The organism is Geoanaerobacter pelophilus, assembly GCF_018476885.1.
GTDB lineage: Bacteria > Desulfobacterota > Desulfuromonadia > Geobacterales > DSM-12255 > Geoanaerobacter > Geoanaerobacter pelophilus.
On sequence record NZ_JAHCVJ010000003.1, the window covers coordinates 57,672 to 115,342 of the forward strand.

Here is a 57,671-nt window from a genome sequence, read left to right on the forward strand (position 1 = left end):
GATCGACAAGCTTGACGGCAAGGGCCTGTTCGCCGGAGAAGATTCGACCATCGGCGATTGCCTTCACCTGATCAACCGGTAGATTGCGCCCCTCGGCAACTGCCTTGACAAACTGGCCATGGGTACTGTCTATCACCCCCTGCAGCAGCGCCTTCTCCTCATCGGTCATGGGTCGAACCGGCGAACCGGAGTCCTTGTATTTGCCGGTCTTCAAGGTAAAGGCCTTCATCCCGATCTTGTCCATCAATCCTTCCACATTGGAAAACTTCATCAGCACGCCGATACTGCCGGTGATCGTACCCGGGTTGGCATAAATGACCGAAGCAGGGGCAGATATATAATAACCGCCTGAGGCAGCAAGGCTACCCATTGACACGACGACCTTTTTCTTTTTGCTGAGCTTCTTGACCTCTTGGTAAATCTCCTGCGAAGGGCCCACTACCCCGCCAGGCGAATCGACCCTGAGAACGACTGCCTTGACATCATCGTCACGGCCAAAGTCATGGAGCTGCTTTACCGTATCCTGGGAATCAAGGATGATCCCTTTGACCTCCACCACCCCTATGCCGCTGCCCTTGACCAATTTGGCGTCACTACCAAAAAATTGGGTGGCAATAACCAGACACCCCACCAACATCAGGACAAAGCCGATGGTAATGCCGATAGCGATCCAAAGCCATTTATTATTCATATTAAGTCCTTTGCCAATTGCCTGCTAAAATCCTGTCAATGCTTGCTTGACGCCCTTTAATGTTCTCTGCTATCGTTAGTTCATGAAATGCATCGTGTTCTCAGATACCCACGGGAATTACCCGCTGGCAATCGAGGTTTTAACCCACGCAGCTCCGGCTGACATGATTTTCCACCTTGGAGATGAAGCCGAGGATGCCAGCATGATTGAAAGCATCTGCCAGACAAAGGTCCAGAAAGTAGCTGGGAATTGCGACCCTCCCGGGAAATTCCCCAGAGAGATCAGCATGTTCGTCGAAGAAACGAAGGTGCTTTTGACCCACGGCGACCGCTACCATGTCAAGTCAGGACTTGCGAAACTGGTTGAGCGCGCTGTTGCAGTGGAAGCGAACCTGGTCCTTTACGGACATACCCACCAGGCGTCGATCGAGAGAATAAATGACATCCTTTTTGTCAATCCCGGTTCTTTACTGAGAGGTTCCAGCAGCAAAAGCTATGCAGTTCTCAAGATCGAAGCTCATCACGTTGAGGCACAGATCGTTATGCTGGAAGAATAGAAAAATTCCCTTCAGCACCCGCAACCGCAATTATGGCACACCCGGCGGTTGTGCTCCTCCGGGGCGATGGTTTCCGGTGCAAAGGCAACCCGGTGCAGAGCCCTTCGGATATCCTCTTTCAGGTCCAGATTCTGACTCTTGCCGATGATATGGCCAACGCACTGGCTGGTGATCCCGTCAGCAGGAGATGACACCCGGACAGAGTTCAACAGATCCGCATAACTGTTAATATCAATAGTTACCGAATGGTTGGTGGAACGGGCCAAACCAATGTCAAACCGCCCGAGTTCTGATTCCAGTTCGGAGAAAAAACTCGCAAAGTCATCCGTATCAACATCTACTTTCCAGTCGGGGCGTAGGTGATTCTGCCCGAAAAAAGTCACTGTAAGCTTCTTGCCGCTCATTTCCTCGATTACCTCATGTAACTATTTTGATTTTGCATCAACGTCCTGGCGTGCTTCAGCCTTGCGGTTAAGCGAGCTGAATACCATCTCCAGCACTGCCTTCTGCTTTACTTCAAATTTGTTAAGTACGGCAAGGCAGGTGCCTAATGGGAAATTTGCATGAAGATAGTCCGAATCCCTCCCGGAAAGAATAACAATCCGTTTTGGATCCATGCCGGTCTCTACAGCAAAATTGAAGAGTTTGGCGCCATCAATATCCGGCATCTCGAGGTCAAGTACCAGCAGGTCCAATCCCCCTTCTTTGATGATACTCAGGGCACTGACCGGCTTCGAGCATGTTACCAACTCAAGCAAAGGATAATTCTCACTGACAAATGCGCCGAGGAGATCCAGAAATACCGGGTCATCATCGACAATAAGGATCTTTCCCATATGTTAACTCGTCATAACCTAGCTATTTAATGATCTTGGTGGCTACGTTCAACACTTGGATAGGGACGTGGAGATCAAGTGCGCGGGCTGTTTTCATATTGATAATCAGATCGACTTTCTTTGGGGCCACAATAGGGATAATGGCGGGCTTTCTGCCGGCTATCACTTTTGCCGCGAGATCTGCAGCCTGATGTCCCATCTCTCCCGGGTGCGCCTCAAGCGATACCAATGCGCCCCTCTCACCACCATCAGGCACTTGGGTAATAATCGGCACCCTGTGGTCCATGGAACGTCGGATAACCTTGTCTATCTGCCGGCCAACCATGGATGATTCTGTTACATAAAGCAGATCCACCTGGGGAAGAAGGGAAGACAGGGCTTGTTCCAGCATCGCAGGACTGTCTACATTGCTCTCAACTACAGAGAACCGGTTTTGTGCCGCCAGGCGCTTGAGTTCTTTCAACTGGACTACGGAGCCTACTTCACGTGAGGTGAACAAAACTCCTACCTGCCTGAACTGCTTGAACTCCTGCGCAGTCTTGATCAAAGTGGAGAGAGGGACCTTGGAACTTACTCCTGTAGCATTATTACCGGGAGCAGAGAGGCTCTTGGCGATCCCTGTCTCAAGCGGTGCATAGACATCAACAAAGACGATTGGGATATCGTGCGACTCCTGAAGAGCTGCCAAAGCAGCCGGAGCACCAAAAGCCACAATTATGTTAGCACCGATCGCATTAAACTTCCTGATGGCGTTTGACCAGGAAATCGGGTCCGGGTTGGGGATCTGGGTTACTAATTCAATAGTGGTCTGGTCATAGCCTTTGGCAGCCATTGCGCGGACAAAAGCCTTGTGGGCGTTACGGTAGCGAGGTTGATCACTGGACAAAACCGAAGCGATAATCAGACTAGCAGACTTGGCCGTTGTTGCAGGGAACACTGCAACAGACAAGAGCACCGAAAAAGCTAAAACAAGTTTTAGGAATAAGGAGTAGTTCATTACCACTTTGCCGTCAAACTGGTTGTTACTGAATGGACCGAACCGTCATACAACGAATTATAATCGTCATGGTATGTGCGATAACGGTAGTCTACGCCACAGGCAATATTCTTATACAATTGATAATCAACCTTGAAACTCACTGAATCCTCGACCGACTTCAGGGCTGAGATCGCTTTTACCCCTGAGGCATCTACGTTTTGCGTGGATGTCGGATCGAACTCGGCGTTAGATCTCACTTGCTGGAAAGCAAGTGCTGTACCTAGTTTTTCCATGGGCCGTAACGCAATGGTAATGCCATAAAGCAGAGATTGGGCGGTGTAGTTGGACGCTGTTGCGGTGTTAAGATTGGAGGTTGAGGCAAAAAGGGTCTCTTGATCGGCTGTTGACCGAAGCAGGCCGGCGGTTCCGGTAAGAGATAATCGCCCATCAAAGAGATTACCCCATGCCGAGGCAGTAGCGCTGATCTGCCTTTTCTCACGGTAAACCGGCACCGGATCAAAATTCGGAGTTTGCAAGTCGAGCCTTCTGATAGCAGAGCTGTCATTGGTATCATGGCTGATCTGGTAGTTTGTCGAAAAGCCGTATCTGTCTTTCAGAGAGTAAATCGCGATAACTTGCCCGTCGTGACGCTCACCAAAGGAAATCCCGTACTCAGGCTGATTGACTGAGGTAAAGCTGTAGCGCGCCTTGAGGCGTAAATTTTTGAACGGCTTACTTAATACAGTCAGGGTACCTTTATGACGTGCCGAGTTCGACGGCAGAGAAATGCCGGACAGTTTCCCGACCGGTTCCCAACTGTCGGTGCCGTCGCGATGGCTATACTCTCCCCGATATTCACCTTTGATGGTGAGATCGGTAACCGGTCGGAACGAGAGAATGGCAGAGATCACGTTCTTTTGTGTGCCGATCCCGGTGTTTGCAACAATGTTATTGCCGGGGTTCGGGGTAGTAAATCCAGAGGCAGAGATGACGGCAGTCTCGCGGTCGATCTCCTGGTGACGAAAGCGAAGCGCCAGAGAGAGTTCCTTGTAGGGGGTATAGACAAGATCTCCGGCTGCAGTCTGCAAGGTATCGGTGAGGCCGTTGACGCCAGACAGTTGCGACAGAGACGAACGGTTTTGGCGCTGGGCAATGGTATATGCAGCAGCAGCAACAAGGCCGCCGGTCTGTTCGGTATGGATTTTAACACTATGGGCCAGGTACCTGCTGGATGGGACTTCGTCGTGCTGATAGCTGCCTGCTGCCCGCTGATAGTAACTTGGCTGTAATACGTCTTGCCGGGCGACAAAGGTAGCTACCGGCGTGCCGCCATGATCACTGAACTGGCGCACCGTGAAATCATAGATCAGGTCAATCGGCCCAATGTGGGCATCAAAACCGAGTTTTCCCTCATGCGTTTCCTGATCGATTCTGCGGCGGGTTGCAGTAAGCGTGTTACTGGCCCCCACCGGGAAAAAGGCAAGATCGGCAAACCTGAGCTGCGTATCCCCTTCCTTGATAATTCGCCAATACTGCAGGTTCAGATGGATCGGGTAGGTCCCCATGCGGGCCCGCAAGGAAGCGAGGTCCTGCTCGACTCGGATGCCTAATCTGCCGGAATCCTGCTGGGCTACGGTGTAAAAAGCCGGCACTGTCAGGACAAAACGGTCCAGATTGTGATAAAGCGAATCGCTGCGCAATTGAATACGATAAGCGCCCATGTAGTCATAGGCGAGATTGGCATAATAGTCGTTATCTGACAGGAATTCGCCATCTACGATGAATTTGTGGTCGCGGCCAAGGATGCTGTTCAATAGGCTAAAGGTTGGCCCGGAATGGAGAGACTCATATTCGGCAGCACGTCCACCGTAACCGTCAAAACTCATGAAACGGTATCCTGCCGAAGCCATCAGGCTTTTATGGGTCTCAACCTTGGTCTCGGAAACAGGCAGCTCAATCTCTTCCATTGCTGTAGTTTCGGTTGCTTCCAAGGACACGGGTAACGGCTGTTCCATGACAATCACATCATCCTCAGGCAGAGCTGAGTCAGCTGCCGGAGCAGCGATTGCACTGGCTGTCAGAACACCCGTGAAACATGAGAACAGTGCTGCAGCAAGAATAAAACGTGGCACGTTAATGCTCCTTACCATGTTGACGCGAGTTGTTCACTAACGCAGTGATCCCGGGCTTAATTCAGCCGGAACCGGCGTGTCACTGCCATGCACCTGGGAATGACAATCAGTGCAGCGATTCACAAACAGTTGCTTTACCCCATTTGTATTGTTTATAGCGTGGCCGCCGTGACACTGAAGGCAGAGAAACGGCATGGCGGCAGAAAGCATGGCATTGTTGGAAGACCCATGGGGAGTGTGGCAGTTACTACAATTTTCGGTAACGTCGCCGTGCTCGAAGGCAAAAGGCCCCTGTTTCTCCATGTGACAACGGGTGCAGGTATCTTTCGGCGTGGCGCCCTTCAACTGGTGATCCTGAAGGGAGCCATGAACCTCATGGCAATCAACGCACGCCATCTTTTTTTCACGTAGCGGGTGATGAGAAAAGAGGTTATTTTCAATTTTAACATTGGGATGACAGCTGTAGCAGAGTTCCGCCATCGCCTCATGGCTCACCTTCTGTTGCGGCCCGGAATGCAGTTTGTGGCAATCAAAGCAACTGACATCGTTCATGGCATGCGGGCTTGCGTTCCACAAGGCAAGAACCGGCGTTGACGCCGCGGTATGGCACTTCAAACAGAGCAGAGACTGGGCCTGAGGAGGAAGATTCATGATGTCGAGGAATTTAGTGGTATCGCATTTCTTTTTTTCGGCGTCATTTTTTTCCGGGTCGTCATCAAGCTGCTCGATAGCAAGGCTTCCCGGGCCATGGCAGGACTCGCAGTTTACCAGGGGCAGGCCGGTTTCCGGCTTGATCTGCTCGCCGTGGATGCTGTGCCGGAAATCATCGGTAATCTTGTCATGCTTGTGGCACTTTGCCACACAGTTGTCAGTACCGACATACTCTGCATCGAGACGCCCGACTATCAACCTTTCGTATTCCCTGACCGGCAACAAGGGCTTGCTCTCCTTGATCCCGGCACAAGCGGTAACCAGACCGATCGTAATTAAAAATACAATTATCGACTGCGACAATTGGCGCACGTGCCAAGCCCTCCCGGCTGAAACGGTCTAGCTCCGTCTCAGTCTGCAGCAATTCCTTTGGTTGTGGTGTAGATAAACCGTTTTACTATAGGATTCTGACTTGATTTGATTTCACGAGGCGTTCCGACTTCAATAACCCGGCCGTCGTGCATCATCCCGATCCGGTCCGAGATGTAAAGCGCAAAATTAAGGTCGTGAGTAACAATAACCGTGGTGTTCTTCGTCGATTTCTTCAGTTGCAGGATCGTATTGGCAAGCTCGTCGGTATTAATTGGATCAAGTTCAGCTGTTGGCTCATCATAAAGGATTAGATCAGGGTTCATGGCCAATGACCTGGCAATGGCCACCCGCTTCTTCATCCCGCCCGAAAGCTCGGCAGTCCTCAACTCCTGCTTACCCTCAAGACCTACCAGTTCGAGCTTTGACGAGATGATCTCCCGAATCCTCTGTTCCTTGCAGATCCGCTTCTCTCTCAACCAGAGACCGACGTTCTCGCCGACGGTCAGCGAATTGAAAAGCGCCGAGGACTGGAACACCATGCTGTACCGATAATTTTGCGCTGGATCGGCCGGCTTTCCCTCGAAGATAGGAAAACCGTTGATCAAGATCCGGCCGCTGTCCGGGGTCTCAAGCTTGACAATATGCTTCAGTAAAACACTCTTGCCGGTGCCGGATGGGCCGATGATAGAAAAGGTCTCTCCGGACTTTATCTCCAGATCGACATCCACAAGCACATGATGCTTGCCGAAAAACTTGTTCAGCTTCTCGATCTTGATGTCAACCCCTTTGGTATTGTCCAGGTCAATAGCAGCAACGTCATCATCATGATTGAAGATAGTGTGGGTAAGGCCATGCTTGAGCATGTCAAAAACGCCGCCAGGTGTGCTTTCGAAAAGCGACCGAATATTCACTGCCCCCCCTAAAACTAAACAACGATTCTTGCCGGCACTATACCAAACCAAATCAACACACGCAAGGCGAACAGGTCTGGCGTCACTGCTCCCAGGTAACTATAAATGAGAAACTGTTAGTTTCAAGTTGCTAACGAATCAGAACAGGTAATAGCCGCGGTTGGAAAACAACCTTTTGCTGCGATAGATATACTGGGTCAAAAGCAGAATCGCCAGTGAAGCCGCAATATTGTTGACCCACAAACCATCACTGTTTACCGGCGTACCGATAAGGTGTTCCAGTTCTGCGACACTTATAAATTTGACATTCACTACGGTATTAATGATCTCAAAGGAATTATAGGCAATAAGGAGATACCAGGTTAAGCGTTGCCGCCTGATAACGCCGAGAAAGAGATAAAGACAGATCAGACAGTCTGCCACAACCAGGGCCTTTGCCGGCATATCGGTATAAATCCGGCCAAGAAACGGAAACGGATTACCGTACGTGGAGGCAGAAACCAGAAAAAAGAAAAGATACAGGCCTGAAAGCAGAGTTATTCCCAGAGGGCGCTCATCACTATCCGCTGCCGGCGCCCTTCTCACCTCTTGCGCCTCATATCACTGAAAGCAACGCAGACAAAGATGACCAGCATGACCGCAGCAATGAATAACCAGTCAGATGTGGTTAAACCTAACATAATCACCTCTTCAACCGGCAAGGGCGGCTAGCGCCTTGCGGGCATCGGCATATCCGGGATCACGCTTCAACGCTTCCTCAAAGCATTCCGCGGCATTTTTCGGCATTGCCAGATTCTGATAGCATAGCCCCAAGTGATGCCAAACCTCAGGCATCGGAAAATCCTCGATAAACACCAAATCATCCAGTACATCGGTTAGAATTGCGGCACACTCCTCATAGTCACCTGACTGGAAACTTTCAAAGGCAACCCCGATCGCCTCCAGATAATCGACCGGCGGAATCTTCGGCAGCTTTCCTTCAAGAATTCTTTGGCTTCTGAGCTGTAACCGCTCATTTTCAGCCTTTTCCAACACCGAATAGAGCCCTTCCCAGGACAAAGCAGCGGCTTGGTATCTCCCAAGCAGGTACTGCACTTCGGCAAGGTTCAGCCGGGGAAGGGCCTCAGTCGGAGCTTTATCTACAGCCATACTCAGGTATTTTTCAGCCCGATACAAATGCACGGTGCATTGCTGCAGGGATGACATCCTCAATCCCCTGTCCAGGCAGGCAGCACCAATCTCAGCGGCAAGAGTAGGGTTCCCGGGGTCAAGAAGTGCCATTATCTTCATGTAGTTGATCTTGCGATCAAGGTATAAGACATCGACATCCTTGTGATCGATCATCAGGATATGGCTTGCGAGTTCGGCGAGGAGATGCGGATAGGCATCCCGCAGCCAGGCGGCATAGACTGAATTCCACTGGCAGTCAGGGTTGGTACGAAGTGCGGTGTAAATCCCCCGGCCAACCATATCGTAATCAGGCTCAACTCCGCCAAGGGCCTTGAAATCGGCATTTTCAAGCGGAACCGGAACACCGTCAAAACTGACTGATGCTCGTCCGTCCCTCCCGTCAATCACAGCTCCCTGAGGAGGAAAGTACCAGGATATTCCGATAATGGGTGTCGGCTTGATCACTTATTAATCTCCCTCCAGCATACAGTAACCTAACAGGATGTTACGCTGCTTCCAGTAACACCGGGAATATGGATTTTCTGATCTGCGCAATGCTGCGTTCCAAGGCATCAAGCGCCTGAATCCTTACATCTTCTTCTGCCCAATGCATGGCATCGAGCAGCATCTTGTTGCCATACCCCAGAGAACTGATCAATCTCACGAATGAATCAGGTAATCGAGGAGACAGTTCGACGCTGTTCATTATCCCCCAGGCTATAGCCCAGGCCCTGGCAACGTTAAGGTTGTCATATCCTCCGCCGCCGACTGCGACCCAGGGAATGCGCAACGCCTTCAATTTCCTGAGGATGTAGGAGTAACTATGGGTGGTTATTTCCAAGTTTGTCAACGGATCAGTCCTGAAGGTATCGGCCCCCAGTTGGGTAACGATAACATCAGGATCAAAAGCGGCAATAAGTGGATAGGCCACCTCGTCAAAAGCTTTCATGAACAGGGCATCGTCGGTGTGGGCAAGGAGCGGAACATTAACCGCATAACCGGTGCCCTTCCCGGTGCCAATCTCGTTCTCAAAGCCGGTCCCGGGGAAGAAGTACACCCCGCTTTCATGGAGTGATATGGTAAGGACCCTGTTGTCCGAGAAAAAAGCCTCCTGAACACCGTCTCCGTGGTGAGCATCGATATCGAGGTAAACGACTCTTTTACCGCGCGCCAGAAGCGAGTTGATCGCAATGACTGAATCATTGAGATAGGAAAACCCCGACGCCTTTGATCGATGGGCATGGTGCCATCCTCCGGCAAGATTGAAAGCTATGTCATACCCCTCTTCGGCAACCAGCCTGGCAGCCTCAACAGTACCGGATGTTCCGAGGAGCGCCCAATCGTACAACCCTTCAAACACAGGATTTTCAACATCACCGAGACCGAATCTGAAATCAGCGCGGGGCTCGGAGGTGGCACTGAACTCCTTCAGTTTTTGCAAATATTCACTGGAGTGGAACCCAAGCAGTGCCTGGTCATCAATAAGTGGATAGTCTTGAAACAACCGTCCGATATGGTCGATAAGTCCATAAGCCCGCATTAGTTCGAAGGCGAACTGGTAACGCTGCACATGGAAAGGGTGCTCAGCGCCGAGGTTGAAATTTCCGAACCTAGAGGAATAGATCAGAGCTGTTTTGAGAGGCAATCCATCTCCCAGTCACTTGCTAAGGGATTGTTAATACAAGGGACTTTACATTGTTGGCCATTACCCGTCAACATATTTCCAACGGCATATTCAACAAAACCAACAATTCATCCACCCGAGGAAGAAATTTTTACAAGATGTTCTCCGAGACCTGTTTAACTCATTACAGCTCATGAAGAAATTTTCCTTGAATCATCCAAAATTGGTTGACGAGTCAAGTGTATACTGTATACTTACATGGATTTTGATTAATCGCATCAACCTTATACCACTTTAGAAAGGATTCAGAACAGATGAGAATTGCAATTAACGGATTTGGCAGAATCGGTCGTATGGTGTTTCGCGCAGCACTCAAGGAAAAAAACATTGAAGTCGTTGCAATCAACGACCTCACCGATGCTAAGACACTGGCCCATCTGCTTAAGTACGACTCGGTTCACGGAATTTTTGCTGCCAAAGTGGAAGTAAAGGATGATGCAATAGTAGTCAACGGCAAGGCGATCAAGATCTACAAAGAAAAAGACCCGGCTGCCCTCCCCTGGAAAAAAGAGAAGGTTGATGTTGTTCTCGAAGCGACCGGCCTCTTCACCGACCGGGCAAAAGCAGAGCTGCACCTGAAGGCAGGCGCCAAGAAAGTCGTGATCTCAGCACCAGCCACCAACGAAGATATTACCATCGTCATGGGCGTAAACAGCGACCTGTACGACCCGAAAAAGCACAATATCATCTCCAATGCTTCCTGCACCACCAACTGTCTTGCTCCGGTTGCCAAGGTTCTGCATGACACTTTCGGCATTGAAAAAGGCCTGGTAACCACAGTTCATTCCTACACCAACGATCAGAATATCCTTGACCTTCCCCACAAGGACCTCCGCCGGGCACGCGCAGCCGCAATGTCGATGATCCCGACCAAAACCGGAGCAGCAAAGGCTATCGCCCTGGTTATGCCTGACCTTAAAGGGAAGATGGACGGCATGGCAATCAGGGTTCCGACCCCGAACGTCTCGGTGGTTGACCTTGTAGTAACGCTCAAGAAAAAAACCGATGCCGACAAGGTCAATGCTGCCCTCAAAAAAGCCGCCAAAGGCCCACTGAAAGGCATTCTCGGCTTCGAAGAAGAAGAACTGGTCTCCATCGATTACAACGGCAATCCACTGTCTTCCATTGTTGACGCCGGCAGCACCAAGGTTATTGGCGACAACATGGTTAAAGTTCTCTCCTGGTACGACAACGAGTGCGGCTTCTCCCAGAGGGTCGTTGACCTCCTCAAACTGATCGACTCCAAGAAGTAATCATCAATATGCAATCCGAAAGAGGGGGATATCATCCCCCTCTTTTTTTCATCCGCAAACTTTTACAGGAGGTGAAGCATGCCAATCCGTTATATTGACCAGTTGAAAGACCTTAAAGGGAAGAAGGTATTCATCCGAGTAGACTTCAACGTTCCCCAGGATGACAAGGGCAACATCACCGAAGACTCCCGGATTGTCGGCGCCGTGCCGACCATCAAGTACGCCCTCGAACAGGGCGCTAAAGTGGTCCTGGCATCCCACCTGGGGCGGCCCAAGGGGGAGAAGAAGCCGAAATATACCATGGCTCCGGCATCGAAGCGCCTCTCCCAGCTGATCGGTAAGAAAGTAATCCAGGCCCCTGACTGTTTCGGCCCCGAGGTGGACAAACTGGTGGATGCCCTGAAGCCGGGCGAGTGCCTGATGTTGGAAAATGTCCGCTTCTATCCCGGCGAAGAGAAGAACGATGCCGAGTTCGCCAGGAAGTTGGCCAATGGCTGCGACATCTACGTCAATGACGCCTTTGCCGTCTCCCACCGGGCGCATGCATCGGTCGAGGCGATCACCAAGGTGATCCCGACCATTGCCGCAGGCTTCCTGATGCGTAACGAAATGACCTTCTTCGACAAGGCCATGACCAATCCGGTCCGGCCGCTGGTCGCCATACTCGGTGGCGCCAAGGTTTCGGGCAAGCTGGAAGTGCTGGAGAAGCTGGTCAACAAGGTGGACAAAATCGTCATCGGCGGTGGCATGGCCTTTACTTTCCTTAAAGCCATGGGGTATTCCGTGGGCAAGTCGCTGGTAGAGGACGAGCTGATCGTAACGGCGAAAAAGGTCATGGACAAGGCGAAAAAACGCGGCGTCACCTTCTATCTGCCGGTTGACTGCATTGTCGCCAATGCCTTTGATGCCAAGGCCACCAACTTCGTCACAACTGTACAGGAAATTCCCGAGGGGTGGATGGCGCTCGATATCGGACCAGCCTCGGCAACCCTGTTCGCCGAGACCCTGCGTGACGCCAAGACCGTGATCTGGAACGGCCCCATGGGAGTATTCGAGATGGACGCCTTTGCCCGCGGTACTTTTGCCGTGGCTGAGGCAGTCGGTAACTGTTTCGCCACCACCGTTATCGGCGGCGGCGACACCGATGCGGCGGTCAACAAGGCCGGCGTGGCCGACAAGGTAAGCTACATCTCCACCGGTGGCGGTGCCTTCCTGGAACTGCTTGAAGGCAAGACCCTGCCCGGGGTGAAAGCGCTCGACGTTAAATCAAAATAACTGGCTTCGCCAAAAAACCATCTGCGGCGTTACGCTCAATCATCGTCACTGCGACGTAGCCTTTGGCTACGAATCATTCCTCTGATTTCGCAAGCCTTGCAGCTGGAGCTTTTTGCTGTGCCATATCACATTCTAGGAGTAGCTCTATGCGGACACCTGTTATTGCGGGGAACTGGAAACTCTTCAAAACTGCCGACGAGGCAGCAACGCTTGTCAGCGGCCTTATCCCGCTGGTAAAGGATACAACCGGTGTGGAAATTGTCATTGCACCGGTATTCACAGTTCTGGACCGCGTATCTAAACTTACCGCAGGAACACCGGTAAAGCTATCGGCCCAGGATTGTTTCTGGGAAGAGGAAGGCGCCTTCACCGGCGAAATTTCCCCGAAGATGCTCCGTGACGCCGGTTGCAGCCATGTCATCATCGGCCACTCCGAGCGGCGCCAGTATTTTGGTGAAACCGACGAGACCGTCAATAAAAAGACCAAGGCAGCTATTGCCGCCGGGCTAACAGCAATTGTCTGTGTTGGCGAAACCCTCAAGGAGCGCGAGGACGGCATCATGAACGATGTCCTCAAGCGTCAGGTCACAAAAGGACTGGAAGGATTGAGTTCATTTCAAGCTATCATTGTCGCCTACGAGCCGGTCTGGGCGATCGGCACCGGCAAAACAGCCAGCGATGAACAGGCCCAGGATGCCCATAAATATATCCGCCAGGTGATTAAGGAGACCTTTGGCAGTGCTCCTGCCGAATCTACGCGGATTCTCTACGGTGGCAGCGTCAAGCCTGAAAACGTAAAAGGGCTGATGACGCAGCCGGACATCGACGGTGCCCTGGTCGGCGGAGCCAGCCTCAAGGCCGATTCATTCGGCGCAATAGTCAATTTTGGCAAATAAGTAGCTTTTCTTTTTTAAAGGAATCTGATATAGATATCCAGTTTTCACAACTGGAGGCTTTTTACATGACTTATGTACTCGTATTTTTACATGTTCTCGTTTGTATTGCTCTCATAGCAATTGTCCTTCTTCAATCGGGCAAAGGTGCTGAAATGGGCGCATCTTTCGGCGCCAGCGGCAGCCAGTCAGTATTCGGCGCCGGCGGCGGCAACACCTTCATGAGCAAACTGACAACCGGTGCAGCCATCATCTTCATGCTGACATCCCTTACGCTGGCCTACCGCTCGGGTCACACCGGCAGTTCGTCCGTAATGTCCGGCAAGGCCGCGCAAAAGGCCGCGCCAGCCCAGAAGCCAGCACCAATGGGCGGTATGCAGTCTCCTGCAGCTCCCCAGCCGCAGACAGCACCGCCCGCAATGCCGGCAGCTCCGGCACCGAATAAATAATTTTCTGATTTTACTATTGACAGCACATCGCTGGAAATGGTAGATAGAAGACCCTGCACGGCAGTTAAGAAGTTGCAGATCCTTTGACAATCAGGTTTGCGGTGGTGGCGGAATTGGTAGACGCACCAGCTTGAGGGGCTGGCGGGAGCAATCTCGTGATGGTTCGAGTCCATTCCACCGCACCATTAAAGAGTCCGGCCTTGACCGGGCGAAGCTAAAAGCCTTGAGAAATCAAGGCTTTTTCTTTTTTGACTTGTCTAATGCAGTCCGATAAAGTACGCTTACATCTATAATTTTGACGGTATTTCCGACGGTATTCTTAAAAAACCGTCAAAATCGACATGGAAAATACCGTCAAAAAATGGAGGTGGGCAATGCCAAAGCGGATCATCCCCCTTACTGACATGCAGGTACAGAAAGTCAAGCCGAACGCTAAAGAGATCAAACTTGGCGACGGCGACGGACTATATCTTTTGGTTTCCCCCTCCGGCGGCAAGCTCTGGCGTTTCGATTACCGGTATCTTGACCGGCGGAAAACCCTTTCAATTGGTCCTTACCCTGCAATCTCCCTTGCCAAAGCTCGACAGCTTCGTGACGATGCACGGCGGCTGCTCCTGGACGGCACCGACCCAGGCACAGTTCACAGCAAACGCGCCAAAGCAGAAAAACTGAAAGAATCCCATGCTGCAGAACAGCGGCAAGCCGATTATGCCGCCAACACATTCGAGAAGGTAGCAAGGGAGTGGCACAGCAGCAGGGTAAGCGAATGGTCTGCAACCCACGCCGACCGGCTTATGCGACAGCTTGAACGCGACGTATTCCCGGAGATCGGCAGCAGACATATTGCTGAAGTGACATTTACGGATATTGTCGCCTTGCTCCGTAAGGTATCCATCCGCACCCTTGAAACCGCCCACCGGCTGAAGATTGCTTTCCACGGTACATTCCGCTATGCCATGATGCACGGACTTATCACCCACAACCCGGCAACCGACTTCCGGGAGGTCTTGCCGACTGTCAAACCGAAGCACATGGCGGCACCCACCGACCCGAAGAAAGCGGCGGAACTGCTCCGGGCCATTGATTCCTTTTCTGGTTCCTTCATAGTCAAGTGCGCCATGCAGCTTGCCCCCCTGCTCTTCTGTCGGCCCGGTGAACTGCGGCACGCTGAATGGTCAGAAATCGACCTTGAGCGGGCACTGTGGAGCATCCCGGCAGAAAAGATGAAGCTGAAGAAACCCCATCTTGTGCCGCTGTCAAACCAGGCTATCGTCATATTCAAAGCACTGCAAACGCTCACAGGATCAGGGCGCTATGTATTCCCCTGCCACCGTTCACCGCTCCGTTGCATGAGCGAAAACAGCGTCAATGCCGGATTGCGTCGGCTTGGATTCGAGAAAGAAGAGATCACCGGCCACGGTTTCCGGGCAATGGCAAGAACCATGCTGCATGAAATTTTGCAGTTTCAGCCTGATGTTATTGAGGCGCAACTTGCCCACGCCGTACCGGATCGGCTCGGCAATGCCTACAACCGAACGCAGTTTATCAAGGAACGAACCGCCATGATGCAGACGTGGGCAGATTATCTTGATGGACTGAAGACCGGGGCGAAGGTGATACCATTGAAGAAGGCAAACTAACAAGGGGGGATATTATGTTAAGCGAAAAAATAAGCAGAGAGTTAAGCGAGATTGGTATTGACCTTAAAAACCCGATATTTTTTGACATTTTATCAAGCGACGAAGGAGAAGTATTAAAGGCCTGTAAAGTAATAATCCGGAATCGGGTGGAATATTCGACTGAACATGAATTCAATGAGTGGGTAAAAAAGATCCCTGATTTAGTCATATATAATTGATTTGCATAACCCACTTTCCCAGAGCTAGCGCGGCCACGCGAAAAGCCGGACCCTTCCTGGCCTGCTCTGGGAGTATTGCAGAAGGGTCATCACCGCACGAAGGGGGCGGCTATGCCATTACCTGAACGAACCCTCTACAACGTCGATCAACTCGCTGAACGCTGGAAACGCAAATCTGATGACGTTTTGCACATGGTTGAACGCGGGCTGTTGCGCCCCCATTTCAGCATATCGGCACATTGCAGACATGAACGGTGGGATGAAGCAAAATCTCGATGGTATCCAGTTGATACGTTTGGCAGAGAAACCGATTTCTTATGCAACAAGGGGCTTGATTTTAACGACCCCTTATTTCAAGGTCGGCGTTGTTGCATCATGGGATACAAAGGCATTTTCCCGCTTTTGGTTTCAGCATGGTTTCCCCACAGATGGCCGTTTGAAGTTCCCTTGCGAAACGACTGGCAAGGCGATTTGAAAGACAATTGGTTATATATTAAAACATTCGATGACCGGATAGCGCTTCTTGAATCACATACTGTCACACCGGCTGATTTTCTTTTCCCCCTGGCTGAAATCAAACGATTCGAGTCAGAACAATTCAGAGATAACGAAAAACCGAAGGACTATGTAGTTCGGCGACGTGAAGAGGGGGCAACCGACCAAAAGATAGCACGTGAATTGTTCTCAAATGGGATTTCAAAGGAAATGATTGGCCGGATTTTCAGGCCTGAACCTGAATCAACATGTAAATCAACCTACACGAAACGAGGTGAAAAAATATTAGGCATCAAGTAGTTACACGTTTTCAGTAACTTTTCAGTTGACGTTCAACTAGTTGAATACAGGCAAAAGACATTCCTAGTAGTCCATATTAATACAGGGAGGTCTTTTGCTATGCAAAAACAGAAACAGCACCAACCCACCGAAGCACCACCCAGCCCGTCACCGCCTGCCACTGTCAACCCGAAATCACTGTTGCGCCTGCCGCAAGTCCTCGAGCTAATCCCGGTTTCTCGCTCGGCCTGGTGGGCTGGCGTCAAGTCCGGCCTGTACCCCGCGCCGGTGAAGCTGTCTGCAAATGTCACATGCTGGCGGGCATCAGACATTCTGGAGATCACTGAAGGGTCGCGCCATGAATGACGATCCCTACCACGCCATAAGCGCGGCCTGCAGTGAGATCGGCACGGCCCCGCCGGACTATCCGCTGTTAATCGACAGCAGAGTACATCGCTACCACGACACCATGAACGACCGGCTCAGGCAGAAAAACGGCTGGTATGTCGCCTACAACAACCCGGACGGCACCACTGGCGGCACTGTCGGCAGTCACAAGCTGCAAACGTCCCGCAACTGGTGTACCACTATCACCCGTGCCTTTACCCTTGCTGAAAAGGCCGAATTTGCCCTCAAGCAGGCAGCGGCGAGGGCACAGGCAGAAAACAACCGTTTGCAGCGAGAAACAGCGACAGCGTCAAAAGCGGCCAGCTTGTGGATACGATCTCATCCGGCCGATCCTGCACACCCCTACATCATCCGCAAAGGGATACACCCCCACCGCGCCCGGCAGACGGGCGGCTCGCTGGTCCTGGATTACCGGGACAGCGGCGGCACCATTACCACCCTGCAATTCATCGACGGGGACGGCGGCAAGCGTTTCCTGTCAAACGGCAGGGTAGCCGGATCGTCGCATCGCTTCGGCCCGAAAATTACCGACTGTATTATCCTGGCTGAAGGTTTCGCCACCGGCGCAACTCTTCATGAAGCGACCGGGCACCCGGTCTGCGTCTGCGGATCAGCGGGCAATATCGCCCCTGTTGCTATCGGCATCCGTGAAAAATTCCCGGCAATCTCGATCATCATTGCCGGTGACGCGGACCCGGTAGGCAGCAAAGCCGCGAACACTGCGGCGGAGTTGGTGGGGGGAGTTGTTTGTCTGCCGGATTTCGACGGAGAAAGGGGCACCAATGGCGACTGATACCGACCACAACGACCTTGCAAAGAAACGCGGCCTGAAGGCGGTCAAGAAGTCCGTTGACAGCGCCGTTGATGCGGCGAAGGGAGTTATGTTCGGCGCGTTCCTTATTATGGCCGGCGGCGTATTCTGGCGCAAACCAAAAGGGGAAGAGGCAGAAGATATTTTCTTCAGCTCTTTCCTGAAACCGCTTGCTGTATGCCGGGACTCCAAAGCGCTGAACGCGTCAATCCTGTTCGAGATGAAGAACCTTGACGGCCACCCCGTGCAATTCCTGTTGCGGATTGAAGATACACAGGCAGGGGGCGGCGAACTGGCGCGTATTGCCTTTGTCCAGCGGGGCGGCTACTTCGGCGCGGGCATCCGAGCCCGGCAGCTCTTCGCAGATTTCATTAACAGCATCCTGAAGCACTCCCGCAACCTGCCAAGGATCACCCTGGCCGATCGTACCGGCTGGCTGAAATCCGGCGGAAAGTGGTGCTTTGTCTTGCCTGATTCGACCATAGGCCCGTCACCAGAAAAGGTAATGCTGCAACAGGGAATCAGCAGCGAGGCACCGGGCTATGAACAGTCCGGCACCCTGGCGGACTGGAACCGGGAGGTGGGGCGGCTCTGTATCGGCAACAGCCGCTTGATCTTGGCTGCCTGTTGCGCCCTTGCTGGTCCCCTGCTGGCTATCCTGAACCGTGAAGGGGGCGGGCTGCATATCGTCGGCACATCATCGGAAGGCAAGACAACCGCCTTGATTCTGGCGGCGTCGGTCATCGGCGGGCGGGAGGCGGTCAAGACTCTGGACGCCACGAAAACCGCCCTTGAAGCGGCGGCGGCACTCTCCAATGATAGCACCCTGTTTCTTGATGAACTCGGATCCGGCGCGCCGGATGCGATCGCGTCGATGGTCTATGCCCTGGTTTCCGGAGTCGGCAGAGGGCGCGGCGACCAGCGCGGCGACCTCCGGGAGCGGCGAAGCTGGCGGGTTATGTTTATCACCACCGGCGAAATCGACCTTGAGACCATGATGCGGGGTATTGGCAAGCGGGCGGCCTCTGGTCAACAGTTGCGGCTTGCCAACATTCCTGCATCACATGAGAACAGCCACGGCATCTTTGAAGATTTGCACGGATTTACCGACGGCGCGGCACTATCGGATCATATCCGGCAGGCAGCGGCACAACATCACGGCTCAGTATTCCGGGCGTTTCTGAAAAAGTTGACTGATGACTTGAACCGTGACGAAGAAACACTGCGGAAACTCTTGAATAGCATGGTCAAGAAATTTGTGGCGCACGTGGCACCTGCTGGCAGTGACGGGCAAGTGGTACGGGTGGCGTCCCGTTTCGCCCTGCTGGCGGCGGCGGGAGAGTATGCCGCACACTGCGGCGTGTTGTCATGGCCCGAAGGTGAAGCACAGCGCGGCGTCCGCGCCTGTTTCGAGGCATGGCTACAGCGCCGGGGCGGTCATGGTCCGCTTGAGGTCAAGACCCTTCTGGAGCAGTTCGAGGGCTGGCTACAGGCGAACGGAGAAGCGCGGTTTACTCCCATGGATGGCGACGTGAAAGGATCGGCGCGCCCCATTATCAACCGCGCCGGATTCCGCCGAGAGGTTGCCGACGTAACCGGATCATCGGCGACGGAGTATTTCATTTTCACGACAGCATTCCGGGAAGCAGTGCAGGGGCATGATCCTCGGTGGGCGGCGCGGATACTGGCTGAACATGGCCTGTTGGCAAAGGTTCATAACGGCGAACTTTACCGACAGAAGAAACTTCCGGGCATAGGGAATCAGCGCGTTTACCATGTCCCGGCCCGGATCGGAGACGGCGCCGACCCTGCGGAAAGTTTTCAATAGTTAACCGCTAAAACCATAATTGGTTGGTTCCAATGGAAGCAATAATAAATCAATCACAGGGAGGAACGGACAAATGGCTTTACCTAGAGGACCACTAAGCGAAACCGTAGAGGCGGCATCAGGGGGTAAACAAACCGTACTTTACACTGCTAAAGGGCAACCGAGTTATTTTAACAAGATTCAGGCATTTAACTGTGAAGATGTTGGAACAGGGTTCGGAACCGGCAAGCACCCGGCATTTATTGTTAATGGCGTCGAGAAGAGTGAAATATATATCGGGACATATCAGGCAACCATCCAAAATGGGGAAGCAGTTTCATTGCCGAACCAAGACCCGGCTCACGATATTACTTACCCTGATGCACGAGCCGCTTGTTCAGCAGCCGGTGCAGGTTTCCACTTAATGACGAATTGGGAGTGGGCGTCTATTGGCTTGTGGCGGTTGATGAACAATTTAGATCCGCTCATGGGGAACAACGCGCAAGGTGAAGCGAGGTTTACGACCCACGATGGTATCCATATAACAGCAACGCTCGGGCCTCTTTGCGCGGAACGAGGGAGAGTATTAACCGGCGGCGGTCTGAGGCATGATAACACCGCTTACGGTATTGCTGACCTTGTAGGGAACGTCTGGGAATGGGTTGACGGTCTTTACATCTTAGGTGGTGCTATACACATGCCTTCTGATAATAATTACTCTCTTGCAGCAACTGCCTTACCAGATACTGGCGCGAAATTCGATTTAATTGAAGCGCCGCCGGGTAGTAGCCGACTTTTTGGGATTTTTCAGATATCAGACACTCAAACATGCATTAGAAGTGGGGTAGTAACCGGGCGTGGATGGATACAGGAAAGTTTCGGGTTGATTGAGGTTAAAGATGGATATACTCCACCGATAGCACTTAAACAAGCATTACTTCAACCAGTTGGAAGTCAGGCAGAATACGGTGATTTCATCATTGACAACTATGGAGGATACCCCGGCAGCCCTGTAAGAGGCGGGAGTAATATCAGTGGTAATGCCGCTGGGCTTGCTGCTTTGTATACCCTTTTAGCTTGTGATTCTGGCAACCTTATTGGCTTCAGGCCCGCATTCATAGAATAACGGGATCAACCTTGCGGAAATTTTTCAATAGTTGTGATTCGGAAACGTTACCAATGTTACCACGTTACCGCACCGGTAACATGCTGATAGCGTGGAGTAAAATCGGTAACGACAAATAACGCCACCCGGTAACGGTAACGGATACACCCGTTACCGTTACCGGCATCACAAAAGGGACGTTACCGGTAATTTAGCCGTAACATCAGCCATATACCGCCATTGGTAACGGGTAACAGAAGTAACACGTCAAAAACAACACCTATACAAAAAAGGAGAAAATCCCATGATAGCGAAATACATCGCCGGTAAGGGCAACCGCTCTGTTTTGGATTACAACGACCCGTGCCCGTTTCATCCGGAAAACGGATTTGAAGAGGCGTTTCTGTTCTACCTGCACAAGATAAGCAGCGCTCTTGAAGATACCGAAGCGGCAATCAGCGGGGAGCTTGACAACTGTGTTGAAATAAGGCTGATGACCCTTGAAGAAACTTTGACCGCGAAACTTGACGCAGTTATCGAGGAGCTGCGGCAGTTACGCCCGCTTCCGGATCATAGCGACACCACCGCATCAACCGATCGTCGGGATTGACCTGTAAGCGGAGATTATGGCTGACCACATACCAAGACAAGGGGGGCATGGAGTTAAAGCGACTCTGTGCCCCCCTTGTGCTGTTCATCTCCCCCCAGGGACAACAGGTAGCACATACCGACCGCAGCGCGCCCCTGTTTCCTCCCCTCTTCTGGTTTCATCACCGCACCCCGCACCCCTTCACAGGGGAGTACACCCGCCGAGAAATCCCCCACGAACTACAATTCTTAATCTATAATGTTACTCGAACGTCAATAAGTCACGGGTCCTTCCCGGGGCAATCTTCCGTACGGGCAGCATAGCGCGCAATATCCGCCCCTATTTGAATTTTTGATTTACTGCGGAAAAATGAAAAAAACAGGTGGTAATAACACATGTGTCGGTTTTGATGGTAGCTTGTTAGTTTTACGGTATTTAATACGGTACATTGATCTTAGTTGGCTAATTTATTTAATAATATTAAATATTTTCGAGTCCATTACACGCACCATTAAAAGAGAAAGGGTTACGAGTCACATCGTAACCCTTTCTCTTTTTTCTATCTCACCCCAAAGACTTTGAATAAAACTTTCTCCCCCCACATCCTCCGTGCTTTAACAGTACCAGAACCCTGCAGATCAGCGATGTGATCACGCAGTCTGCATCAAGGTCAATCTAAAGAGCGTTCCACCCTCTTCCGATGTCGTAAAATCTACAATACCGCCAAGCACTTTTTCCCCGAAAAATTTCATTGAATAGGTGCCGAGTCCATGACCAAGTCCCTCCTTGGTGGTGAAGTTCCGTTTGAAGATCCTGAGGGCATGTTCTTCCGGGATATGCTTGCTGTTCCAGACCGCGAATGTAACGGAGTTGCCACCCAGTTCGGTAAAAACCTTTACTTCACCACCCGGCTCAGTGGCTTCGAGCGCATTTTTCACCATATTTACCAGGATGCGCCCCACAATTGCCGGATCAGTCAAAAACGATGTAGATTCTTCCGGTTTACTGATTGCCAGATTGATTGTTCGGCAGAGTTGGTGCCCCGAAAAAGTCTCTTGCAGGTCATCAAGAATGCTGTTCACTGAAACTGTGCTGTAAAGTGGCTGGTAGGTGTGGGACATGGAACTGGACAGCGTCTGCTGCATTGAGAATTCCTGGACGGTTCGCTGAATGAGTTTCTGGATCTCTCCGAAACGATCGGCATCCCACACGCCTTTATGATGGAAAAGATCGCTTTTCCCCAATAAACCGGTCATCAGGTTATTAATGTCGTGAAAAAAAGCACTTTCAAGGTTTGCCCGTTGCTGTTGAATGCTGATGTCATGCAGGAACATGAGAATGTACTTCTTGCCTCCCATTCGTATCGGACAACACCGCACCTGGAAATATAGGTCAACCTCCTTGTTGTCCCTCTCGACCATTACTGAACATGCTCCTTCCTGAGGCTGTTCAGTGGAGAGGGCAGCCATGATTGATATCACTGCTCCGCAGGTAGCACAATAAGGGGAAGTACCGCAACCATCAGGCATCTCGCAAGCGTGGACACAACGGACATATTCACCTGGACGAAGCCCCAATACCTCTGGGGCATCTTCGATACCCATCAATTTAAGGAAAGATTCGTTAAGGGCAATAATCTGGCGATGCTCATTGAGGACTGCAAACAGGCCATTGGCAACGGACATCAGTCCGTCAACCAAGGGATTGTGGGAAACTGTCGTTACATCGGATTCCAGTTCCTCGACCGATGCGCGTTCCGGTGGGGCAAAATGGGTACGCTTCACCACTGTGCTATATTTATTGAATGTCATTACATTAAATCCCCTGCTTAATTGTATTATCGGGATTTAACAATAACAGATGGTTACAGTTGGGCAAGCAAATTCCTTAGTTATCTATTATTTTTAACTGCCAACTGTTTGCTCTATTTCCCGGCAAGCAGCAGATTGGCCTTGTTGAAAGCAGTCTCCATGTCAGGAAGATGGCTCAATTCAGGAACCACCTGGATGTAACGGACGATCCCCTCCGTATCCACGAGAATCACAGCCCGAGCGAGAAACAGACTCTCTTCCTGCAACAGACCGAGTGAACGGCCAAACGAACCATCTCTATAATCTGAAAGAAAGGTGATCCCTGAAAGTTTAGATTCCTCGACAACTTGAATCAGCTGTTAATCTCCTATTTGCTATCAGGCTTATGGTGACAGCGCGTGCAGTTATCCTTGATCATGAAGGCTTTCTTGCCATCATGGCATCTTCCACAATACTTGCCGGCATACAGCTCATTCATGGTTATCTTGACAGTCCCCTTCTTCATCTTGGGGAAAACCTCCGGATTATGACAGTCTGAGCAGGTTAACCCGGCATTCTTGTGTACTGTGCCATCGAAGAGAACTGTTCCCATTGGACTATTATTGAATTCCAGTGTCTTGCCTGAGCCAACAGCAAGAGCATTGCTACCCGCCGCAACCATCATCATCAAACTTAATGTTCCGATCCGTTTATTCATGATAATGCCTCCTTGAGAAGTTCTGTTTTTTCTGAATTTATTTATCCGCATCTTGCAGTGATGACTTGCTTGGTGTTAGCTCATCTGCCTTAACCTCCGTTGTGAACCATACGCAGTTTTCATACCAGAGAAACAAGGATAAAATATTAAACAATATCGAATATTTATTAAGTACTACTCCACCATTCGACGACAATTTAACTGCAATAATTATTGCAAAGGAAAGCAGGAGGTGTGATCAACTCACATAGCCAGACTGAAGCAGTTAGAATGGCTACATTGTTTACGTGCGAGGCAAAAGTTGCATGTTTACCACCCATGGCCATGTCATCTACTACAGAACGTAGCATGAAGCTCTTAATTACGGGGTCGATCTCTGCGATAATCTCATTAGTCTGTTTTATTGAGGGGAGAAGAATTGGAACAAAAGGGATTGCAGCGTTGATAAACGCTTTAGGCAGAGGGGTTAACCATTTGTGAGGGCTGTGTGTTTAACATGACTCAATCAAGGAAAGTTTTCTGCTACTTGAGATTGATAACTGCACCGATCGTGGTATCATTAAATATATTTAAACATCTAAAGAACCCCTATCCGATGCCACCGTAGGTGTACTATGGTTAGGATGATAAGTACGCTGTCACTTCTTGCTGTTTTAGCGCTCCTTGCTTTCTACCTAAGAGCACCTCGAGCTGAACAGGTAGATCATCACGGCAATATGGTCGATGTAGCATGTCCTACCTCAGGATGTCTCCTCTGTCACGATGGATCAATTGCCAAATCAGTCTCCAACTGTGTCGGAGTCAGATGCAATCTCAGTATTAATTCCCATCCTGTCGAAAGAACTTATCCGGCAAAAGATTCATTTGTTAACTATGGAGATGTTTTGAGAAGTGGGATTAATCTCAATGATGGCAAAGTTAACTGTATTTCCTGCCATGACCTGAGGAATCAAGAACAAAGACATCTCGTGGTAAATGGTAATTTATGTTTCAAGTGCCATATAAAATAAACACCAACCATGGGGAGTTAAGCCCCCCCTGGATACAAATTACATTAGCGTGATGCACTGTCTTGCTTGCCACAAGGATTTATTGAAGGCGTCACGGAACCTTTCCCGTAAGGATCCCCGCGCCGTTTGGCAGATCGATATCCAGCCGTTTCAGGTCGACCAAGCCGGCCGTTGCCATCATCTCCAGCAGTTCCCCCTCGGAATAGGCCTGGCCCGACTCTGTTCCGATCAGCATGTTTAGTGAAAAAAGTGCCGGAAAAACCGGGGCATCCTTCGAATTATTGAGGATGAACTCCTGCACCATCAGCACTCCACCGGGCTCAAGGGCTGCCACCACTTTTTTTAGAAGTTGCGCGCATTCTTTCGGGCCTTCGCCATGAAGGATGTGCGACAGCCAGGCAGCATCAAACGATCCCAAGACGGCACCAGCCATAAAATCGCCATCCTCGAATGTCACCCGCTGCTCCAAACCAAAACGGGCAATGGTCTGTTCCGCGAACTTCCGGGTAGTAGGGAGATCGTAGACTACCGCTGCAAGCTGCTGATAGTGCCTGCAAAAATGAACGGCATAGGTTCCGGGTCCGCCGCCAAGATCAAGCAGCTTCTTCCGCCCTGCCAGGTCAAGATGCGGAACAATCTTCGGTGCCACCATCATGGCCAGATTGAACATCCCCATCTCGAAACACTCGCGCACTTTGTCATCATCGGCGTGAGACACACGGCTGCGTACCGGTTGACCATTCCTGACCGCCTCATCAAGGAGGTTCCAGCCAGCCATCAGGTGATGATGATGCTGGATGATATAACCGAGGTATGCTGGCGAATTATGAGAAAGAAACTCAACGGCAAATGGGGTTGACTGATAGAGATCGCCGCTCTTTTCCAAAAGATTGAGGCTGGCAAGGGCGTCAAGCAGCATCCCCAAGCCACGAAGATTTAGATCCAGCTTCTTGGCAAGCTCGGCCGCAGTTGCCCCCTCATCTGAAAGCGCTGTGAAGATATCGAGCTTTACCCCGGCATGCAGCGCACAACTGCTCCAGTAACCGCCTGAAAGCTGCAACAGGGTTGCCGGACTCCATTTTTGCGTTTCCATAAAACCTCCTTGCGGGGATATCAACTACAAGCAGTATCATGCAATGGCCCGGATTGTCTAGACCGGACCGCGTCAACATCGAAATGCGCAACGCCCCAGGCCAACAGTTCACCCGGTGCTGCCGACAGCATGGATAGTGGCGGGTTTTGTCCCAGGAAAGCGAGCGCTTTATGGATCAGCCTTACTCCTGTCTGGTGGATTCTGTCGCCCAAAGCGAGAGACACGGTATTGTCCCGTTTGGAAAGCTTCTCGCCTCCGGGCCCGGTAACCAGGGGCAAATGGGCGTAGTCTGGAACGGAAAACCGGAGAAGGTCCAAGAGATGGAGCTGGCGTGGAGTTGATGAGAGCAGGTCAGCACCCCGGACCACCTGGTTTACCCCCTGCAGCGCATCATCGACAACAACGGCAAGCTGGTAAGCAAACAGCCCATCGCTGCGTTTGATGACAAAATCGCCGCAGAGCGACGGCAGATGGAAGCGTTGCGGGCCAAGGATCAGGTCATCAAAGCAGATTAGCGCTTCCGATCCCCTGACCCGCCAGGCCCGCGCAGACTTCCCGGCTGGCAAACCATTGCGGCAGATTCCGGGATAAACCGTCTCACCATCGCCGTCATGAGGCGCGGTCGAAGCCCTGGCGATCTCGGCCCGCGAGCAGCCGCAGGGATAAGCAGCGCCGCTGGTTATGAGACGATCCAGCGCCTCCTGATAGGCCTCGCCCCGCTCACTCTGCCGGACCACCTCACCATCCCATTCAAACCCGAGCGATTCCAGGGTCCGCAAGATATCTTCGCTACACCCGGGAATCACGCGGGGCGTGTCCAAGTCCTCCATCCGCACCAGCCAGCGCCCCCCTTCTTGCCTGGCCATGGCGTAACTGCCGACCGCAGCAACCAGGGAACCGATATGCAGCGGCCCGGTAGGAGACGGCGCAAAGCGTCCGACGATCATTCAGGGAGAAACGAGCAGCAGTAATCGGAAACCGTGGCCACCTTCATGGTGAACGCCGAGTTTGACGGCACCTGGAATGACTCGCCGCCTGTGACCGCTTTCCAGTCGCCGCTGTCGCCAACCCGGTACTGGAGATCGCCGGCCAAGATCTCCATGATTTCAGCAACGCCGGTATTGAAGGTATATTCACCTGGCAACATGATGCCGAGGGTCTTCTTGGTTCCATCGCCAAACTGGACGGTACGGCTGGTAACTGCACCATCAAAGTAGATATTGGCCTTCTTTACAACCGTAACATTAGTAAACTGGTCCATTGCAATTCTCCTTGTTGTAGATTAATTGGTAATGCCCTCAAACAGCTATTTCTCCCCAAGAATGCGCTTGATCCGCTCGGGAGTCTCCGGATGGGTAGAGAACAGCTCCAGCAGACTCCAGCGTCTCCCGCTCCCCTTCTCTCCAGCCTTCTTGTCATGTTCTGCCTGCAAACGCGCTAAGGTATCAGCATAGACCTGGGGCGGGATACTAGCCATTTTCAGGAAAGCGACTGCCGCATCGTCGGCCTCGTTTTCAAATTCCCGTGAATAACCAGCATCAATAAGGGCTGTCGGCAATGTTGCCGCGAGAGAAGTTATCGAGGTGATATCTCCAGTCAGGGCCGCTATGAGCAGGCCGGTTCCGGTGCTTTGCAGCACCTGGCGCAAGGCATGACGAGACCGTTCGTGGGCTGCTTCATGGGCCAAAACCCCGATCAGCTGATCTTTACCAACGGCCAGTTCAACCATGGCATCCGTGACCACAATGGTCCCGCCAGGCAGCGCAAAGGCATTGGCGCCAACACTGGGAGCGCTACGCAGTTCGACCCGGTACTGTTTAGCCGCCGGCAATTTTGCCTGCAAATCGCGGAAAACCGCTTTTGCCTGACGTTGTCGCTCTTCAGGCAGGGCGCTGGGCTTCATCAGATACTTATCGAGGAAAGCCAGTGACTCTTTGCCCAATGCAGCTTCTGATGCAGCCGGGATTGCGAGTGCTACATGCTTGGCAATGGCCGGAACCGCGAATCTGATGAAGCAGACCACCACTGCCAGCGTCAGCACCAGAGCCAGGGTCGCCAGCGGCAGAGACCGTTCCCAGCGGTAGAGCAGACGGTGCAGCCGCCCGCCATCAACCCCGAGAAGTTGTTCCAGCTGTGCGTCTGTGGTCAATTCACAGAGTGCGCCATTGGCAAAGCGGATGGAACGGCGGCCACCGCCAACCTTTGGGGAAAGCCTGGCCGAATCAGCAGGGAGCCTGAGATCAAGACCGTCACCACGAATTTTCAGGTCAGTGCCGTCACGCTCAAGGGTAACCAGGCGACCGGCAGAACTCCGACCGTCGTAATAATAGCCGCGGAAGGTGCTCATAAACCGATATCAATCCCGAACATATCGCCAATCTCCTCGCCGGCCGGGCCGACACCGGTGTGCCCCCAACCAAGGAAACCTTCCATGTCGTCACCCAGAGCAACCGCCAGGTTCTCCATCTTGTAGCGGGTTATCCGGATCGAGGCCCACGGCACCAGCAGCCCGAAGGAAAAAAGGATCGCTATGGCACTGGAGAGATAAAGCCATGCCATATCCCTCACCCTCAGGGTGCTGATAAAGTGGCTCTTACTGATCCGAGTGGCGTTCCAGGTAAGATTGGTCAGGCTCGTTCTGATGTAAATGACAAAATAGAGGTACATCAGGTTGAATGATAAAAAGGTTACCACCATAACCGCGGCAACTGCCTTGGCAGAGACGTTACCACTGCTCTCCCCGATATCCCTGAACAGAGGCAGGAACTCGGACCAGGCTGCTGAAAAAAGCCCCAGAAAGGCCACAACTGCAATGACGATCAGGATGAACCAGGCAATGGCCTTGATAAAGAGAACATAGAACTCCTTTGCCGAGGCAGCAAAGGCGAATCGGGTCCGGCCATAGCCGCTGTTCTCAACGAAAAACTTCCTCTGTCGGTATACCATGTACGGAAAAATCAAGCCAAGGGTAAACGGGATGAGCATCGGCAATCCGGCAAATACCAGGTAGGCCTCGCGGTAATCGGGATTAAAGGTGAACCGGATGTTGCGATGATCCGAGTTGCGCAGATTGAAGGCACGAGAGCGCACGATCAGCCATGGCATCCCCAGAAAGAACAGCAGGCCAAGAACAGAGGTCAGCACCGGGCTGACCTTGTTGCCGATCGAATACAGAAGAAAGAAGACCGCAGCAATCAGCCATCCTCTGAACAGGATTTTAGGATCGGCCAGGTAATCAAACGCGGCTTTCCCCAAGAAGGTATTGCCATAAAAGTACTGCCGTTTGCGGACCTTGGCCCAAGCGGAATAGACTCCGAGGGTTAGTATCTTCAACAGGGTATTGACGATCCAGATGCCGAAATACTCTTTGGCATTTCCAGTGAACGAGAGCTTGATCTTGCGCTGACTCTGGGGCGGAACATCGGGTATCCTGCCATCGGAAAGACTGTCCGAGAGGACCGGTGACGGTAGAGGCTCTGTGGCCTCCGCTGCCAATGACGGTGCAGCGACAGTCGCCTCGGCAAGTGTGAATTTCTGGCGGCATTGCGGACAAGTCGCAGTAACAACGCCGGCCGGTATGGCTGAATCATCGATCTCGCGGCTGAAAGAGCAATGAGGGCAGGTGATCTTTAGTATAGGCATGCAATTCTCACGGAGTAACAGTAACTTGAAATTTGAGGTTATTCAGGCAACTCCGGCCAGTTCCAGCCGGCCGCCCCAGCGCCGGGCCAGCTCTTCCCTGATGGCAGCATGATGCGGCTGCTTCAGCCCTGGGTCCTGCTCAACCAGGGTGAACGCCTCCTTACGGGCCTCTTCCAGAATTCGACCGTCGCGCAGAATGTTGGCCACGCGAAAATCCGGAAGCCCTGCCTGGCGTGTGCCGAGAAAATCACCGGGGCCGCGGATCTCAAGATCAGCCTCGGCTATCCTGAAGCCGTCATTGGTCGACTCCATGACCCTGAGCCGTTTTTCGCCGTCTTCGGACAACCTGCCCGAAGTAAGCAGGAAACATTTTGACTTGGCGCTGCCCCGCCCTACCCTGCCGCGCAGCTGATGGAGCTGCGACAGGCCGAACCGCTCGGCATGCTCGATCACCATGATTGTGGCGTTGGGGACATCGATACCTACCTCAATGACGGTGGTCGCCACCAGGATCTCGGTCTCCTGCGCCTTGAAGGAGCGCATCACAGCCTCCTTCTCCTCCGGTTTCATCCGGCCATGGAGCAGCCCCACCTTCAAGTCGGGAAAGATATCGTTCTGCAGATGCTCGGCCATCTGGCTGGCAGCCTTGAGTTCGGACTTTTCCGTCTCCTCCACCAAAGGGTAAATCAGATAAGCCTGACGACCGTTGTTTACCTCTTCCCGGATCGCGGCATAGACCTGCGACCGCCTGGACTCGAACACCAGCCTGGTCTCGATCGGGGTCCGGCCAGGCGGGAGTTCGTCGATCACCGAGAGCGACAGGTCACCGAATACCGTCATTGCCAGAGTTCGCGGGATCGGCGTGGCAGTCATCACCAGGATATCAGGGTTCTCCCCTTTCTTCCTGAGGATGCCGCGCTGCAGCACGCCAAAGCGGTGCTGTTCATCGACAATGCCCATTCCCAACCGGTGGAACTCGACCTTGTCCTGGATCACCGCATGCGTACCGATCACGATCTGCGCCGAACCATCGGCAATACTGGCCAGAGCCGCAGTGCGCGCCTTCCCCTTGAACGAGGAGGTCAACAGCACCACCGATACCCCCAGCAGTTCGCACCAGCGGTGGATATTCAAGAAATGCTGCTCTGCCAGAATTTCCGTCGGCGCCATGATCGCCACCTGATAGCCGTTTTCAACCGCTACCAGTGCCGCCATCAGCGCCACCAGTGTCTTGCCGCTGCCGACATCACCCTGCACCAGCCGGTGCATCGGATGCGGCGTCATCATATCTTCCTTGATCTCGGTGAGAACCCGTCGCTGTGCCGTGGTAAGCTGGAAAGGGAGCATCTGCAGCAGTGGTTTCGTGTATTTGTGGGTAACAGAGAAGCCGATCCCCTCTTCAATCACCACACCCTGCCTTTTGAGGGCCATCCCCAGTTCAAGGTAAAAGAACTCGTCAAACACCAGGGTCCGGTGCGCCTGGAAATCGCCCCGGTTGAGGACCGTGATATCGGTGACACTTTCCGGGAAATGGACCTCGGCCAGGGCGTCAGGGATCGGCAACAGCTTATGCCGGTGCCTGAGATCAGGCGGCAGGTGGTCCGAGATGAACCCAACAAACCGCTCCACCACCTCTTTCAGAACCTTGCGCATTATCTTCTGCGACAGACCCTCGGTGAGAGGATACACCGGCACGATCCGGCCGAAACTCGCCGTATCGCGGGACAGCACAGCAGCAATCTCCTCTCCATCGGCCAGCCACTCAACCTCAGGATGGTGGACCTCACGTTGCAAGCCGTATTGCCCGACATGGCCGGTAAAGATACCGCGACGCCCAATCCTCCAGGTCCTCTTCATGAATACCGGGTTGAAATTGAACCATTTAAGGTGAATGACGCCACTCGTGTCCTTGAGCAGCACTTCGAAGTAGCGCCGGCCACCTTTGGTGGTCTGAGGCTCAGCAGCTGCCACCTCCCCCTGAAACACCTGGGTCGAGCCAAGGGCCAGCCGGGCAATCGGCACAATCGTGCTTCGGTCCTCGTACCGGTTCGGCAGAAGATAAAGGGCATCCTCAACAGTGTTGATCCCTTTGCGAGCCAAGGTTTCGGCCAGTTTCGGCCCGATACCCTTGATAAACTGCATCGAGGTAGCAAGGTTCTTCTTGGTGATGGCTTCTTTCAGGCTGGCTTGTGGCGGTTCCGCAACTGCCGGAACCGGTGTGAGCAGCAGTCGCCCCTCCTGGTCGACATCCGCTGTCAGGGAGTCTCCCGGCGAAAGCCCCAGTTTTTCGGCAAGGTCTGCGGGAAGGTCCAGCGACAAGTTTTCTTTCAGTTTGATAATGGTCATGGAGAAAGGCTCGAATGATGCCCTTGGATATTATCATTCATCCCCGGAATATCCAGCAAAAAAGCACTTGGTGGCGCCTCTGACGACTTGGCCAGCAACAACGGCCAGAGGATATGGCAGAATCGAGTACCACAATTTCTGTTGTTACATCCTTTAGAGTGCATTGATTATTCGTGCAGGGTCTCGTAGATGGCGTTGAAAATCCGCTCGATACGGAAAAAAGTCTCAAGCACTGCGGGATCGAAATGACTGCGGGGTATTATGCGTTCATCACCTTCATGAAATATCCGGATGACTTCTGCGTGGGAATATGCGCCTTTATAGCTGCGCCTGGACCTCAGGGCATCATAGACATCGGCCAGCTTTGCGATCCTGCCGGGAAGCGGGATTGACTCCCCCTTCAAGCCAAAGGGATAACCGCTGCCGTCCCAGTTTTCGTGATGGGCTATGGCGATCTCCCGCGCCACCTGCAGCCGCTGGCTGTCGCCAAGGATTCGCTCGCCGAAAGCGGGATGCTGGCGGATCAGCTCCAGCTCTCCTTGATCCAACGCCCCTTTTTTCAACAGGATCGAACTGGGAATCTTGATCTTGCCGACATCATGCATCTGGGCTGAGTAGGAGATGGTTTCGACCAGTGAGTCGGGCAGACCCATGTTGGCAGCAAGGGCACCGGCGTAGCGATTGACCCGCTTGATATGGTTGCCGGTATCCTCTTCGGCTGCTTCACAGGCCCTGGCCAGCGCTTCTATGGTGTAGATGAACGCCTGCTCGGTTTCCCGCACCTCATTGGAAAGGGTCACCAGAGAGGCAATAACAACCGACAGCCCCCGCAGCACGGTTGCATCATAGCTGGAAGCACTTCCCGGGTAGTTGAAGGCGCTGATCACCCCTTGCTGCTCCCCGGTAATCCGACAGGTGATGAAATTCTGAATCGGGCCATGGACGTAACGGCGCACCGCCTGGGGAAACTGCTCCTGAAACGCCTCCACCGAGGCACACTGCTCGGCCCAGTTGACCGCCAAGACATCATCCTGGGCCTCGGTCAACACCATACCGGAGCCATACGCTGATGCCAGGTCAATGACGACTTCATCAGACCGCTCCACCAGTTCATGCTCCACCAGATGAAATACCCGGCCGCGAGCCGCAGCCATGCCCCGGTCCAGAAACAAGATCATGATACAGGCCGGACCTCGCCGCCCGCGACCGCCAAGGATCTTGCCCAACGCCTCGACATACAGCTCGCTGCCGCTGAACCTGCGGCAGCAGATCCGTTTCAGTTCAGTTTCAGTGAGCCGGAGCAACTCCTGCGACTGTTGCAGGGCCATTTCGCACGATTCGTTTGCCATGAATCCAGCCTTATCCGGTTCAAGCCACAGTCATAGAGGCATAACCGACAACCTGCCGAAAATCGCCAGTGACATCGCCGCTGGTTGCATACTTCACGAGATTTACCTTGCTTGCCCCGAGTGCTTGCGCCGCTACCAGCAGCACCGTTGCCGGCACCACACCGCACATGGTTATCCGCTTGGCCCGGCAGACATCGAGCAGCCCCTGGGGATCAAGAGCGAGGGCCCGGTCAATCGCCATTTCATCCTTTACCTTGGCGCTATCAGCGGATTCGTAATGGGTCATGTCCGAGCTGGCGACAATCAGAACCGGTTTACCGTATTCCCTGACCGCCTGGCTAATCCCAGCGCCCAATTCCTGGCAAGAGCTGTAGTTGCCGAAACCGAGACATATCGGCACAATGGCAACATCGGGACGACGGTATTGGAGAAAAGGGAGCTGGACTTCCAGAGAGTGTTCATAGAGATGGGCGGTGGCGTCCTCCTCGACCAGAGAGGCGTAACGTCTGACAAGGGCAGCAAGGCGCTGCTCTATCGGCACAGCTCCAAGGGGGGTAAGCCATTCACCGCCAGGATACAGAGCGGCAGCAGCGCCGACTCCGTGGTGATTGGGGCCGAGAATTATTACCGCGCCAGGGATGTCAATGGCACCGTAGACCGCTCCGGCCACGGCGCCGGAATAAACGTAACCGGCATGCGGCGAGATGATGCCAATGACAGTTTCAGGCTCAGCAGAGGCGGGTATCAAAGCGCTAAGCTCCCGCCGGAGGCTGGCAGGATCACCGGGGTAAAACTGGTTAGCTACGGCAGGCTGACGGATCATGACCCCTCACAGTACCGGAACGGATCCGGCAGGTTGCAGTTCTATCCGTTCAGATTACTACACCTGGGGAGCTTTTCAAGATTCCGGCTCTCCGGCGAGCAGGGGCTGCACAAAGGGGGCTGACAATGAAGGATCGAGCGGCAGTTCGCCCTGTTCCTCATAGACCGGCAGTTCGGCAAGATCCTGAATCTCCCTGAGGGTCGGCAGGGCATTGAGATTCTTGAGATTAAAGGTTTCGAGGAATTCCCTGGTGGTGCCGTACACGATCGGCCGGCCCGGAACATCTTTTTTGCCGAGAATCCGGATCAGCTTCCTCTCCAGCAGGGTCTTGACGACACCGCCGCAGTCAACACCCCTGAGATACTCGATTTCAGCCCGGGTCACCGGTTGGCGGTAGGCGATTATTGCCAGGCTTTCAAGAGCCGATTGGCTGAATTTGGAGGGACGGCTCCTTTGCAGGCGGCGCATGACCTCCGCATGCTCCGGCCGGGTGCGAAACTGGTAGCCACCAGCCACTTCGGCAAGGACGATCCCCCTGGCATTCCGCTCGCATTCAAGACGCAGTTCGTCCAGGGCAGCGATAAGCTCCTGCTTTTCAAACTCGTGCAAAATCGAGACAAGCCGGTCCATGGATAATGGTCCGTCAGCCACGAAGAGCAAACCTTCAAGCAAAGCTTTACAATCAAGGCTCGACATAGTCAATTTCACCAGACATCTGTTCAGTGCCGCGCATCAACAGGATTGATCCGAACGGCGCACCTTGGGCCACTCTGACACTCTTGAGACGACAGAGTTCAAGCAACGCCAGAAAGGTTGCAATAACCAGTTCACGGGAGAGCGGCTCATCGGCGAAGAGGTCCTCGAAGAGCACCGACCCTGACTGGTCGATCATGTCGAGAATCCGGCCGATGCGCTCGGCAACGCTGATGGTTTCGCTGATGACATCATGAAAATGCTCGAAAGGGACCTTTGACAGAACCTGGCGGAAGGCCTCAACCAGGTCGAACAGCGCCAATTCCAGCGGCTGGTCGTCTTCCTTCTCCTCAAGTTCATCCGGAAACGGCATGCTGCGCGCAAACAGGTCACGCCCCAACAGCTCGCGGGCCCCAAGCACTGCGGCGGCATCTTTGTACCGCTGATACTCCATGAGCCGCTTGATAAGCTCGGCCCTGGGATCCAGTTCCTCAACTTCACCGGCTTCGTCCTCTTCAGTTGCCGGCAGAAGCATCCGGGACTTGATCTGCAGGAGGGTTGACGCCATTACCAGGAACTCCCCGGCGATCTCCAGGTTCAGCTCCTTCATCAATTCCAGGTATTCCAGGTATTGTCGGGTAATAGTGGCGATCGGAATGTCGCAAATCTCGACCTCGTTCTTCTTGATCAAATGAAGAAGCAGGTCGAGAGGTCCCTCGAACGATTCCACCCGTACCGTATAAGCGGAATACTGCTGGGGATCGAAAAGCAATTGGTTGGCAGAACCAGGCATGCTCAGAATTTCAAGGCGGCTCTGACCTCGGCCAGTATCTTGCCGGACTCTTCGCTTGCCCGACGGCTACCCTCTTCGAGGATTTCATCAACCAGGCCGGGCTTGGCGGCAAGCTCCTGCCTCTTTTCGCGGAACGGGGCCAGACGCTCTACCATGAACTCAGCAAGGATCTTTTTGCACTCTACGCAGCCGATTGCAGCAGAACGGCAGGCGGGCATGATCTCATCGAGCTTGTCCTGGGGCACATAGATCCGGTGGAGATTGAAAGCAACGCAATGATCCGGTTCGCCCGGATCAGCCCGCCTGACCCGGTCGGTATCGGTTACCATGGACATGACCTTTTTGCGGGTCGTCTCAGCATCATCCGACAGATAAATGGAGTTGCCGTAAGACTTGCTCATCTTCCTGCCGTCAAGGCCAAGCAGCTTGGGAGTTTCGGTGAGCAGCGCTTCCGGCTCCGGGAACACCGGAGAATAGAGATGATTGAATCTCCTGGCGATCTCACGGGTTATCTCCAGGTGCGGTATCTGGTCATGACCGACCGGGACCCGGGTTGCCTTGTAAAGGATGATATCTGCGGCCATCAGCACCGGATATCCCAGGAATCCGAAGGTGGAAAGATCCCGCTGCTCAAGGTTTTCCTGCATTTCCTTATAGGTCGGGTTCCGCTCCAGCCAGGAGACCGGGGTAATCATCCCGAGGATCAGGCTCAGCTCGGCATGATGAGGCACCATGCTCTGCTCGAAAATGACACATTTGGCAGGATCAAGGCCGAATGCCAGCCAATCGAGCACCATGTCCCTGGTATTTTCACGAATTGCCGAGGTATCGGCATATTCGGTGGTCAGTGAATGCCAGTCTGCCGCGAAAAAGAAACAGTCATACTCTTCCTGCAGCTTGAGCCAGTTGTCCAGCACGCCATGAAAGTGTCCCAGGTGAAGCTTTCCTGTCGGTCTCATGCCGCTTACTACCCTGTTTCTACCCATCTACAACCTCCATAACCGGTCACTTCATCAAAAGAGAAGTTACCCCGAAGACCACACCGCTGTGCGGGCCCGCCAGGAGCCTGATCCCCAGGCCGAGTGCCGGTGAAATAATGTAACTGAACATGTTGGTGAAAAAAACCAGCACAATGATCAAGATCATGCCGTAAGGTTCGATGCGTGACCAGAATATGGCCTGCTTATAGGGGAGCAGTCCCACAGCAACCCTACCACCATCAAGAGGCGGCACCGGGATAAGATTGAAGATCGCCAGCAAGAGATTGACGTACACGGAAAAAGCCAGCATCAGGATCATCGGCTCAAAAAAATAAGCCATGCCGGCAGTCTGACCACCTAGAGAGATAATCAGCCTCATGAGCATAGCCGAGACAAAGGCGATGCAGAAATTTGTGATCGGACCGGCAGCCGCAACCCAGATCATGTCGCGTTTCGGGTTCCTCAGGTTGTTGAAGTTGACCGGCACCGGCTTGGCCCAACCGATGCCGATAATAAAGATCATCAAGGTACCGATGATATCCAGGTGATTGAACGGGTTGAGCGTCAACCGTCCCTGCGACTTTGCCGTGCCGTCTCCAAAACGATAGGCCACGAAGCCGTGAGAAACCTCATGACAGGTAATAGCCATCAGAGCCGGCACCAGCATGATCGAAAGTTTGAAAAAAAATTGTTCCAAAAAGGTCCCTATGTGCGGCAGATTCAAGTCAAGCCTGCCATTTCTAGCAGAAAGAGGTGGCAATGTCAATTTAGACCGGCCGCCAATAAAAAAGACCCGGCAGTTGCTGACAAGCTGCCGGGCCTTTCATGTCACGCTTGAGTGAAACTGGGATTAAATATCGTAGTAAAGGGCGAACTCAAGCGGTACCGGACGCATACGAACCGGGTTGACTTCGGCCTCTGTCTTGTACTCAATCCACTTCTCAATAACGTCAGGAGTGAAAACGTCCCCTTTGAGGAGGAATTCATGGTCTTCCTTGAGGCAGTTGAGCGCCTCTTCCAGGCTGCCCGGAGCTGAAGGGATATCTTTGAGCTCTTCGGGTGAAAGGCCGTAGATGTCCTTGTCGAGCGGCTGCCCCGGATCGATCTTGTTCTCGATACCGTCAAGACCAGCCATGAGCATGGCGGCAAAGGCAAGGTAACCGTTGCATGAAGGGTCCGGAGTACGGTACTCGACACGCTTGGCCTTCGGATTGGATGACATCATCGGAATCCGGAGTGAAGCAGAACGGTTACGGCTTGAGTATGCCATGTTAACCGGGGCTTCGAAGCCCGGAACAAGACGCTTGTAGGAGTTGGTAGTCGGGTTGGTGATGGCGCAAAGTGCCTTGGCATGCTTGATGATGCCGCCGATGTACCAGAGTGCCATCTGGGAAAGCCCGCCGTATTTGTCGCCAGCGAAGAGGTTGGTGCCGTTTTTCCAGATCGACTGGTGGCAGTGCATCCCGGAACCGTTGTCGCCGTAGAGTGGCTTCGGCATGAAAGTTACGGTCTTGCCGTTTCTGTTGGCAACGTTCTTGATGACATATTTGAACCACTGAAGCTGGTCTGCCATGTCAACGAGAGAGGAGAAACGCATATCGATTTCTGCCTGGCCGCCGGTGGCAACTTCGTGGTGCTGGCACTCAACGCGGATGCCCACTTTCTGGAGCTCGAGAACCATCTCGTTACGGAGATCGTTCTGTGAGTCGGTCGGGGAAACCGGGAAGTATCCTTCTTTGTGGCGCGGCTTGTAACCAAGGTTCGGAAACTCTTCGCGGCCTGAGTTCCAGGTCCCTTCTACAGAGTCAACCATGTAGAATGACTGGTTGGAGCTGGAATCATAACGCACTTCGTCAAAGATGAAGAATTCGGCCTCAGGACCAAAGAAAGCGGTATCGCCGATACCGGTTGATTTGAGGTAAGCCTCAGCCTTACGGGCGATGTTACGCGGATCTCGGCTGTAATCTTCCTTGGTGATCGGATCGAATATGTTGCAGATCAGGGACAAGGTCGGAACGGCAATGAACGGATCCATCTTGGCAGAGGTGGGATCAGGGAGAAGAATCATGTCAGAAGCATGAATCGGCTGCCAACCACGAATGGAAGAGCCATCAAACCCCTGGCCTTCTTCAAAGGTGTCTTCGCTGAATTCAGTCATCGGTACCGATACGTGCTGCCAAGTCCCTACAAAATCCATGAACTTGTAATCAACCATCAATGCGCCATTTTCTTTGGCAAACTCTACGACTTGTTTCGGTGTCATCAACAATCTCCTTTCGCTGTGTTAAGCTGAATTTATTATCAGAGTGCATCCTCACCGCGCTCACCGGTGCGGATTCGGACAACTTCTTCGACAGGTGTGACAAAAATCTTGCCATCACCGATGCGGCCTGTTTTGGCAGCCTGCTCTATGGTTTCGACAACCTTGGAAACAATGTCATCAGATACGATTATCTCCATCTTGATCTTCGGGATGAAGTCAACCACATACTCGGCACCCCTGTAAAGTTCGGTGTGCCCTTTCTGGCGTCCGAACCCCTTGATCTCACTGACCGTTATCCCCTGGATACCGATCTCGTTGAGAGCGTCCTTTACTTCGTCCAGCTTGAATGGCTTTATAATGGCTTCTACTTTTTTCAAAGTCGATCACCCCCATGCAGAATATTGATTAATGGTTAGTCATTGTACTTCAGAAGTCAGCCTGCGTCAAAACCAGATGAGGAAGATAGCACAGATTCAGCAATAAATCTGCCAAAGCAGACAACAAAAATATCCCACAGAATTTCAACCCGTTACAAGTCACAGTGTTTTGCCGCTCAAACCCGTCCGCAAATCAGCACAAAAACAAGGCACTCGCAATCCAGCAATCGCCTCTTTTTTCAGCACTCAGCGGATACAAATTGCAGCAATGAATGGAGCATGGAGGTTTTGTCAAGCTGTACCCCACTCTTTGCCCCAGCAGCAACAGCTCTGGCAAAAATGGCATCTAGTTCCAGTGGCCGCTGCTCCTCCCGGTCAATCAGCATTGAGGGGCGGTAGGGCCCCATGCCGTCGGAAAAAACCAGCATTTTTTCGGCAAATTCAGCTGGAATAGGTTCCTGCAACCCTTGGGCATTGGCTGCAGCAATAACCTCAAGCATGATATCCCTGACCAGTGAGCGGGTTGCAGCATTGGTCAAGAGACGATCTACCGGGGCATTGAGCAGTGTGCACAGCCCGTTGAACGGGATGTTCCAGACCAGTTTCTGCCAACGGGCACTCTTGAGGTCCCGCACCTGCCGACAATCAACGCCAGCAGCGCGGAACATCACAGCAACTTCGGTCAGCAGAGATTCAGGAGCATCAGCAAAGCAGCCCAGTTCGATGCGTCCGGCTCCTAAATGGTGGACGGTCCCGGGTTCGCCACGGTTCGCGCAGAGAAAGGCAACCCCGCCGAGAATCCGATACGAGCCAAACAGCTCTGCCAACAGTTCTTCATTGCCGAGTCCATTCTGCAGGGTCAGGATGTAGGTTTTATCACCCACAAGCGGCGCAATCAATTCTTGATAGCTGTCATTGGCAAAGGTCTTGAGCCCGACCAGCACCAGCTCGGTCTCACCGATCTCTTCCGGGCGAAGCGCCGCCGAAACCTTGTCCAGCTTGAAATCACCGTTTATTGACCTGACTGTCAGGCCAGAGGCAGAAACTGCCTCGTAATCGCGCCTCAGCAAAAATGTTACTTCATTGCCAGCGCGTTGTAGTAGCGCCCCATAATACAGCCCAAGCGCTCCCGAACCAACAACTGCAATGCGCATTGCTCCGCGTCTCCTCAAGATTATGGTATTTCAACCGATAAAAGTGTACAGTTCGGAATAATTTATTATGAAACCATCCATCATTGTCATATTGCTGCTGACGACGCTTCTTACTGCCTCTACCGGGTGGGGAGACATTTACCGGCACGACGATGGCAGTGATACCATCTCCTTCACCGATGCTCCGCATGACAGCCGTTATACACTTATCATGCGCGACCGTCAGCCTAAAATCACCAAAAGCAACAAAACGAGTATCCGCCCGACAGTCGCCAAAACAGAAAGCGCGGCAGCGAGATCAGCTAGTCAGGAGCCTTCGCTGGCCAATGAGCTTCCCCTGCAGGGAGTTATAACATCCACCACCGGCTACCGCAATGATCCGTTTGACGGCAAACTGAAGCATCACAACGGCATGGACATTGCCGCACCATCCGGCACTCCGGTGAAACCGGTCGCACCAGGGACTGTCGTATTCAGCGGCTGGCGCAACGGTTACGGTAACTCGGTAATCATCGAGCACGACGATAGCATGGTTACGATCTATGCCCATCACAGCAGCAACCAGGTATCTGAGGGGGCCACAGTCGACCGCTCCACGGTTATCGCGCTTTCCGGCTCCACCGGTCGCTCCACCGGTCCCCACCTCCACTTCGAGGCATGGCGAAACGGCGAAAACATCACCCCCACATTTCTTCCCGCAGGAACTCAACAGCACCAAGCAGTTGCTGCCGCACCGGTACGCCGCTATCTGCAGCCCGACGGCACCATCCTGTTCACTAACCTCCGCTAGCTCCTATCTGCTTCCAGCCTTGGTAGTTCTCCGCGTCGGCACGGCGCTCCAGGGGTCATCCGGCCACGGATGCTTCGGATATCTCCCTTTAAGCTCCTTCTTTACCTGGGGATAGGTGGTCTCCCAGAAGCTACGGAGATCCCGGGTCACCTGTATCGGACGTTGTGCCGGTGACAACAAATGAAGGACTACCGGCACCCTTCCCCAGGCAATTGACGGGGTCTCGGCCAAACCAAACATCTCTTGGAGCTTGACTGACACAAACGGCGTACCGTCGCCGTAATCGACTCGCAGCCGCGAGCCACTCGGAACGGTAAGATGGGTCGGCGCACCCTCATCAATCTGACGCAGCTGTTCCCAAGGGAAAAACGACTGCAGCAAGGCCAGCATATCAAGCCGCTTGAACTCTGCTACCGACCTCATCCCGGTAACTGCCGGCATTAGCCACTCCGCAAGAGACGTGAGCAGCGCTGCATTGGAAATATCCGGAAAACCGCAGTCAGGCGCGGCCTGCGCAAGAAACTCCACCCGCGACTGGAACTGGCGGGCCGCTGCAGTCCATGGCAGGAGGCCGAGGTCCTGGTAGTCGTGTAATGCCGTCATCAGGGCATTAACAACCTCTTTATCCTCCGGGGCAGAACTTCTTATGGAAAGTTGCAATGCCCCGAACCGCTCCGCAACAGTGGTAACCACCCTGCCACCATCCCGGTCCCAGACAGATTCGCGTTGTACCGTTATCTGCTCGGGGAAAAGGCAGCGAATCTGGTCCAGGGTCACGGCTGATGCCCCATGAATAGAACCTTCCTTGCCAGGGCTGCCCAAAACCTCGACCGCCACGACAAACTGCCGGTTAATAACCGCTGATCCTAGACCCAACCTGGCGCCACTACCATTCGCCAACAGGTAGCGATCAGAGTCATGCTCTCTCTGCATGGCTATCCGATCAGGGAAGGCCTTTATCAGAAGCTGGGGAATCTTTTCCAATAACAAGGAGTGACCGTCACGACTCGTATCAACCAGTTTTTTCAGCTTTGCAGCAACCCTGTCAACCTGCCTGCAGGCAGCAGCATCCAATTCCCGCGAATAACCGCTCCCGGAACGCCATTCATCAAGGGCTTCCAGGCGATCGGAATAGTCGCAGCTGCTTTTGGGCCGGTCCTTGAGACAATCGCGACGGAAGATATCCCTCTCTGAAATAAGCGCTGCCAGGTCGCAGGCAAGACCACTACATTCCAGTGCTTCACCTGCGATCACCAGGCTGGCCAACCTGGGGTGAAGCGGGAGATTCGCCATTTTCCGTCCCAGCTGCGTAATCCGGTTACCGGGATCAAGTGCGCCTAAAATGCGAAGCAGCGACCGCGCCTCACCCAGCGGGCCGGCTTGCGGAGGATCCAGCCACGCCAGAGACAAAGGATCAACAACGCCCCAATTCGCCAATTCCAGGGCAAGAGACGCAAGATCGACCACCCTGATCTCAGGCAGGTTGTACGGGACAAGGGTTGCCTCGGTCGCAGGGCTCCAGAGCCGGTAGCAAATACCTGGGCCAATCCTGCCGCTCCTCCCGCTACGTTGTGCTGCCGAAGCAGCTGACACTCGGACGGTCTGCATCCTGTTGAGACCGGAGGCCGGATCAAAGCGGACTGTCCGCGTAAGACCGGCATCGACGACAACTGTGATCCCTTCGATGGTAAGGCTGGTTTCGGCAATATTGGTTGCCAGCACCACCTTTCTCTTTTGGGCCGGCATGATGGCTGCTTCCTGTTCAGCGAACGGAAGATCACCGTACAGTTGCGACACCATGACATCGGCCAAACCTGAGTCTTTGAGCAGAGTGCCGCAGCGTCTGATCTCAGCGGCACCGGGAAGAAATACCAGGATGTCGCCGGAGGTCTCCACCAAAGCCTTGGTGACGGCACCGGCTGCCGCTGCGGCAATATCTCCGGCAGGGTCTCCGAGGTAACGGATAACGACCGGATGGACCCGCCCTTCACAGGCAACGACCGGAACCTCTCCCAACACCCTGGAAACCGGGCCGGTTTCCAGGGTGGCAGACATTATAACTATTTTTAGATCAGGCCTGATCGACTTCTGGATATCAAGGCAGAGTGCCAAAGCCGTGTCGGCCTGTAGACTCCGTTCGTGAAACTCATCAAAGACCACCACCGACACACCTTCCAGTGCCGGATCAGTCTGCAACCTCCTGGTCAGCAGCCCTTCGGTAAGGACTTCAATCTTAGTTGCCGCTGAAACTTTCCGGTCAAAACGGATTGCATAGCCAACAGTATCTCCTAAACGCCCGCCAATGCTCTTTGCCAGCCAGGAGGCGGCATTAACCGCGGCCAGGCGCCGCGGCTCAAGCATTAAAATCTTGCCGGAGCTGCCAAGGGGAGCATTCAGAAGTGCCAGAGGCACACGGCTCGTCTTGCCGGAACCTGGCGGCGCCTGAAGTACCACTCCAGTGGAAGCAGTTAAAGATGCAATGAGTTCCGGGATGACCAGATCGACCGGCAGGGGTAGCATGTTCAGGTTGTAACGATGGTTTTGAAATCAGCGATTGTTAAATCCGCCAACGATGAAACAATCCGCGAGGCCTTGCTCAAATGATCTGCAGAATAGCTGTTGGTCACGGCAACAACCGGGATTCCCGCCCCAGAAGCAGAAACGATACCGGCAGGGGTGTCTTCTATGGCAACACAACAGGCAGCGGTTATCCCGCGATCAGGAAAGGCGGTAGCGAGCTTGCGCACCGCCAGGACATAACTGGCAGGGTCAGGCTTGCTGGCAGCAACCTCTTCGGCAGTGACCATGACCGTAAAGGCGTTTTCAATGGCAAGAATGCGGAGAATCGGCTCAATATCGCTCCGGAGAGCGCCACTGCAAATGGCCAGCGGCACCTCCGCAGACAGTGCAGAAATCAGGGCCACAACCCCTGGATATGCAGAGACCCCTTCTGTAACCACATCCTGGAACAGGCTGGCTTTAAGCGCTATCAGCTCTTCCAGGCCGGACTGGTCCAAAGACCGGCCACCAGCACGGAATGCCTCGATGAAGGCATCACGGTCATCGAACCCCATATAGCGATCAACATATTCCTGCCACGAATACCCAAGCCCCAGCGGTTCGAGCACAACCTGAAACGACCGGTAATGAAGCGGTTCGGTATCGACAATGACTCCGTCAAAATCAAAGATCACGGCCTTCAGGCAACGCTCTCCCATCAAAATCTCCCCACCAGCGCAACCATTGCCGATGAATCGGAGATCATCGGCGCCACGGCAATGCGCCTTGCTTGCGCTGTTGCATGATAATGTGTAACCACCCGACCGCAGAGTTCACCGATAGCAGCTCCCAACAAGACATCACTGGCCCAGTGCTTGTCCTGGTAGATCCGGGAGAAGCCGACAAATGTTGCTGCGGCATATGAGGCAAGTGCTGTCAGAGGGCTTTTGGAGGCTGAAGCCATAACCGATGCCATGGCAAACGAGCTTGCGGTGTGCATCGAAGGCAAGGAATCGTAATCAGTGCCAAACTGAAAAAGCCGATAACTACCCGAATCACGGGAAACGCCGGGCCGACCCCTGCCAATGGCCTGCTTGAGCAATAAAGTAGAAGCATCAGCAAGGATGGCTGCTTCGCCGAACATCTCGCCCAGTTCCTTGTATTTGGGTGAATCGCCAAGTAGTCCGCCGCCATAAACTGCAGCAGCAAAACCCAGATGAATAAAAGGATCGCCCAACAATGAACCGGCATCAGTCGCGCGATCGAGATTCCGCCCTTTGCGTGTCGCCACTTTATCGCGGATATCCTCATCATATTGGGTGGTCACCGCAACCGCACCGGCAACAAACATGGTAGCGAGCAGGCCCTTGTTTTCCATGCTTAACGGCGACCGGACAAGCTCTTTGGCCTCATCAACAAGACGCAGTGAGGCAGATGTAACCTCATCAACCGGCTGGAAGGCAAGCTCTGCAGCTCTGGAGTCAACAGAGACCCCGCAAATGGGTAAAATAATGGCAAGATACAACAGGGCACTGCCCGAACGCCCGGAGGCTTTACACTGCCTGGCCCAAAAGTAGCCCAAGGACACGATCAGGGCGCCGACCAGATTTGCCAATGAATCCATGATATCCGCAGAACGGTTGGCAGTAAGTACCCCCTGGGCGACCTCCATTCCGGCGCCAAAGCAGACCACGCCGATAAACACCGGCAAAATGCCAGGTTTGGGCCCAGGGAATGCCCTTAACAGGAGAAAAGTCAAAAGTGCATAGGCCGAGGCATGATGCAGCTTGTCCCAGCCAAGGACACTATTGGAAATCGTCGGCGGCGATGGGGTAAGAGACAGATAGATAATCGTCACCAACCAGCCGATGCAGAGGGACAGAGAGAACCATCTGCTATTGAGTAAGCTCAGCGTCCTATCACTAGCGTTAGGCTGGGAGTTCACGGTCATATTGATAAACCGCCTAACGCAAGCCGACAAGAACAGTGCCTGCGGTCAAAGCGACATTGGCCAATATTTGGGTTATGTCCTTGATTTCGCGAAGCCATGCCGTTCTCTCAAGCTTCTGCGGCACAACCAGGGTGTCACCCGGCTGAAGTGGCGTGGCCATGAAGCTGCCAAAGGTCCAGCTGCGGGATTCATCGTCCCACTTGATACCGAACGACGACTGCTGCCTGCTGAAGACCGACCCGTCGGCGCGGATGATGTACATCTCGCTCGACTCGGCATCGCGTGTCGAACCACCGGCCTTTTCCAGGTAGAAGGAAAGCTGCTCACCAGGCTTATGAATGAATGATGTCTGGTTGTAGACCTGCCCCATGATGTTTACCACACTCGATTTTGCCGGGATATCAAGCAAATCACCACCCTGGACCTCGACATCATTGGCACTGTTTTCGAACTCGCTGAGCTTGGCAAGCGCAATGACGATTCGACCTTCAGCCTTTAAAGTCTTCAGTTTTTCCAGGTTTTTCTGCAGCCCCTCAAGGGCGGCCTTGGTTGCATCGAGTTCCTCACGCGAAGCAGCGACAGAGGCAAGCTCCCCCTGTTTTTTCATGATGTCCTGCTCTGCTCTCTGGATGATCTCATCCATTCTCTTCTGCTGGTCGCGCTGAACAGATTTTCTGAAAAAACGGGCCCCTTTCAGGTACGCCTTGTCCGTGTAACCACCGGCGCGCTTCAGGATAGAACTGAGTTTTTCACCCTTTGACACCGAATAAACCCCTGGAAACCTGACCTCACCTTGAACATTTATCAGGCGATCGGAAGAGTCGAGCCACTCCTGAATCCCGCGCACAATAAACACGTCATCAGGCTTCAGCGTCAGGTTCTGGCTGGCATCACCGGCCATGGCCTTTGCCAGGTCGATATCAAGCCGCTCTACCTTTGCCATCCCCTTATCCATAAGAATGCGGGTAAGTTCGGCCTTTTCCATATAGGCGTTGCGCTTGAGGCTGCCGCTGGCCGCCACCAGGTCGCGGACCGTCATGTTAGGGTAGTAATCGTAGGTCCCTGGATTGACCACCATGCCATTGATGGATACTGTAGGCTTGTCCACCATCTCCAGCCGCGAGAAGACCTTTACCGTGTCCTGTTCATTGAGCAGGATATTTTCCTGGGCATCGCCGGAAAGCACCTTGCCGAGATTGAACACGACGGTTTCACGATGAAAATCGGGTGGAACCATCCGTAATACCTGGGCAGCATCCAGGTAGGCATCCGGCAGGATGGCTGTGAAGGACGGGATTAAGTCAGAAACGCGCATACCCTGCTTGAACTGATAGTCTCCAGGGCGGGCCACATTTCCCTGAAGTGAGACGACCTGGCGTAACGCCTTCATTACCGGAAAGACCTTGACCATGTCCCGGTCCATGATCTCAATAGCGGAGGCGCCAAGGTCACCGAGCTTCACATCGGAAACAACCCTACCGGATTTCTGATCGTAGCGTTCGACCTGGATCCGTCCGAGATCGCCGCTGGCCGAGGACCCGCCAGCCATGGCGAGCAGGTCGCCCAGAGTAGTCTTGTTCTTCAATTCGAAAATCGCCGGACGCTTTACTTCGCCAGCCACGGCCGCAACAGGGCCAATAACCGGCACAAAAACAGTATCGCCATTTTCCAGACGGATATCGGTGGACCGGTCACCGGAAAGGAACATATCGTAGAGATCGACCTGTTGCACAAGCTTTCCGGCCCTGGAAAGACGAATAGTCCTCAGGCTGCCACTCTTGGCAGGGCCACCGGCCAAGGACAGGGCATTGATGATGGTAGCAGTCGATGTTACCGAATATGCGCCGGGAGACTCTACTTCACCAACAACAAAAACCTGGATGGACTTGAGCCGTCCCAAAGAGACATTGAGTTCGTACCCTTTGTAGTAGCGGGAAATTGCCTTGGAGATGATCTCCTTGGCCTGGCCGAAACTGGCACCCCAGACCCGGACAGTGCCGACACGCGGCAGGGTCACTTCTCCGTTGCGGTCAACGACCAGATCGTACCGGCCCTGGACGGAGCCCCACAGATCAATTCTGAGCGAATCGCCAGGTCCGAGGACATAATCTGCACCGACCGGAGCATTATCCAGCGGCGTAGCCGCGGCAAGCGAGTTTTTAAAAAAATCATAGCCAAACTGCTTCAAAGTCCGGTTAAATGGTTCGGCCTCGACCTTGTCCTGAAGAGTGAATGTCTTGGTTGAAAAGGACTTTTCCAGAAGCGATCCCTGCTCTTCGTCCGCAACCGGAATCACGCTTTGCTCATTGGAAAAAAAGGTGATCTCCTGCTGGGCCGGTTCATCCAGCGGCATTAGTTCATTATTTTCAAGAGGAGACGGAGCTGTTCCCTGAACCTTGAAGTAGTAAATCTGGTTATTGCGCAGAAAGCGTAGCTTGTATTCCGTTACGGCGCCAATTTCCAGTTTCTTGTCATAACGCCCGGATTCTATACCGTAGAAAAGCGTATACCGAGGCCCCGGGTCACCAGGCTTCTGCGACAGGCCATTGACCTTCCAGGAGAGAGACACCATGCTATCGCCCGGAACCGCTTTCAGGATGATCTTTGGTTTTTTCTGCAGAGATTTCTGTGACAGATTGCTATCAACAGTGAGTTTATCGGTTTTTTGTGTCCGGAGAGCCCCAAACTGACCATCCAGAGGCAAGCCCTTTTGCGTGCGGGGAGAAGCTTGCAGCCCGTCAGCCGGCGAGCCGCTATTTTGAGCGCCGGTCAAAGGGGTTTCATTCCGGACTTCTCCAAGATAAACCCCCTGGTTCTCCGGGGCCTCCTGATCATCGAGCGAAGCCGATAATACCGGCGTCACAAGCAGCACAGACATAATCAACAGATATGCTATCAGTTTGAATCTCGCCATCGATTTCTCTCCTCGGAGTCTGCAGGTTTATCGATCCTGCAAAAACACCAACATTTCATAGCCAATGCAAAAAAAAACAGCAACCCTTTTTTCAAGAATTACTGTTTAAAATGGTGATCCCAAGGGGACTTGAACCCCTGTTACCGACGTGAAAGGCCGGTGTCCTAACCACTAGACGATGGGACCTGAAAAATGTATGCAAATCAATTGACTGGTATATAGGTCTCTTTAATTTTTTAATGGCTGGGGTGCGAGGATTCGAACCTCGGGATGACGGAGTCAGAGTCCGTTGCCTTACCGCTTGGCGACACCCCATCAAACCAAACGTTATTTATCAGAAAGATCTTTCGGGGTCAAGCTCTTTTCAGTGATCAAATTAATTTTTCAGCTGACCCGGGCAGCACCGGCCTCTATCGCCTTGACATTGGCGGGAATAAACCGGTGATTTCGTTCAGGAAGGGCATCTTTAAGGGCTTGTTCGAGGGTCGTGACGGCAATCGCCCCAGTTTTAGCCGCATAAGCCCCGGCAGCTACCATATTGACCATGCGCGGATCGCCAAGGCCGTTGGCAATCTCATTCATCGGAATCGCCAGCAGCTCCACATCGTTTCTGGTTAATGCCGTCGTATCCACTAAAGATGAATTGACGATGCAGACCCCGCCGGTGGCAACTTTCGGAAAATATTTATCAAAGGAGAGCTGGTTGAGCAGCACCGAGACTGAAGGGTTGCCAACAACCGGAGAGCCCACCTCTCCGTCGGCAATTATCACGGTGCACATTGCCGCTCCACCCCGCTTTTCCACACCATAGGCCGGAAAGAAAGAGACATTCTTCCCCTCCCTTATGGCAGCATAGGAAAGCAGGTTACCGGCCAGCAGTACGCCCTGGCCGCCAAAACCGGATATAAAGAGATCGTAACGCATTTATATTCTCCTACCTAGTGTTTGCCCTAATCCTGGCGATAACGAGGATCGCCCCTACAATTCCGAGCTGTTTTTGAAGACGCCGATCGGGAAGTAGGGGATAAGCTCCCCTGCTACCCGCTCATTGGCCTGGGTCGGGTTCATCCCCCAGTTGGTCGGACATGCCGAGAGCGCCTCAATAAAAGAAAAACCCTTGCCTTCGGCCTGATAACGAAACGCCTTGCTGATCTGCTTCCGGGCATCGATCAGGTTACGCGGATTATTGACCGCCACCCGGGCGCTGAAACCGACCCCCTCAAGGTTCGCCAGCAGTTCAGCCATCTTGAGCGGCGCACCGTCCTTGGACTGATTGCGGCCATAGGGCGAAGTGGAGGTTTTCTGGCCCACAAGCGTGGTCGGGGCCATCTGGCCGCCGGTCATACCGTAGGTGGTATTGTTGACGAATATGACGGTGATATCCTCGCCGCGGTTGGCTGCATGGATGATCTCAGAAGTGCCGATCGCAGCAAGGTCGCCATCCCCCTGATAGGTAAAGACTATGGATTCAGGCCTGGCCCGCTTGACCCCGGTGGCAACTGCCGATGCCCTGCCATGCGGCGACTCCACCACATCTATGTCAAAATAGCTGTAGAGGAACACCGAACACCCCACCGAAGCGCAGCCAATGGTCCGCTCACGCAAGTTGTGGTCGTCCAGCGCCTCGGCAACAATGCGATGGATAGTGCCATGCTGGCACCCGGGGCAGAAATGGGTCTGCACGTCAGCAAGAGAGACCGGCCTCTTAAAAACCTGTTGCATATCGATACCTCTCAAACGGTGAAAAAGTAAACCAACGATCAGTAATGCTTCTTGATTTGCTCAAACAGCTCTTCCGGTGTCGGCAGCGAGCCGGCCCCGGGAGGACGGCCATAAAAAGCGATTTCCGTGCCGGGCTGTACCGATAACCTGACATCGTCAATCATCTGCCCGGTGCTCAGTTCGATATCCAGGATCTTGCGACAGCGACCGGTCAGGTCATGGTAACCTTTTGCCGGGAACGGGAAAAGGGTGATCGGTCTCAGCAGCCCTACCTTCATCCCGGCTTCGCGGGCCATCATTACCGCCGATTTTGCGATACGGGCGGCTGAGCCAAAGGCGGTTATTACCAGCGTGGCATCGCTGGTCTCAAACTCTTCCCAGCGAGACTCATTTTCCTGCAACTCAAGGTAGCGATCATGCATCTGCCAGTGGAAGGCCTCCATCTCGCCATCACCAAGCTTCAGGGACTTGACCACCCGTTGCTCAGTCCCTTCCTTCCAGCCGCGGACAACCCAGTCCTTTAGCGGCAGGTCGACTACCGGCCTGGGATTGGCAGTAATCGCCTCTTTCATCTGACCGATAACCGCATCGGCAAAGACCATGGCCGGAATCCGGTAGATATCGGAAAGATCAAAGGCAAGCATGGTCAGGTCGTACATCTCCTGCACCGATGCCGGGGCAAGCACGATGATCCGGTAACCGCCATGACCGCCCCCCCTGGTTGCCTGAAAATAATCGGCCTGCGAGGCATCGATCCCGCCAAGACCCGGTCCTTGCCGGCAGATATCGACAATGACACCCGGCAGTTCCGAACCGGCCATGTAGGAGATCCCCTCCTGTTTCAGAGAGATCCCCGGACCCGACGACGAAGTCATGCACCGCACCCCGCAGGCCGAGGCGCCGAGCAGCATGTTTATGGCAGCGATCTCGCTCTCTGCCTGAATGAACTCCCCGCCTAACGCCGGAAACTCCCGGGAGAGATATTCCGGAATGTCGCTTTGCGGTGTAATCGGATAGCCGAAGTAGTGACGGCACCCTGCTTCAATGGCAGCCATGGCCACCGCCTCATTACCTTTGACAAACTTACGTTGCAGCACTAAGAACCTCCACTTTAAACAACTCAAAATCTAATGGCACAGCAAAAAGCTCCAGATGCAAGGCTTGCGAAAGCTGAGGAACGAGTCGTAGCCGGAGGCTACGTCGCAGTGACGAAGATTGAGCGTAACGCAGCAGATGGGCTTTTTTAGTGACTTCTCACCGGAAAATCCTCCGGATTTACAGGCGAAGCCATCCCTATTTGAAAACAATTATTGCCACATCAGGGCATACCTGGGCGCAAAATGCACAGCCGGTACATTTGGTCTGATCCGGGGCCAAAGCAGTATGATAACCAATTGCGTTTATCTGGTCGCTCATCACAATGATCTTTTGCGGACAAATCGTTGTGCAGAGCTCACATCCCTTGCACCGTGCAATATCAATCTCTATTCTCGGCATAGTCCCGAACCTCTCATAATGCGTTCTTACAAACAAAGGGATAGCGGCATGACAGACGCTATCCCTTTCCGGACATCAGACAATCCGTCGGATCAGATAATCTTGTTGAGCGGGTATTCCACGATCCCCTGGGCCCCAAGCTTCAACAGTTCAGGGACAATCTTCCTTACATCTTTTTCCGGGAGCACACTCTCAACCGATACCCAATCGGAATTAAAGAGATGGGCAACTGTTGGTTGATTGAGGCTCGGCAGGATTCGGGTTATTGCCTCAACTGCGCTGTTTGGCGCATTCAGCTTAAGCCCCACCATCCCTTCGGCTGCAAGAGCAGACTTGAGGAGTTTGGCGATAGTTTCAATCTTCTCCCGTTTCCAGGGATCAGCCCAGGCAGCCTTGTTCACCACCAGCACCGGAACCGACTCCATCAGCTCACAGACAATTCTGAGGCCATTGGCCTTAATGGTTGAGCCGGTCTCAGTCACCTCAACAATAGCGTCGCAAAGTCCGTCCACCACCTTGGCTTCGGTTGCACCCCAGGAAAATTCAACAGTCACCGGGATGTTCCGCTCGGCAAAATACCGCTTGGTAAAGCCGACCAGCTCTGTCGAGATGGTTGCTCCGTGAAGATCTTCAGGCTTCTGCACCTGAGAGTCCTTGTTTACCACAAGCACCCAGCGGGCCGGCCTGCGCGAGACCTTGGAATAAACCATTTCGCAGACTTCGATTACATCCGACTCGTTCTCCCGAACCCAGTCACGTCCGGCAATACCGGCGTCGATGGTGCCACGCTGAACATATTTCCCCATCTCCTGAGGGCGGATCAGCTTGCAGCTCATTTCATCATCATCAATGCCGGGGAAATAGCTGCGGGAAGAGATGCTGATCTGCCACCCGGCCTTTTTGAAGAGATCTACTGTCGCGTTTTCCAGGCTCCCCTTGGGGATGCCGAACTGAAGGATATTGCTCACTTCTTGTATACCTCCTTGGGATCGAACAGCGGATTCGAGTTTTCGACCCACTGGCCGTTCTCCCACTTCACGTAAAAGCAGCTTCTGTTGCCGGTGTGGCAGGCGGCAGGGCCGTTCTGCTTGACCCGGATTACCACTGAGTCACTGTCGCAGTCGGTATAAGCCTCGACAACCTCTTGAGTGTTGCCGGACTCTTCACCCTTCATCCAGTACTTGTTTCTGGTCCTGCTAAAAAACCAGGTCTTACCGGTCTCCAGGGTCAGGTTGAGGGTCTTTTCGTCCATGAAAGCCACCATCAGGACATCGCCGGTCTCATGGTCCTGGATCACCGCAGGGATCAGGCCATTCATCTTATTGAAATCGATGGTTACCATCGTTCATTCTCCTTTAGGGGGATAATTGAATTACAGAGTTTATTCTTCGTCCTGCACGCCCCATTTATCGACAAAATGGATTCGATGCAAAACATTCTGGCCGCTGACCTCATCAAGAATCGTATCGGCCTCTGCTGTGGTAAAACCAACCTTGGGACGTACCCCCATCCAATGAGTCGCCTCGCCGGCCGGCGTCTCCATGGGACGCGGCACCGGAGGGCCGGGCTTGTATTTGTCGTTGATAAACAGTGCCGCCTCATACTGTTTTGGCCGTTTGACCAGCTTCACCTCAACCAAGAAACCGCTTTTAAGCGTTTTGGTGAATATGGAGTCAATGATTTCCATATCCTTAGGTATTTCACCAGAATCTTCAAACATGTCCTGCCCCCTTATCGGAGTTAAAATCGTGCCATATTAAAACAACAAAATGATATTTGCAAGCAAGGCGTGAATTTCTGCAGTCACTTGACAGCTAACTCCCGCTGACGAACAACCTCGAACAGGGCGATGCTCCCGGCAACCGCGGCATTCAGCGATGATACCCCGCCGTGCAGCGGGATCGACAGGATCACATCACACCCTTTCCTGACCAGCGGCCTGATCCCCTCGCCTTCGTTGCCGACCAGCAGCGCAATCTTGCCGCTGAACTTCTGGCGAAAGATAGTTGCTGATGCCTCATCCGATAAGCCATAGATCCAGAAACCGGCTTCTTTCAACCGTTCCAGGGTTTGCGCCAGATTGGTGACCCTGGCGATCGGCAGAGTCTCCACCGCCCCGGCCGAAACGCGCTCGACTGAAGGGGTTACCCCGACAGAACGGTCCTTGGTGATGACAATTCCCGATGCTCCGGCACAGGCTGCGCTTCTCACCATCGACCCGAGATTTGCCGGGTCCTGAATGGAATCAAGCAGCAGAACCAGGGCATCTTCAGCGGCAGCAGTCGCAGCGATAATATCTTCCAGATCGCTGTACGGGAACGGCTCAACCCTGAGGGCAACCCCCTGGTGGTGGTCACTCCCGGCAAGGCGGGTAATGTCGGGCTTCTGCCTGCTTCTGACTGCAACGCCGCGCTCGTTTGCCAGCTGAACAATGCGCGCCAAACGGCGGTCATCAGGGCTACCGGCAATGAACAGCTCAAATGACTTACGCTCTCCGCGCAATGCCTCGGTAACGGCATTTATGCCATAAACGATTTCATCAGACACTAAAGGCCCGCCTTCCCGGCAACAATCTCATCAACGATCAGATCGCACGCCTGCACAGGATCGGCATGAGCCGAGATCGGCCTGCCGATCACCAGGTAATCCGCGCCAGCGCTCACCGCATCAGCCGGGGTCATGATCCGCTTCTGATCATCGACAGAAGCAAAGGCCGGCCGTACCCCGGGGGTCACGATCAGGAAATCGCTGCCACACGCCTCGCGAATCAGCGACGTTTCCTGGGGCGAAGCCACCACACCATCCACGCCGGCCCGTTGGGCCAGCTTCGCCAACCTTACCACCTGCTCGCGGATCGGTGTCTCGATACCGATCTCGGCCAGGGTTTCCTGGTTGGACGAGGTCAGGATCGTCACCGCCAGCACCTTCGGCCGCTGCTCACCGCACTTGCTCCGCAGCGTCTCCATGGAGGTCGCCATCATCTCGTAACCACCGAGGGCGTGCAGGTTGCACAACTGAACACCGAGACGAGCCGCCTCCAGCGTGGCCATGGCCACGGTGTTGGGGATATCGTGGTACTTGAGATCAAGGAACACCTCGCCGCCCGCCTGCCGGATAGCGCGCACCGCCTCAGGGCCGCAGGCGGTAAAGAGCTGTTTGCCGATCTTGAACATGCCGACCTTGTTTGAGAGCAGGCCGGCCCACTTCGTTACCTCTGCCATCCCCGGCACATCCAGGGCAAAGATGATCTTGTTGCGTGCATCGTCGCGGGTCATGGTGGAAACCTTTTTGGCTGGGATTATTAATTAGACTTACATAGCAGGTGCGGCGAGAAAATACAACTGTCGTGTGCGTGTCCCGCACATGAAAAAAGCCCACCGAAGCGTTTTCGACGGGCTTTCGCAATCTCAGTCACCCAGGCAACCCCAACCTGTCAGTCGAGCACCTCATCCATTCTGGACAGGGCAGCCGCCACGGTCGGGAAACCGATGGTGCTGGTGAGAGCAATGATGGCATGACACACCTCGTCTTTGGTGGCACCCGCCTCCAGCGCCCGGAGGGCATGACTGCGAAGCGAGCCTTTCGAGCCGATGGCCGCCGCAGCGCCCAGCTGGATCAGCTGCACCGTCTTCTCGTCGAGCGGCCCGGACTTCCGGGCAATCGTGCCCATCGCCTCCACGGCGGTGATCAGCTCCGGGTGGCGCTCCTTAAGCTTGTTGTAGAGTTGAGATGTTTCATGAGCCATACGCGATCCTCCTCTTCGCAATGTAAGAAACCGGGACACTCCCGGTCGCTCGCTGCTTTTGGGTTAGATGGTATCATACCTTCCGCTATCGGCAAGGGCGACCCCGCACAGTTGCATCACTGTTACTGTTTCGGGAATAAATCTCAAAAATCTCTCGGTATCATTCAGTAAGACAAGACATAAGTGAACGTGCAACCAGCGGATTTGCTGCAAATTGTGGAAGCCCAAGCTCTGCCACCACAGTGCGACATAGCTCCATACGATCGCTGCCCCCCCAAATTTCAGCTGAGTTATGCACTGCAGCATTAATTTTCTTCAGCCAGTCGGCGCTGTCTGTGAACAGAATGCGAGCTGCTGCCGACTGCTTTGGCTCATCCCATGCTGACAACAACCAGTCCAGCTCGATATCCTGCAATATTGCGAGTGAATCAAGAGCAGATTGATAGTTGTCAAAGATCGGCATATCTTCTGGTACGAGCACGGCATCGCCAGTAAATAGTACCTTCTCGGTCGGGCACCATAATGATATTGAACCCGCGGAATGCCCCGGGGTATGTATGACTTCCAGAGAAATGCCGTGATCAAGGAGGATGGATTCACCACCATACAGCAGATTGTCAACGGTAACCGGGCCACCCACAAGGGTTTGGAATCCTGGTACCGGCCGCTCCTTTTCCTGGAGATTAATATCTTCAATACAGCCCCTTTCAGCAACATGAGCTGAAACACGGCATCCGGTCGTCCTTTGCAACTCCTTAGCTGCGCCAATGTGGTCGGGGTGTGAATGAGTGAGGATAAGGTGTTCTAGCTGTTTTTGTTGAAGTCCTGTTTGCTCCAAATACTTAAGAATATGGTGCTCTGATCCAGCAACTCCGCTATCGATCAGGGTAATTTTTTCGCCGCAATACAGAAATACGTTGACTGAACGGCTGATCGCTCCGGCTGGGGTTGGTACGGTAAAGGGGATGTTGATGGCATGGATACGTGGGGTGATTTGCATGGTAGTGCTCCTTTGGGAAATAAAATAGTCGCGAGACCAATCTCCCGCGCGGCCTTCGTTTCCCTGAAGCAGATACGAAAAGAGCGCGGGAAGGTGACCCGCGCTCCTTGTGTTAATAAGGCAAGCAACGAGTCGTCACAAAGTGACGACTACGACGACCAGGGTTGTGGAGATTTTTTTCATCATAATGATCATTTATCTTAGTTTGAAAACAGAGTCAAGCGGATCGGCGCCAGAAGATAGTACCCGTTCCCAGATTGCACGCCCGGGTGCTATAATTACTACAGAGAAGAGAGCCGGATTATTTGCGACCGGAGGTGTACCATGGTCTCGTTAGATAGGAACATCAAATTGGATCCAACGGTTGATTTATTAAATATCTACTTTAACAAAATGGATGAATGTATAAAACTGCTCAACGATACCCTCAAAGACAATGAGGGAGATTGCGCGCTGACCAATGAGTTGCTAAATCAGCTTAAACAGCTTTACGAGTTGCATTTCATGCATGAGGAACAGCTATTGGCCGGGATGAATTACCCGACAGTCAATGAACAAAAAGTCCGCCATGGCTTGTTTCTCAAATCTTTTGAGCCGTTACAGCTCAAGAGCGACCAATGTCATACGCCGGGTTTTATAAATGACTTCAGCCAAATAAGACTGGATTTCATCTTTAACATGAATGATGACACCATGGAGATTTGTGACTATATAATAAGCAATTATCATTGAGAAGGTGCTGAGGTGCGGTAATGCGGTTGCACGTCGTTAACGGCAAGCAAAAAGGCGGAGAGTTGCCTCTCCGCCTTTTTGTTGATCATCGATTGTCGCGCTCTTACTGGGCCAGTGCCTCGGCCACCAGTTGCTGCACTTTTGCCACGGCCTCGTCGATGGGGAGCAGCTCCACCTCGCCGGACTTGCGGTGCTTCAGCTCTACCTTGCCCTCGGCCAGGTTCTTGGCACCGACCACGATCCGCAGCGGGATGCCGATCAAGTCCGCATCCTTGAACTTGAAGCCAGGGCGCTCGTCGCGATCATCGAGCAACACCTCAACCCCGGCAGCAGCAAGCCGGTTGTAAATATCCTCAGAAGCCTTGACCACCGGTTCTTCCTTGACGCTGAGCGCTGAAACTATGCAGTGGAACGGTGCGATCGGCAGCGGGAAGATAATGCCGTTGGCATCATGGTTCTGTTCGATGCAAGCAGCAACGCTTCTGCCGACGCCGATGCCGTAGCACCCCATGAAGATCACCTGCTCCTTGCCGTCGGCATCGAGATAGGTCGCCTTCAGCTTCTCGGAATACTTGGTGCCTAGCTT

General features: G+C 53.3%; 59 protein-coding genes and 3 tRNA genes (2 of these 62 cut by a window edge). 16 read left to right on the forward strand and 46 right to left on the reverse strand.

Going from position 1 to position 57,671, the window contains the following annotated elements; genetic code table 11:
* Positions 1-691 carry the 5' portion of a signal peptide peptidase SppA gene (gene sppA, locus KI809_RS08405; protein WP_214171107.1) on the reverse strand. 206 nt of this gene lie to the left of the window's left edge, so 691 of the gene's 897 nt are visible here — the first part of the coding sequence; its start codon is at positions 689-691; its stop codon lies beyond the left edge, outside the window.
* 82 nt (positions 692-773) lie between these two features.
* On the opposite strand from sppA, the gene KI809_RS08410 reads away from it, so the two are divergent.
* Positions 774-1,247 (forward strand): metallophosphoesterase family protein, encoded by a 474-nt coding sequence (locus tag KI809_RS08410; protein WP_214171108.1) that lies wholly within the window; start codon positions 774-776, stop codon positions 1,245-1,247.
* 11 nt (positions 1,248-1,258) lie between these two features.
* Here the strand turns inward: KI809_RS08410 and KI809_RS08415 are convergent, their stop codons facing one another.
* From KI809_RS08415 to KI809_RS08455, 9 genes are all read right to left on the reverse strand, one after another.
* The gene (locus tag KI809_RS08415) at positions 1,259-1,651 is read right to left on the reverse strand and encodes a hypothetical protein (protein WP_214171109.1); all 393 of its coding nucleotides are present in this window, start codon (positions 1,649-1,651) and stop codon (positions 1,259-1,261) included.
* A gap of 21 nt (positions 1,652-1,672) precedes the next feature.
* Positions 1,673-2,083: a response regulator gene (locus tag KI809_RS08420; protein WP_214171110.1), complete on the reverse strand. Its 411-nt coding sequence runs from the start codon at positions 2,081-2,083 to the stop codon at positions 1,673-1,675.
* Between the two features lie 22 nt (positions 2,084-2,105).
* Positions 2,106-3,080, reverse strand: coding sequence for an ABC transporter substrate-binding protein (locus KI809_RS08425; RefSeq protein WP_214171111.1), 975 nt, complete (start codon positions 3,078-3,080; stop codon positions 2,106-2,108).
* Positions 3,080-5,194: a porin family protein gene (locus KI809_RS08430; RefSeq protein ID WP_214171112.1), complete on the reverse strand. Its 2,115-nt coding sequence runs from the start codon at positions 5,192-5,194 to the stop codon at positions 3,080-3,082. The genes KI809_RS08425 and KI809_RS08430 overlap by 1 nt, the downstream gene beginning before the upstream one ends.
* A 36-nt stretch (positions 5,195-5,230) precedes the next feature.
* Positions 5,231-6,217, reverse strand: coding sequence for a DmsE family decaheme c-type cytochrome (locus KI809_RS08435; protein WP_214171113.1), 987 nt, complete (start codon positions 6,215-6,217; stop codon positions 5,231-5,233).
* 38 nt (positions 6,218-6,255) lie between these two features.
* Complete coding sequence (locus KI809_RS08440) at positions 6,256-7,080, reverse strand: ABC transporter ATP-binding protein (RefSeq protein WP_214171486.1); 825 nt, start codon at positions 7,078-7,080, stop codon at positions 6,256-6,258.
* A 186-nt stretch (positions 7,081-7,266) separates the two neighbouring features.
* Positions 7,267-7,713 carry a hypothetical protein gene (locus tag KI809_RS08445; protein WP_214171114.1) on the reverse strand — a complete coding sequence of 149 codons (447 nt, stop codon included), beginning with the start codon at positions 7,711-7,713 and terminating at the stop codon, positions 7,267-7,269.
* A gap of 105 nt (positions 7,714-7,818) precedes the next feature.
* Positions 7,819-8,763 (reverse strand): tetratricopeptide repeat protein, encoded by a 945-nt coding sequence (locus tag KI809_RS20860; protein WP_214171115.1) that lies wholly within the window; start codon positions 8,761-8,763, stop codon positions 7,819-7,821.
* A 40-nt stretch (positions 8,764-8,803) separates the two neighbouring features.
* The gene (locus tag KI809_RS08455) at positions 8,804-9,943 is read right to left on the reverse strand and encodes an acetoin utilization protein AcuC (protein ID WP_214171116.1); all 1,140 of its coding nucleotides are present in this window, start codon (positions 9,941-9,943) and stop codon (positions 8,804-8,806) included.
* 293 nt (positions 9,944-10,236) lie between these two features.
* Here KI809_RS08455 and gap point away from each other — a divergent pair, with 293 nt between their 5' ends.
* The 13 genes from gap (at position 10,237) to KI809_RS08520 (ending at position 21,225) form a co-directional block, all read left to right on the forward strand.
* Positions 10,237-11,235, forward strand: a complete 999-nt coding sequence (gene gap / locus KI809_RS08460) for a type I glyceraldehyde-3-phosphate dehydrogenase (protein WP_214171117.1) — start codon at positions 10,237-10,239, stop codon at positions 11,233-11,235.
* A 78-nt stretch (positions 11,236-11,313) separates the two neighbouring features.
* Positions 11,314-12,510, forward strand: a complete 1,197-nt coding sequence (locus KI809_RS08465; RefSeq protein WP_214171118.1) for a phosphoglycerate kinase — start codon at positions 11,314-11,316, stop codon at positions 12,508-12,510.
* Between the two features lie 146 nt (positions 12,511-12,656).
* Complete coding sequence (gene tpiA, locus KI809_RS08470; RefSeq protein WP_214171119.1) at positions 12,657-13,406, forward strand: triose-phosphate isomerase; 750 nt, start codon at positions 12,657-12,659, stop codon at positions 13,404-13,406.
* A gap of 65 nt (positions 13,407-13,471) precedes the next feature.
* Entirely contained in the window at positions 13,472-13,852 is a 381-nt protein-coding gene (gene secG / locus KI809_RS08475) for a preprotein translocase subunit SecG (RefSeq protein WP_214171120.1), read from the forward strand.
* 98 nt (positions 13,853-13,950) lie between these two features.
* Positions 13,951-14,037, forward strand: a tRNA-Leu gene (locus KI809_RS08480).
* A 189-nt stretch (positions 14,038-14,226) separates the two neighbouring features.
* Complete coding sequence (locus KI809_RS08485) at positions 14,227-15,492, forward strand: tyrosine-type recombinase/integrase (RefSeq protein ID WP_214171121.1); 1,266 nt, start codon at positions 14,227-14,229, stop codon at positions 15,490-15,492.
* Positions 15,493-15,506: 14 nt separating this feature from the next.
* Entirely contained in the window at positions 15,507-15,710 is a 204-nt protein-coding gene (locus KI809_RS08490; protein ID WP_214171122.1) for a PH domain-containing protein, read from the forward strand.
* A 111-nt stretch (positions 15,711-15,821) separates the two neighbouring features.
* A complete protein-coding gene (locus KI809_RS08495; protein WP_214171123.1) occupies positions 15,822-16,505 on the forward strand; it encodes a hypothetical protein in 684 nt (227 codons plus the stop codon).
* A 99-nt stretch (positions 16,506-16,604) separates the two neighbouring features.
* On the forward strand, positions 16,605-16,850 hold the full coding sequence (locus KI809_RS08500) for a helix-turn-helix transcriptional regulator (RefSeq protein ID WP_214171124.1): 246 nt from the start codon (positions 16,605-16,607) through the stop codon (positions 16,848-16,850).
* A complete protein-coding gene (locus KI809_RS08505) occupies positions 16,843-17,685 on the forward strand; it encodes a toprim domain-containing protein (protein WP_214171125.1) in 843 nt (280 codons plus the stop codon). The genes KI809_RS08500 and KI809_RS08505 overlap by 8 nt, the downstream gene beginning before the upstream one ends.
* Positions 17,675-19,531 carry a DUF927 domain-containing protein gene (locus tag KI809_RS08510; protein WP_214171126.1) on the forward strand — a complete coding sequence of 619 codons (1,857 nt, stop codon included), beginning with the start codon at positions 17,675-17,677 and terminating at the stop codon, positions 19,529-19,531. Before KI809_RS08505 ends, KI809_RS08510 begins: the two co-directional genes overlap by 11 nt.
* A 73-nt stretch (positions 19,532-19,604) precedes the next feature.
* Positions 19,605-20,636, forward strand: a complete 1,032-nt coding sequence (locus tag KI809_RS08515; protein ID WP_214171127.1) for an SUMF1/EgtB/PvdO family nonheme iron enzyme — start codon at positions 19,605-19,607, stop codon at positions 20,634-20,636.
* A 283-nt stretch (positions 20,637-20,919) separates the two neighbouring features.
* Positions 20,920-21,225: a hypothetical protein gene (locus KI809_RS08520; RefSeq protein ID WP_214171128.1), complete on the forward strand. Its 306-nt coding sequence runs from the start codon at positions 20,920-20,922 to the stop codon at positions 21,223-21,225.
* Between the two features lie 629 nt (positions 21,226-21,854).
* Here KI809_RS08520 and KI809_RS08525 read toward each other — a convergent pair.
* From KI809_RS08525 to KI809_RS08610, 18 genes are all read right to left on the reverse strand, one after another.
* A complete protein-coding gene (locus KI809_RS08525; protein ID WP_214171129.1) occupies positions 21,855-23,015 on the reverse strand; it encodes a PAS domain-containing sensor histidine kinase in 1,161 nt (386 codons plus the stop codon).
* Positions 23,016-23,128: 113 nt separating this feature from the next.
* The gene (locus tag KI809_RS20700; protein ID WP_214171487.1) at positions 23,129-23,371 is read right to left on the reverse strand and encodes a redoxin family protein; all 243 of its coding nucleotides are present in this window, start codon (positions 23,369-23,371) and stop codon (positions 23,129-23,131) included.
* An 11-nt stretch (positions 23,372-23,382) separates the two neighbouring features.
* Positions 23,383-23,712: a cytochrome c3 family protein gene (locus KI809_RS08535; protein ID WP_214171130.1), complete on the reverse strand. Its 330-nt coding sequence runs from the start codon at positions 23,710-23,712 to the stop codon at positions 23,383-23,385.
* A gap of 1,101 nt (positions 23,713-24,813) precedes the next feature.
* Positions 24,814-25,815 (reverse strand): methyltransferase, encoded by a 1,002-nt coding sequence (locus KI809_RS08540; RefSeq protein ID WP_214171131.1) that lies wholly within the window; start codon positions 25,813-25,815, stop codon positions 24,814-24,816.
* A 20-nt stretch (positions 25,816-25,835) separates the two neighbouring features.
* Complete coding sequence (gene gluQRS, locus KI809_RS08545) at positions 25,836-26,762, reverse strand: tRNA glutamyl-Q(34) synthetase GluQRS (protein ID WP_214171132.1); 927 nt, start codon at positions 26,760-26,762, stop codon at positions 25,836-25,838.
* Positions 26,759-27,076, reverse strand: a complete 318-nt coding sequence (gene ppnP, locus KI809_RS08550; RefSeq protein ID WP_214171133.1) for a pyrimidine/purine nucleoside phosphorylase — start codon at positions 27,074-27,076, stop codon at positions 26,759-26,761. Before ppnP ends, gluQRS begins: the two co-directional genes overlap by 4 nt.
* Positions 27,077-27,121: 45 nt before the next feature.
* A complete protein-coding gene (locus tag KI809_RS08555) occupies positions 27,122-28,162 on the reverse strand; it encodes a M48 family metallopeptidase (protein ID WP_214171134.1) in 1,041 nt (346 codons plus the stop codon).
* Entirely contained in the window at positions 28,159-29,457 is a 1,299-nt protein-coding gene (locus KI809_RS08560; protein WP_214171135.1) for a DUF898 family protein, read from the reverse strand. The genes KI809_RS08555 and KI809_RS08560 overlap by 4 nt, the downstream gene beginning before the upstream one ends.
* 42 nt (positions 29,458-29,499) lie before the next feature.
* Positions 29,500-31,803 (reverse strand): ATP-dependent DNA helicase RecG, encoded by a 2,304-nt coding sequence (gene recG / locus KI809_RS08565; protein WP_214171136.1) that lies wholly within the window; start codon positions 31,801-31,803, stop codon positions 29,500-29,502.
* Positions 31,804-31,970: 167 nt separating this feature from the next.
* Positions 31,971-33,152 carry an HD-GYP domain-containing protein gene (locus tag KI809_RS08570; RefSeq protein ID WP_214171137.1) on the reverse strand — a complete coding sequence of 394 codons (1,182 nt, stop codon included), beginning with the start codon at positions 33,150-33,152 and terminating at the stop codon, positions 31,971-31,973.
* A gap of 19 nt (positions 33,153-33,171) precedes the next feature.
* Positions 33,172-33,975 carry an AmmeMemoRadiSam system protein B gene (amrB, locus tag KI809_RS08575; RefSeq protein WP_214171138.1) on the reverse strand — a complete coding sequence of 268 codons (804 nt, stop codon included), beginning with the start codon at positions 33,973-33,975 and terminating at the stop codon, positions 33,172-33,174.
* Between the two features lie 75 nt (positions 33,976-34,050).
* Complete coding sequence (scpB, locus tag KI809_RS08580; RefSeq protein WP_214171139.1) at positions 34,051-34,671, reverse strand: SMC-Scp complex subunit ScpB; 621 nt, start codon at positions 34,669-34,671, stop codon at positions 34,051-34,053.
* Positions 34,658-35,461 (reverse strand): segregation and condensation protein A, encoded by an 804-nt coding sequence (locus tag KI809_RS08585; RefSeq protein ID WP_214171140.1) that lies wholly within the window; start codon positions 35,459-35,461, stop codon positions 34,658-34,660. The genes scpB and KI809_RS08585 overlap by 14 nt, the downstream gene beginning before the upstream one ends.
* A gap of 2 nt (positions 35,462-35,463) precedes the next feature.
* A complete protein-coding gene (trpS, locus tag KI809_RS08590) occupies positions 35,464-36,447 on the reverse strand; it encodes a tryptophan--tRNA ligase (protein WP_214171141.1) in 984 nt (327 codons plus the stop codon).
* Positions 36,448-36,466: 19 nt separating this feature from the next.
* Positions 36,467-37,138, reverse strand: coding sequence for a site-2 protease family protein (locus KI809_RS08595; protein ID WP_214171142.1), 672 nt, complete (start codon positions 37,136-37,138; stop codon positions 36,467-36,469).
* A 153-nt stretch (positions 37,139-37,291) separates the two neighbouring features.
* A complete protein-coding gene (gene glnA / locus KI809_RS08600; protein WP_214171143.1) occupies positions 37,292-38,704 on the reverse strand; it encodes a type I glutamate--ammonia ligase in 1,413 nt (470 codons plus the stop codon).
* 38 nt (positions 38,705-38,742) lie between these two features.
* Positions 38,743-39,081: a P-II family nitrogen regulator gene (locus tag KI809_RS08605; RefSeq protein WP_041972745.1), complete on the reverse strand. Its 339-nt coding sequence runs from the start codon at positions 39,079-39,081 to the stop codon at positions 38,743-38,745.
* Positions 39,082-39,320: 239 nt separating this feature from the next.
* Complete coding sequence (locus tag KI809_RS08610; protein ID WP_214171144.1) at positions 39,321-40,235, reverse strand: putative 2-dehydropantoate 2-reductase; 915 nt, start codon at positions 40,233-40,235, stop codon at positions 39,321-39,323.
* Between the two features lie 67 nt (positions 40,236-40,302).
* On the opposite strand from KI809_RS08610, the gene KI809_RS08615 reads away from it, so the two are divergent.
* The gene (locus tag KI809_RS08615) at positions 40,303-41,025 is read left to right on the forward strand and encodes a M23 family metallopeptidase (protein ID WP_214171145.1); all 723 of its coding nucleotides are present in this window, start codon (positions 40,303-40,305) and stop codon (positions 41,023-41,025) included.
* 3 nt (positions 41,026-41,028) lie between these two features.
* Here the strand turns inward: KI809_RS08615 and hrpB are convergent, their stop codons facing one another.
* The 17 genes from hrpB to KI809_RS08700 form a co-directional block, all read right to left on the reverse strand.
* Positions 41,029-43,545, reverse strand: a complete 2,517-nt coding sequence (gene hrpB / locus KI809_RS08620) for an ATP-dependent helicase HrpB (RefSeq protein WP_214171146.1) — start codon at positions 43,543-43,545, stop codon at positions 41,029-41,031.
* Positions 43,546-43,547: 2 nt separating this feature from the next.
* Entirely contained in the window at positions 43,548-44,243 is a 696-nt protein-coding gene (locus tag KI809_RS08625; protein WP_214171147.1) for an HAD family hydrolase, read from the reverse strand.
* On the reverse strand, positions 44,243-45,475 hold the full coding sequence (locus KI809_RS08630; RefSeq protein WP_214171148.1) for a phosphatase PAP2 family protein: 1,233 nt from the start codon (positions 45,473-45,475) through the stop codon (positions 44,243-44,245). Before KI809_RS08630 ends, KI809_RS08625 begins: the two co-directional genes overlap by 1 nt.
* A 13-nt stretch (positions 45,476-45,488) precedes the next feature.
* A complete protein-coding gene (locus KI809_RS08635) occupies positions 45,489-48,389 on the reverse strand; it encodes an SLBB domain-containing protein (protein ID WP_214171149.1) in 2,901 nt (966 codons plus the stop codon).
* 111 nt (positions 48,390-48,500) lie between these two features.
* Positions 48,501-48,575, reverse strand: a tRNA-Glu gene (locus KI809_RS08640).
* Positions 48,576-48,629: 54 nt separating this feature from the next.
* Positions 48,630-48,704: transfer RNA gene (locus KI809_RS08645), tRNA-Gln, on the reverse strand.
* A 69-nt stretch (positions 48,705-48,773) separates the two neighbouring features.
* Positions 48,774-49,313 (reverse strand): 2-oxoacid:ferredoxin oxidoreductase subunit gamma family protein, encoded by a 540-nt coding sequence (locus KI809_RS08650; protein WP_214171150.1) that lies wholly within the window; start codon positions 49,311-49,313, stop codon positions 48,774-48,776.
* Between the two features lie 54 nt (positions 49,314-49,367).
* Positions 49,368-50,111: a thiamine pyrophosphate-dependent enzyme gene (locus tag KI809_RS08655; protein ID WP_214171151.1), complete on the reverse strand. Its 744-nt coding sequence runs from the start codon at positions 50,109-50,111 to the stop codon at positions 49,368-49,370.
* A gap of 38 nt (positions 50,112-50,149) precedes the next feature.
* Positions 50,150-51,208: a 3-methyl-2-oxobutanoate dehydrogenase subunit VorB gene (locus tag KI809_RS08660; RefSeq protein ID WP_214171152.1), complete on the reverse strand. Its 1,059-nt coding sequence runs from the start codon at positions 51,206-51,208 to the stop codon at positions 50,150-50,152.
* 196 nt (positions 51,209-51,404) lie between these two features.
* Positions 51,405-51,608 (reverse strand): ferredoxin family protein, encoded by a 204-nt coding sequence (locus tag KI809_RS08665; protein ID WP_214171153.1) that lies wholly within the window; start codon positions 51,606-51,608, stop codon positions 51,405-51,407.
* Positions 51,609-51,700: 92 nt separating this feature from the next.
* Positions 51,701-52,576, reverse strand: a complete 876-nt coding sequence (gene hisG, locus KI809_RS08670) for an ATP phosphoribosyltransferase (protein WP_214171154.1) — start codon at positions 52,574-52,576, stop codon at positions 51,701-51,703.
* Positions 52,573-52,950, reverse strand: a complete 378-nt coding sequence (gene hisI, locus KI809_RS08675) for a phosphoribosyl-AMP cyclohydrolase (RefSeq protein ID WP_214171155.1) — start codon at positions 52,948-52,950, stop codon at positions 52,573-52,575. The genes hisG and hisI overlap by 4 nt, the downstream gene beginning before the upstream one ends.
* A 39-nt stretch (positions 52,951-52,989) precedes the next feature.
* The gene (locus tag KI809_RS08680) at positions 52,990-53,328 is read right to left on the reverse strand and encodes a hypothetical protein (protein WP_214171156.1); all 339 of its coding nucleotides are present in this window, start codon (positions 53,326-53,328) and stop codon (positions 52,990-52,992) included.
* Between the two features lie 83 nt (positions 53,329-53,411).
* Positions 53,412-54,155: a 23S rRNA (guanosine(2251)-2'-O)-methyltransferase RlmB gene (rlmB, locus tag KI809_RS08685; protein WP_214171157.1), complete on the reverse strand. Its 744-nt coding sequence runs from the start codon at positions 54,153-54,155 to the stop codon at positions 53,412-53,414.
* The gene (gene pyrF / locus KI809_RS08690) at positions 54,155-54,883 is read right to left on the reverse strand and encodes an orotidine-5'-phosphate decarboxylase (RefSeq protein WP_214171158.1); all 729 of its coding nucleotides are present in this window, start codon (positions 54,881-54,883) and stop codon (positions 54,155-54,157) included. Before pyrF ends, rlmB begins: the two co-directional genes overlap by 1 nt.
* Positions 54,884-55,041: 158 nt before the next feature.
* On the reverse strand, positions 55,042-55,392 hold the full coding sequence (locus tag KI809_RS08695; RefSeq protein WP_214171159.1) for a carboxymuconolactone decarboxylase family protein: 351 nt from the start codon (positions 55,390-55,392) through the stop codon (positions 55,042-55,044).
* A gap of 121 nt (positions 55,393-55,513) precedes the next feature.
* Positions 55,514-56,353: an MBL fold metallo-hydrolase gene (locus KI809_RS08700; RefSeq protein ID WP_214171160.1), complete on the reverse strand. Its 840-nt coding sequence runs from the start codon at positions 56,351-56,353 to the stop codon at positions 55,514-55,516.
* A gap of 324 nt (positions 56,354-56,677) precedes the next feature.
* On the opposite strand from KI809_RS08700, the gene KI809_RS08705 reads away from it, so the two are divergent.
* Positions 56,678-57,085, forward strand: coding sequence for a hemerythrin domain-containing protein (locus KI809_RS08705; RefSeq protein WP_214171161.1), 408 nt, complete (start codon positions 56,678-56,680; stop codon positions 57,083-57,085).
* Positions 57,086-57,188: 103 nt separating this feature from the next.
* Here KI809_RS08705 and KI809_RS08710 read toward each other — a convergent pair whose 3' ends face one another.
* On the reverse strand, positions 57,189-57,671 hold the final stretch of the coding sequence (locus tag KI809_RS08710) for a proline--tRNA ligase (protein WP_214171162.1). 1,227 nt of this gene lie beyond the right edge of the window; 483 of the gene's 1,710 nt are visible here — the last part of the coding sequence; the start codon falls outside the window, past its right edge — the gene reads right to left on this strand; its stop codon occupies positions 57,189-57,191.

Excerpts from the sequence above, each read along its gene's own strand:
- KI809_RS08630 (WP_214171148.1), bottom strand. The coding sequence starts at position 45,475 with ATGACCGTGAACTCCCAGCCTAACGCTAGTGATAGGACGCTGAGCTTA.
- KI809_RS08665 (WP_214171153.1), bottom strand. The coding sequence starts at position 51,608 with ATGCCGAGAATAGAGATTGATATTGCACGGTGCAAGGGATGTGAGCTC.
- KI809_RS08555 (WP_214171134.1), bottom strand. The coding sequence starts at position 28,162 with ATGAGCACCTTCCGCGGCTATTATTACGACGGTCGGAGTTCTGCCGGT.
- KI809_RS08485 (WP_214171121.1), top strand. The coding sequence starts at position 14,227 with ATGCCAAAGCGGATCATCCCCCTTACTGACATGCAGGTACAGAAAGTC.
- KI809_RS08510 (WP_214171126.1), top strand. The coding sequence starts at position 17,675 with ATGGCGACTGATACCGACCACAACGACCTTGCAAAGAAACGCGGCCTG.
- KI809_RS08625 (WP_214171147.1), bottom strand. The coding sequence starts at position 44,243 with ATGGGAGAGCGTTGCCTGAAGGCCGTGATCTTTGATTTTGACGGAGTC.
- KI809_RS08680 (WP_214171156.1), bottom strand. The coding sequence starts at position 53,328 with ATGTTTGAAGATTCTGGTGAAATACCTAAGGATATGGAAATCATTGAC.
- KI809_RS08635 (WP_214171149.1), bottom strand. The coding sequence starts at position 48,389 with ATGGCGAGATTCAAACTGATAGCATATCTGTTGATTATGTCTGTGCTG.
- KI809_RS08585 (WP_214171140.1), bottom strand. The coding sequence starts at position 35,461 with ATGCCTGGTTCTGCCAACCAATTGCTTTTCGATCCCCAGCAGTATTCC.
- KI809_RS08420 (WP_214171110.1), bottom strand. The coding sequence starts at position 2,083 with ATGGGAAAGATCCTTATTGTCGATGATGACCCGGTATTTCTGGATCTC.
- KI809_RS08615 (WP_214171145.1), top strand. The coding sequence starts at position 40,303 with ATGAAACCATCCATCATTGTCATATTGCTGCTGACGACGCTTCTTACT.
- KI809_RS08650 (WP_214171150.1), bottom strand. The coding sequence starts at position 49,313 with ATGCGTTACGATCTCTTTATATCCGGTTTTGGCGGCCAGGGCGTACTG.
- hisI (WP_214171155.1), bottom strand. The coding sequence starts at position 52,950 with ATGGTAACCATCGATTTCAATAAGATGAATGGCCTGATCCCTGCGGTG.
- pyrF (WP_214171158.1), bottom strand. The coding sequence starts at position 54,883 with ATGACCCGCGACGATGCACGCAACAAGATCATCTTTGCCCTGGATGTG.
- KI809_RS08490 (WP_214171122.1), top strand. The coding sequence starts at position 15,507 with ATGTTAAGCGAAAAAATAAGCAGAGAGTTAAGCGAGATTGGTATTGAC.
- KI809_RS08515 (WP_214171127.1), top strand. The coding sequence starts at position 19,605 with ATGGCTTTACCTAGAGGACCACTAAGCGAAACCGTAGAGGCGGCATCA.
- KI809_RS08525 (WP_214171129.1), bottom strand. The coding sequence starts at position 23,015 with ATGACATTCAATAAATATAGCACAGTGGTGAAGCGTACCCATTTTGCC.
- KI809_RS08535 (WP_214171130.1), bottom strand. The coding sequence starts at position 23,712 with ATGAATAAACGGATCGGAACATTAAGTTTGATGATGATGGTTGCGGCG.
- KI809_RS08610 (WP_214171144.1), bottom strand. The coding sequence starts at position 40,235 with ATGCGCATTGCAGTTGTTGGTTCGGGAGCGCTTGGGCTGTATTATGGG.
- glnA (WP_214171143.1), bottom strand. The coding sequence starts at position 38,704 with ATGACACCGAAACAAGTCGTAGAGTTTGCCAAAGAAAATGGCGCATTG.
- gap (WP_214171117.1), top strand. The coding sequence starts at position 10,237 with ATGAGAATTGCAATTAACGGATTTGGCAGAATCGGTCGTATGGTGTTT.
- amrB (WP_214171138.1), bottom strand. The coding sequence starts at position 33,975 with ATGATCCGTCAGCCTGCCGTAGCTAACCAGTTTTACCCCGGTGATCCT.
- KI809_RS08410 (WP_214171108.1), top strand. The coding sequence starts at position 774 with ATGAAATGCATCGTGTTCTCAGATACCCACGGGAATTACCCGCTGGCA.
- KI809_RS08560 (WP_214171135.1), bottom strand. The coding sequence starts at position 29,457 with ATGCCTATACTAAAGATCACCTGCCCTCATTGCTCTTTCAGCCGCGAG.
- gluQRS (WP_214171132.1), bottom strand. The coding sequence starts at position 26,762 with ATGATCGTCGGACGCTTTGCGCCGTCTCCTACCGGGCCGCTGCATATC.
- KI809_RS08655 (WP_214171151.1), bottom strand. The coding sequence starts at position 50,111 with ATGCAACAGGTTTTTAAGAGGCCGGTCTCTCTTGCTGACGTGCAGACC.
- KI809_RS08705 (WP_214171161.1), top strand. The coding sequence starts at position 56,678 with ATGGTCTCGTTAGATAGGAACATCAAATTGGATCCAACGGTTGATTTA.
- KI809_RS08465 (WP_214171118.1), top strand. The coding sequence starts at position 11,314 with ATGCCAATCCGTTATATTGACCAGTTGAAAGACCTTAAAGGGAAGAAG.
- secG (WP_214171120.1), top strand. The coding sequence starts at position 13,472 with ATGACTTATGTACTCGTATTTTTACATGTTCTCGTTTGTATTGCTCTC.
- KI809_RS08505 (WP_214171125.1), top strand. The coding sequence starts at position 16,843 with ATGAATGACGATCCCTACCACGCCATAAGCGCGGCCTGCAGTGAGATC.
- KI809_RS08415 (WP_214171109.1), bottom strand. The coding sequence starts at position 1,651 with ATGAGCGGCAAGAAGCTTACAGTGACTTTTTTCGGGCAGAATCACCTA.
- scpB (WP_214171139.1), bottom strand. The coding sequence starts at position 34,671 with ATGTCGAGCCTTGATTGTAAAGCTTTGCTTGAAGGTTTGCTCTTCGTG.
- hrpB (WP_214171146.1), bottom strand. The coding sequence starts at position 43,545 with ATGCTACCCCTGCCGGTCGATCTGGTCATCCCGGAACTCATTGCATCT.
- ppnP (WP_214171133.1), bottom strand. The coding sequence starts at position 27,076 with ATGGACCAGTTTACTAATGTTACGGTTGTAAAGAAGGCCAATATCTAC.
- KI809_RS08440 (WP_214171486.1), bottom strand. The coding sequence starts at position 7,080 with ATGCTCAAGCATGGCCTTACCCACACTATCTTCAATCATGATGATGAC.
- recG (WP_214171136.1), bottom strand. The coding sequence starts at position 31,803 with ATGACCATTATCAAACTGAAAGAAAACTTGTCGCTGGACCTTCCCGCA.
- KI809_RS08500 (WP_214171124.1), top strand. The coding sequence starts at position 16,605 with ATGCAAAAACAGAAACAGCACCAACCCACCGAAGCACCACCCAGCCCG.
- KI809_RS08495 (WP_214171123.1), top strand. The coding sequence starts at position 15,822 with ATGCCATTACCTGAACGAACCCTCTACAACGTCGATCAACTCGCTGAA.
- KI809_RS08570 (WP_214171137.1), bottom strand. The coding sequence starts at position 33,152 with ATGGCAAACGAATCGTGCGAAATGGCCCTGCAACAGTCGCAGGAGTTG.
- trpS (WP_214171141.1), bottom strand. The coding sequence starts at position 36,447 with ATGGGTAGAAACAGGGTAGTAAGCGGCATGAGACCGACAGGAAAGCTT.
- KI809_RS08520 (WP_214171128.1), top strand. The coding sequence starts at position 20,920 with ATGATAGCGAAATACATCGCCGGTAAGGGCAACCGCTCTGTTTTGGAT.
- KI809_RS08425 (WP_214171111.1), bottom strand. The coding sequence starts at position 3,080 with ATGAACTACTCCTTATTCCTAAAACTTGTTTTAGCTTTTTCGGTGCTC.
- tpiA (WP_214171119.1), top strand. The coding sequence starts at position 12,657 with ATGCGGACACCTGTTATTGCGGGGAACTGGAAACTCTTCAAAACTGCC.
- KI809_RS08540 (WP_214171131.1), bottom strand. The coding sequence starts at position 25,815 with ATGGAAACGCAAAAATGGAGTCCGGCAACCCTGTTGCAGCTTTCAGGC.
- KI809_RS08700 (WP_214171160.1), bottom strand. The coding sequence starts at position 56,353 with ATGCAAATCACCCCACGTATCCATGCCATCAACATCCCCTTTACCGTA.